The sequence below is a fragment of the Roseivirga sp. genome (assembly GCF_049099775.1).
GTDB lineage: Bacteria > Bacteroidota > Bacteroidia > Cytophagales > Cyclobacteriaceae > Roseivirga.
This window is the reverse complement of the sequence record NZ_JAGDZM010000007.1, coordinates 173,015-230,685: the sequence shown is the minus strand read 5'-3', so window position 1 is coordinate 230,685 and position 57,671 is coordinate 173,015. Positions and strand designations below refer to the sequence as shown.

The following is a 57,671-nucleotide window of genomic DNA, read 5'->3' as shown; positions in this document are numbered from 1 at the left end:
GCCAATGCTGGTTTTAAGAGGTTGGCAGCATCCATAGCCCCCTCGCCTGCTCCAGCACCAATTAAGGTGTGAATTTCATCGATAAACAGGATAATTTCTCCATCAGAATCTTGCACTTCCTTGATCACTGCCTTAAGTCGTTCTTCGAATTCACCTTTGAACTTTGCACCTGCCACAAGCAGTCCCATGTCCAAGGATATAATGGTTTTCGACTTTAAGTTTTCAGGTACGTCACCATCTACAATACGTTGGGCCATGCCCTCCACAATAGCTGTTTTACCCACACCGGGTTCACCCACTAACATTGGGTTGTTCTTGGTTCTTCTTGAAAGTATTTGAAGTACGCGCCTGATTTCCTCATCGCGACCAATAACAGGATCTATCTTACCGTTTTTGGCCAGTTCATTGAGATTTTTAGAATACTTATTGAGGGATTGGTAATTCCCTTCTGCATGCTGATCGGTTACGCTATTACCTCCGCGAAGCTCCTTTATCGCCGCAATCAGTTCCTTTTTATTAAAGCCTAATGATTTCAATAAAGAAGCAACTTTATCTTTTCCGTTCAATAGACCTAAAACGATATGCTCTATCGCTACAAACTCATCTTTGAACTCTTTTAAATAGTCTAATGCTTTAGTCAGTGCCAAATGTCCATCATTCGACAGATATGGTTTCTGACCACTTGCTTTTGGATAAGCCATCACTATCTCCTCCAACTTGGTGTCAAGTTGTACCCTATTCACTCCCAACTTTTTTATCAAGAAGGACATTACAGTCTCATCCGATAAAAGGATAGCACTCAACAAGTGGCCTGGTTCTATGGCTTGCTGATCGTTTCCGGTTGCAAGCTCGGCCGCCTTTTGAATAGCTTCCTGCGATTTGATGGTATAATTCTTAAAATCCATTTGTTTTCCATTTCCCTACCTATAAAAAGGCAGACAACCAAGGTTAACAAAGAATAGTCCATTCCTAGAATTCGGAAATTTTGTCTTGATTCATGCTCTAATCACTCCAAAACGGACATTTTGTCACAAAACACTGATAAAAAATCAATGTACATCCAGATTTAGCTTGCTCATTTATCAGCAAGCTAAATACAGCCTACCGTACATGGAAAATTCACATATTCAGTGACTTAGGAATGAACAAAAGCGCGAAAAAGTCGTTTTTTTCGATAACACACAGATTATGGGAAATAAAACACTACTTATAGTCCTTGCTCTATTAAGTTTTTTTCCAGCAGTTATGGGTCAAAAAAATATTGACCTTAAATATGCAAAAGCTTTGGAGCGGTATCAGGAGAACCTTCCTACAGAAAAAATTTTCGTTCATCTAAACAAGGCTGAATTTACTCAGCAAGAAACTATTTGGGTCAAAGCATATGTGATGGCCGGAGCCAATCATTTGCCTTCCACGTTGAGCAAAACTGTGTACTTGGAATTACTAAATAGCAATGGGAAAATAGTTGACCGAATTACCATGCGCTCCAACAATGGTTTTGGTCAAACAAGTTTTGAAATTGACTCGCTTTGGACACAAGGCGATTACTATTTACGAGCCTATACAAATTGGATGAAGAATCAAGGCCAATCGTTCTTCTTTCAAAAGAAAATTCAAATTGTTTCCATCGATCCGAATGAGAACCTTTATGTTAACACCAGTATCCCAGCACCAGTAGTCCGCTTTTATCCGGAAGGAGGAAACTTAATAAAAGGACTTCAATCTTGGTTGGCTTTCGAGATAAAACATGTTTCAGGGGACACCATTCACGGAAAAATCTATGATAAAAACGACATAGAAATCTTAGCATTTAAAACACAACACGACGGCCTTGGCCGAGTTCCATTTTTACCGATGACAGAAGGGTATTACGCCCAAATAGATGGGCTAGAAGAAAAATGGTCTCTGCCAACAGCTTTAGAAAAAGGTACTGTCATGTCGGCCAACATATCGAACAATGATGACATCCTACTTACCTTCAACTCTTCATTGCCTGGTAATTACGCCTTACTGGCTCATACAAGAGGACAAATGGCCTATCGTGCAAGCATTACGCTTGACGATAAAAAAACCAGAGTAACCATCCCAAAAAATACCTTGAATGAGGGTATTACTACGATTACTTTATTCAATGAAAATGGACTACCTGTAGCCGAACGCCTTATTTTTATTAATCACAATCATGGATTAAATGTTAGCATTACGACTGATAAAAAGCAATACAATAAAAGAGACCTTGTGAATCTAGAAATCGAAGTCGAGGATCGGTTTGGAAATCCTGTTCAAGGTTCATTTTCGCTTACGGCTACAAATAAAGCATTAGTTAATAACGATCAAACCACATTTAATATCCGAGCCTATCAGTTGCTGAAATCAGACCTTCAAGGGCATATCTCAAATCCATCTCAATATTTTGAACCGACAGCATCGGCTAAAATAAATGCAGACTTACTGATGATGGTAAATGGCTGGCGTCGTTTTAATTGGGACAATGTTTTCATTCAAAACCTACCGGAACCTGAGCACTTTGTCGAGCAAGGCTTAACGGTAAAAGGCAGGCTCTACAGAGATGGAAAAGATCTTGTCAAGGGAGGTCAAGTCTTCATGTTCAGCACCCTAAACCCAAATGAATCGAAAGATTTACAGATTACCAATGAGAAAGGAGAATTCATGTTTACGAATAAAGTCTTTAATGATTCGACTGATATCACCATTCAAGGCTTTCATAAAAATGGGAAAAAGAATATCAATCTTGCTTTAGACTCAACAAGCTATGAAGTAATGCCTTTAAAGGTTTACAACAATAACTACACACGGGTTGACACTGTTCGTCAGCAAAGCTTTAAAGAATACATGATGACTACCGTGAGGGTAGACACCACTTACAGAAGAGAAAATGGAGTGATATTGCTTGGAGACGTAGTTGTAACAGCAAAAGATGGTCGTGAGGCTGTATTGAGCCAACGAGAGAACACTTCAATGAACGTTGTGATGGTAGAGGACATCCCCTATGAGGATAAAAAGGGGCGAGATGTATTCAATATAATGCTGGGAAGGGTTGGCGGCTTTATGTTAGGCGCCAGCAATGGAGCAGAAGGTGTAGAACTTGGCATCCCTATGTTAGGCGCAAGCGAGAGATGGAAAACACCACCGGCAATAATCTTAGATGGTAGATCTATTAATTATAAAGAAGCAAATGATATAGATGCAAGTAGGATACAATACGTTGGGGTATCACGGCAAGATGGCCCTCCGGGAGTTATTTTCATCTATACATTGCCTTTAGAGGCGTATTATGCATCCATACCAAAAGGCCCAAGTTATTTCACAGGAAAACTACCAGGATACCACGTAGGTAAGGAATTCTATAAACCAGTGTATGATGGAACCGAAGAGGCTTCTTTTAAACCTGACATGAGGAATACCTTACACTGGGCACCAAACATAATTACTAATGAAAACGGTAAAGCTACCATCAGCTTTTATACCGCAGATGACTTGACTGAGGTGGAAATTGATATTCAAGGCATGGCCATAAATGGAAGTTCAGGATACCGTTCGGCAACATTTAATGTGACCAAAAAGGAATAATTCATATATTATTTAAAGCAAACCCTACCAAGATGAAACATACAAAGCTCACACTCATCATAACATTTATCAGTCTGTTTTCTTTAAACGTAATAGGTCAGGAAAGTAAATTCCAAAACTGGCTGAAGGACTTTGCTCAATACCAGTCGGAATTGCCTACTGAAAAAGTATTTCTTCATTTAGATAAATCAGAATACACCCTTGGGGAAACCATCTGGTTTAAGTCTTACTTAGTAGCCGGATCCGGTCACATACCCTCGCCATTCAGTAAGAACCTTTACGTAGAATTAGTCAATGAAAATGGTGATATCAAAGAGCGACTTAACCTGAGAAGCGAAGAAGGTTTGGCTAAAGCAAGTTTAGCCATTGAAAAAAATCTAGATCCAGGATACTACTACCTAAGAGCATATACCAATTGGATGAAGAACCAAGAACAAGAGTTTTTCTTCAATAAAAAGATAAAAATCCAATCCCTGAAAGAAGGTGAGCTCATTCGAGAACAGAAATTAGAACGAAAATTAGAAGTTAGCTTTTACCCAGAAGGGGGCGATATGATCAATGGTGTTGCTGGTAAAATTGCCTTTGAAATTGAGGGTGTAAATAGTGATAAATTCCCTTTATCGGGCAAGGTATTTAATGATAAAGATGAGGAAGTTGCAAGCTTAAAAACTTCGCATGAAGGAAAGGGTTTGTTCGCGCTTATCCCTATGACAGACGGCCATTATGCTAAAATTGATGGCTTTGAAGAAACTTTTGAACTACCAGCATCAAAGAAATCTGGTGTAGCATTATCGCTAAACAATCAGAGCGATGCTTTCATGAATATTCTTCTTAAAACTAATGCCGCCACAAACCAAGCTTACTATGTTGTAGTACATACTAGAGGATATATCACTTTTGCCTCAGAGGTAAGAATGAAAGGTTTAAGAGGTATGAGCCGCGTAGATAAAAGCACTTTGCCAGATGGCATTTCGCACATCACGCTTTTAGATGCTGCCATGAATCCCATAGCCGAAAGGCTTGCGTTTATTAATAACAACAAGCAATTAAATATTGAAGTAAGCACAACTTCACCTAACTATGACACTAGAGAATTAGCCACCATAGACCTTGCTGTAACTGATGCTGACGGCAAACCTGTTCAAGGTTCTTTTTCCATGTCGGTTTTCGATGCAAACCTGGTTCAAAATGACCAAATAGATTATAATATCAAAGCGCACATGCTGCTAAGCTCAGATTTAACAGGCTATATCAAAAACCCATCACAATACTTTAAGGACGACGAAGAGGCTAAACAAAAAGCCGATCTATTGATGCTGGTCAATGGTTGGAGAAGGTTCAATTGGACTAATATTGGACAGCCAATCGGAGATCCCAATTTTAGCTTTGAAACAGGCCTAACTTTAAAAGGCGCAATAACCAAAAAAGGCGGTGCGAAAGTTAAAGCCGGTAAAGTATTATTGATTAATCCATCAGAAGAAACTATTCTCCCTCGTTTTGCCGAAGCCGATGAACTAGGCAACTTCAAGTTTGAAGATTTAGTCTACTACGATACTACACAACTTACCTTGCAAGGTTTCCAAAGAGACAGAGTTAAGAATGTGGCTTTTACAATCAACGAAGGCTATGAACAATTAGGTCTAAAAGGCTTTAACGTTAACCCATTAACAGATAATCCGGCAAGAATTAATGCACTGAAGAAACAAGCCATTACTTCTATTTTTATTGACAGTACTTACAGAAGAGAAAACGGTATAGTCTATCTAGATGATGTTTACGTAACCGCAAGTAAGCAAGAAGAAAGAAACAGAACGCTGAATTCTCAGTACGGTAAAGGAGAATCTTATCTTAACTTTTCTAAAATACCAGAGGAGTTTAAGCAAGGTAGAGACCCTTTTGCCATGATGCTAGGACGCATTGCCGGTTTTACCCTAAGTAATCCAAGCAGTGGAGCAACAGCCACTGGTAATACTAATGGCAGAATATCAAATGCTGGAAGTGCAGGTAGTGGTTCAACAGGTGGTGGCGGAAGCGGAGCAGGTGGAGCAGTTGGTCAACCTCAAGGAGACCCCATGTTTAGAGTTCCAACGCTTCGACAAGGGCCATATCAAGGAACACCACTTATACTAATCGATAATGTACCAGTACCTTTCCAAACCGTTTATGATTTAAGAGCTTCTGAAATCGACTATGTTGAAGTGTATAAAAGTGCATCTGCAGCAGTATTTGGTGTAAATGGCTCAAATGGTGCAATCGCGATTTATACTTTAAAAGGTGATAAAATGTTTAAAGACTTAGAAAAGAGTTTTGACGTGCTATCTGTCAATGGTTACCATGCAGCGCGTGAATTTTATGCCCCAAAATATGACGATTCGAACAAGCAAAAATTTATTCCAGATGAGCGTGCTACACTTTTTTGGGCACCTATGGTTACAACCGACACCAATGGTAAAGCACAAGTAAAGTTTTATACCCATGACAAAAACACGAACGTCTTCATCGACATTCAAGGGATTTCCAAAAACGGAATCACGGGTACTGGCGTATCGCGTTTCAACATTAGAAAGAACCTATAAGGCAAAGCGTCATTTTCTTACTTATTTTTGGCTTCTCAATTAGAGCTATGTCAAGAATAAAAATAGAACTCCCTAAAAATCAGGTATTCGAAACAACATTGACTGTTAGAATATCTGATATCAATTATGGGAATCATTTAGGGAACGATAGCGTGCTGAGTTTAATGCACGAAGCAAGATTTCAGTTCTATAAAAGCCTAGGTTACACCGACGAATTGAATATTGACGGTGTAGGCACAATTCAAGCGGATACCGCAATTCAATATAAGGGAGAGGGTTTTCATGGGGATAAAATCCATGTAGCCATTTTCCTTGGCGATTCTACACCAAAAAGCATGGATCTGTTTTACAAGTTGAGCACTGGTACGCCAAACAGGCTGATTGCCTTGGGCAAAACGGGCATTGCCTTCTACAATTACGAGGCTAAAAAAATAAGCCTGATGCCCGAACCAATCAAAAGCAAGCTTGATAGCCTGAAAGCTTAGCCTTTGCCCGTTTAATACTACCTTTGCGACTATGACATCAGCACCTGAGAAAAGAGATATCCGTCAACTTTCACTCGACGACATTAAGGCGTTTTTCGAGGCAGAAGGTGAAAAAGCATTTCGTGCTAAGCAGGTTTATGAATGGCTTTGGAAGAAATCGGCAAAAGATTTCGACCAGATGACCAATATCTCTTTGAAGATGCGCGAAAAACTTAAGGAGCACTTTCTCTTTAAGCTCATCAAAGTAGACCAGATGCAACGAAGTACTGATGGCACTATTAAAAATGCCGTCAAGTTACATGATAACCTTGTGGTAGAATCTGTCTTGATCCCTACCGAATCGCGAATTACTGCCTGTATTTCTTCTCAAGTAGGCTGCAGCCTTGACTGTAATTTCTGTGCAACGGCACGCCTGAAACGCATGCGCAACCTGAACCCAGATGAAATCTATGATCAGGTAGTAGCCATTAAAGAACAAGGTGATTTGTACTTTGAAAGACCGCTCACCAACATAGTTTATATGGGTATGGGCGAACCATTGCTGAACTATAAGAACGTGCTCGCCTCAATCGATAAAATCACATCGCCAGAAGGTCTCGGCATGTCGCCAAGGCGCGTAACACTTTCTACTGTTGGCATTCCAAAAATGATAAAACAGCTAGCTGATGATGAAGTGAGATTCAACTTAGCTGTATCACTCCATTCTGCAATAGACGAATCTAGGTCGCGCATGATGCCCATTAATGAGAAAAGCAACTTGGCAGAACTAGCGGAATCACTTCAGTATTGGCATAGCAAAACAAACCGAAAAGTAACTTTTGAATATGTAGTTTGGAGAGGCATCAACGACGACGAGAAACACGCCAAAGCCCTTGCTAAATACTGCGGACGAGTAGCTTCTAAAGTGAACATTATCGAGTACAATCCGATTGATGATGGTGAATTTCAACAAGCAGCACCTGAAAGCCTCGATATGTACAAACGTATTCTTGAAGCCAAAGGCATTATAGTGAATGTTAGGCGTAGCCGAGGTAAAGACATTGACGCTGCTTGCGGCCAACTTGCCAATAAGAGCTAATTGAAAATCCCCCAACCTAAATGGGCCGGGGGCTATCAACATAAGTAAACAACAATCGCTTATGCCATTAAAACAAGACAGTTTTGCTATCCCATACACTTTGAATTAGTTCTGTTGAATATCAACTCGAATAATATTATAACCTCCTCTTGGGTCCCTTAAGTAAGTTGTACCAGGGCCGTTAGAAATTAGGCCTTTTCCGAACTGCACATCATTAAGTTCAGCTACTCTTCTCGCTTCAGTATTACCATCGGCTGATCCTTGGTTAGGTCCTCCTTGTCTTGGTGCTTGGTTTGCGCCAAAACCTACGGCTTCGTCATCTTCAGTACCCGCATCGTATAAATAAGTTCTTTGACTATTTGAAGTTCCATTGGTTGGAGCACCATTTTAATCCCACAAGGCTACTCCACTATTGTTATAAGCCACAAACCAATCGTATGTCTGAACTAGCATTGTACCCATACCGAGTGTTTGAGAAAAAATAATCCTCCATCGGATGCTCAGTTTGACAAACAATTAGATAGATCAAAGCTGTAAAAACCAGACAATCCTATTGTGCTGAAGATTCTTTCGGAAAAAAAGGTCAAGATATTTTCGCTTATTTTTTTCCCCATGACACCTCCAGAAAATCAAATTGACTTCTACTTAGTGGAAAAATACGGTTGCAAATAATTAGCTAAATTGAGCTTTACCCTGAACCATGTGTTATTCCCTCTCCGCTAAAATGAGCCATAAGCAATGGCTTGATATTCAAGAAATCTATGGAAAGCTTTCGGGCAATGAGTTTGAATCGATCATAAAGGAAGGCGTACAACCGCTCTATTTTATAGACGCCTACAAAGACTGGCACCCAGAATTACCCGTTATTACACAAGGTGAACCATCAGAAGTACAGCTTCTACGCTGGGGCGTAATTCCTCCTTTTGCAAAATACATTGAGAAAAACGGTCGAATGCTACACCCCTGGGATTTTGGAAATTACTACTCCAAAACGGCCAATGCAATGGCAGAAGGACTGGCAGAAAAGACTACCTGGAAAAGGCTCTATAAACAGAATAGATGCCTTATTCTAGCCAGTGGATTTTACGAATTCTATCATGCAGAAGGCAAAAAGATGACTTACCCACACTTTATTACTTTAAAAGACCACCCCGTTTTTGCTTTCGCAGGGCTTCATGACGAATGGACTGACCCACAATCTGGCGATACCATAAAAACCTGCAGCATAATCACCACGACGCCTAACGCCATGATGAAGGTGATTCACAATAACCCTAAAGCCCATAGCGGATCTCGAATGCCAGTAATGCTTACTCCAGAAGAATGGAGTAACTGGCTGGACGGAGAAATGGCCTATGAAGATGTATTAAGTTTCTGTCAACCTTTTCCAGAAGATAGCATGAAAGCCATCCCTGTTCGGCAGGGGCTAAAGAGTAATAAAGTCAATGCTAATATTCCCGAGGTGCAAGTACCGATGAATTACCCAGAGCTAGGTCAGCACTGGAGTGAATATGGAAACCCAAAAGATCCACAAGTCTCATTATTTTAGTATTCTAATTATTTTAGTTGATTACTAATTTTAGTAGTATTGAAACATGAAGTTTCAAGAGGGCAAGTTTATTGCGAAAATGAAAAGTGGGGACCTCTATGAAAAGACTTTTTTCATGAAGATTTGGTACCAAAGAAACAGTTGGTTTTTAAAGGTAGATGATGGTACACCACAAAAAATAACAGAAGAAATTCGTGACAATATTATTCAGGAAATAGATATGGTGAGCGACCTAAGAGAAGACTATCGGCCTTCTTTCAAAAAGGTAAAAGTGACAATTGAAGCTATTTCTGATAAGGGCACAGAACATACATGGACAAGGGTAAATGGGGAGGCTTTGGAAAAGCTATTGAAAGTTTTCCCCGGCTTAGTCAAACGCTTTTGGGCTGACGTGTACCGAAAAGAGAAAATTGATAAATACCTGAGTCTAAAACATCATAAGCCCAAAGAGAAGAAGTTCTAAGGCTGTGTTCCGACAACTAATCTTTACTTGCGTTGAAGAGTTTCTGTTTTTCTGACTTGCTCAATGCATCATAACCCTTATCCGATATTTTATCTAAAATCGCATCAATTTCGGCTTGACTTGTTTCTTCTTTAGATTTCTGTTTTGGCTTAGGAGCGGCTTTTTTCGTTGTGGCCTGCTTCTTTTGCGTTTTCTCGCTTCTATAAGAAACTTTAATCTTTGACTGCGGCTTGAAAAGGCTTTTTACCCAAAGTACAAAACCAACAACTGGTTTGCTCCAATCATTACCCTTTTGCAGTTGCGTCATTCCAAAATAACCAACAAGAGCACCACCCAAATGTGCTATCTCTCCACCAGCATTAGTCCCGGTAGATTGTAAGAACGAAATGGCTACACTGGCAGCAGCTATATATTTTAGTTTGACTGGGCCAATAAGAATCAATTGAACCGTGAAATTTGGTTGAAAAGTGGCAGCTCCCACAACAATAGCCGTAACGCCTGCAGATGCTCCTAAAAGGACTGAAAGCGCCACTTGAGATTCGAAAAACGGTAATACGTTATAAATAAGCAGATAGAACAATCCTCCACCAATTCCACCCCAAACATAAAAACCCAAAAGCTTATTCTGACCTAAATATTCTGTGATAATCTTTCCAAACCAATACATCCACAGCATATTGAAAAGGATGTGAAAGAAGCCTTGATGAAAAAAGAAATGAGTAATTAGCGTCCAGGGTTTATAAATAAATCGTGCAGGATCAGCTGGCAACATCAAATTAAGACTTATTTGGTCGTATAACTCAGCCTGGCCACCTAGTGTAAGTAAGACCGCCAGTACTCCCATAAACAGAAATACCACAACATTGATAACAATGATCTGATTAAGGACATTTCCTGTTTTAAAAGCTAATTTAAAATCGTCTAGAATACTATTCATCGTATTAAGAAAAACTTCCGTTTTGCTTTTGCCAATATCTTAACAAACCCCATGCAAAGAGGGCCCCTCCTAAATGCGCCAAATGCGCGACATTATCGCCTGGCGTTCGCTGAAACTCCGAGAAAACTTCTGCAATTATTAAAAACCCTACTAAATATTTTACTCTGATCGGGAACATAAAAAAGAGCCGTAGTTCCATATTAGGAAATAGTAAACCCAGCATGGCCAAAATTCCATACACGGCTCCAGAAGCACCTACCATAGGGTAATCCCCAAAATAAGCATAGAGGCCTCTTGCATACCCAATCGATTGTTGCACTAAGACTGGGTCATTCTCATTTCGCGAATATTGATCCGTAAATCGGTAGATATTTTGATTGTAAATATTGTCGGCATGCGCCACCATTAATTCATTAAAACTTTGCGAATTCGGGGCACTGATATAGCGATCTACATCATTCTTGATGGCACTCATTTCCGCATAATTGGCAGCCGTATAGAGAATACCTCCACCAAGGCCCGTCACCATATAGAGAATCAGGAATTTCTTGGAGCCCAGCGTATTTTCAAGCATTGGGCCTATAAAAAACAGCATCAACATATTGCCAAAAAGGTGCATGTTGCCGCCATGTAAGAACATATAGGTGACAAACTGAAATGGTCTAAAATTTTCTGAATAGACAAAATAGAGACCGAACACCCTGCCCAAATCCATATTGAGGAATGTAGGCACCAAAAACAGGGCGACATTAATGATTAATAAATTCTTAACTATTGGCGTGATACGTCCGAACATAAATGCTAATTAAAGAACTGGCTTATCTTTTCCAATTCAAGAATAAAAGTAGTCTTCCTGCCATCCGGAGAATAATTCGGGTTTTTACAGGCAAAGAGCTGATCAATTAACGATGACATCTCCTGTTGGGTTAACACTTGACCCACTTTTATTGAAGATCTTTTCGCGATTGCCCGTGCTACGTTTTCATCATTGGTGATACTGAGCTCGGACTGATTTTGTTTAAACTGCTCTATAAACCCCTCAAACAACACTTTCTCATTCGTTGTTTTCAAATCCGCCGGCACACCATTGATGACAATCGTATTAGATCCGAAATCAGAAAATTCGAAACCAATCGCGTTCAATTCATCCTTAATATCTTGAATCAGTGAAAAATTGGCTGGGTTCAAGGTAAGCGTTTGCGGAAACAAGCTTTGCTGCGAGGCCCCCGATCTATTTTCTAGTTGAAGCAGAAACTTCTCATACAATATTCTCTCATGTGAAGCTTGCTGATCGACGAGCATTAAACCTGACTTAACATGAGTAGCCAAATAGCGCTGGTGTATCTGAAAATAGGGCTTTGTTTCTCTTGAGGGTTCAGGAGCCAACGAATTAGCCGCACTGCCGAGTGTAATGGTACTCTGAGATTCAGGGTGAATATCTAATTGAGCATTCTCCGTTTCCGTTTGCGAAATTTCCTTCTGCAAACCGTCATAAAGCTTTTCCCACTGACCAGCCGGCTGTTTCTTTTCGAAAGATTTAAACTGACCATAGTCTCGGTCGGCCGCTTTCATACTGTTTCCAGAAGAAGGCGGTGCTTGAAATGACCTAAAGTTCACATCCTGATTAAAATCGATGGCTGGCGCAATATTATGTGTTCCTAAAGCCTGACGTACGGCCGCCTTTACTATGGCATAAACGGTTCGCTCATCGTCAAACTTAATTTCTGTTTTCGTTGGATGAACATTGATATCGATATGCTTAGGGTCAATTTCAATGAAAAGCGTGTAAAAAGGATAAGTAGATTCTTGGAGTAAGCCTTCAAAAGCAGTAACCACTGCATGATTGAGGTAATTACTCTTGATGAACCGATCATTGACAAAAAAGAACTGCTCACCCCTGGTTTTTTTAGCAAACTCAGGTTTGCCTACATAACCATATACCCGCATTACATCAGTTTCCTCTTCACAAGAAGCCATCTGATCTTGGTATTTCTTACCAAAAATGCCGACTACCCTTTTGCTAAGTTTACCACCTGAGAGCTGATAAACTTCCATGTCGTTTTGGTATAGCGACATGGCGACCTCAGAATTTGCTAAAGCTACTCTTTGAAATTCATCAACAATGTGGCGCATTTCAACAGCATTCGACTTTAAGAAATTTCGACGAGCAGGAACATTGAAAAATAAATTCTTTACGCAAGTAGAAGTACCCACCGGCGTTGCTACTGCTTCTTGAGATTTTACTTCAGAAGCCTCAATGTTAATTCGAACTCCAAGTTCATCCTCAACCCGACGCGATTTTAACTCCACCTGAGCAATCGCGGCTATGGAAGCCATGGCCTCTCCCCTAAAACCCATTGTTTTGATGGCAAAAAGGTCATCTGCAGATCTAATTTTGGAGGTAGCGTGTCTTTCAAAACACATTCTGGCATCGGTATTCGACATACCAGCACCGTTATCAACTACTTGAATTAAGGATTTGCCCGATTCCTTTACGATCAATTTAATGTCCGTAGCACCAGCATCGATAGCATTCTCCAACAACTCCTTTACAACAGAGGCTGGACGCTGAACAACTTCACCCGCCGCAATCTGATTGGCAATGTTGTCCGGTAATAACTTGATAATGTCGGGCATTCGAAACTTTGGAATCTAGCTTTTAAATTTCTTCCAAAGATAAAACGGAATATAGAGTAAGGCTAAATAAAAGATGTCAGATCCGATATAAACGAAGCCGCCGGCAAACATGACTAAAACAATCATGATAACTAACCTAAGCATAGCCGTTTGGCCTACGCCATTTCCTTTGGCGTGCTTCATATTTTTTCGGAATGAACCAGATATTTGAGAACCGTACCCTAGATCAGAATCATCGTCGAGCATACCTAACTCCGCCTTGATTCTTGAGGTCCTGTTTTCTATATCTTCTTTTATTGGATCATAGTAACGAGGAGCCACATCAAAGCGCTGGTATTTGGCTTTCTTCATTAAACTTGGCAGTTTCATCATATCAATGCTCCTTTTTTAACGTTTTAACTATGTCCTAAAAATATAGTTTATTTATTTGTATTGAAAGTGCTTACGCTGCTATGATTAAAAAAGTTACCCTACTCTTACTCGTTTCTTGGGTTGGAATTGTCTCACTAAAAGGTCAAAAGATCTATAAGAAAATAGATACTAAGGCTCAAGAGCAATGGGTAGACAGTATCTTTAATGAGTTGACACTTGATGAGAGGCTAGGCCAACTTTTTATGGTGGCGGCATACTCTAATCGCGATGAAAAGCACTATCAAGAAATTGATAAACTCATTACCGAATACAACATCGGTGGACTTATATTTTTCCAAGGTGGCCCATACAGGCAGGCAAAACTCAACGATCGATATCAAGCTAAATCTAAAATTCCTTTGGCCATTGCTATGGATGCCGAATGGGGCATTGGCATGCGACTAGACAGTGTGATGGATTTTCCTAAACAGATGACACTGGGTGCTATCAAGGACAATAAGTGGATTTATGAGATGGGTAAAGAAGTAGCCAATCAATTCCACCTATTAAACATGCACATCAATTTCGCCCCAGTAGTTGATGTCAACGTGAATCCAAATAATCCGGTAATCGGCTACCGATCTTTTGGTGAGAACAAGTTCAAGGTTTCAGATAAAGGAATAGCCTACATGAAAGGGCTTCAAGACAATGGCGTAATGGCAAATGCCAAGCACTTTCCTGGCCATGGCGACACTGGAGTAGACTCTCACTATGATTTACCAGTAATCAACCATTCTACAGAAAGAATGACCGAGACAGAACTCTATCCTTTCAAGCAGCTGATGAAGGACAGCCTAATGAGTATAATGATTGCCCATTTACAAGTCCCTGCTTATGATGACCGTGAAAATATGCCAACTACCCTAAGCAATAAAGTGGTGACTGACTTATTAAGAAACGACTTAAAATTTGATGGTCTAGCATTTACCGACGCCATGAATATGCAAGGCGTGGCTAAATATTACAATCCGGGGGAAGCCGATGTAAAAGCCCTTCAGGCCGGAAATGATGTCATCCTTTTTCCGCTGGATGTACCGAAAGCCATTAAGCAAGTCAAAAAAGCGATCAAAAAGAAAAAGCTAGATCAAGCGTCGATCGACGAAAGGGTAAAGAAAATATTGAGGGCTAAATACTGGTTTGGCCTAAATGACTATTCGCCAATCAATACCAACAACTTAACGAAGCGAATAAATAATGACTATGCCCAACTCCTCAATAGAATTCTATACCAAAAAGCCATTACAGTAGTAGATAATCAAGAAGAACTTTTACCTATGCTCGATTTAGGGAAAAATGAAATGGCTTCACTTCAAGTTGGTGGTGGTGAAAACGCTGAATTTGAACGGATGCTAGGTAAGTATGCTCGTTTCGATCATGTAAAAATAGACTCCTTAGACAATGCAGCACTTGATTCAATGGCTAAGTACAAGACTGTAGTTGTCGGTTACCATGGCATTACAAACTCTCCTAAAAATCGACATGGTGTAAACCTTAATGAAATCGAATTTATAAGAAAACTTCAAAAGAGGACAAAGGTGATTGTGGTAGCCTTTGGCAACGCTTATAGTCTACAATATTTCACAGGCATTAAAAACCTGATATGCACCTATGAAGACAATGAGATTACTCAAAATTTAGTCCCTCAAATAATTTTTGGCGCCATTAAAGCTGAAGGTAAACTTCCCATTTCGGCCAGCGAAAAATTCAAAGCAGGTCTTGGTATTGAAACGCTGACCACCTCTAGGTTAAGTTATGGTTTACCATCCGAAGTCGGTATGCATATAGATTCTCTTCGAAAAATTGATACTATCATAGAAGAGGCCATTCGAGAAAAAGCAACGCCCGGTGCCCAAGTAGTTGTAGCAAGAAAAGGTAAAGTGGTTTACCAAAAGAATTTTGGCTATCAAACTTATAATGAGGTAAAACCTATAGACGACAACACCATTTACGACATCGCCTCTATAACCAAAGTAGCTGCCACCACACAGATTGTGATGAAATTGTATGAGGAAAAGAAGCTAGACATAAACCAACCGATCGGTAATTACCTAGATGAATTAGACAGTACCAATAAAAAAGATTTGCTCATTCGAGACATCCTTACGCACCAAGCAGGCCTAAAACCCTACATTCCTTTTTGGGAAAAAACAGTGAGTGATGGCGCCATGAAGGAAGAATACCTTATAGATGCACAAGGTCCTAATCACAATTTTAAAATTGAGGAACAACGCGTACTCCCACCATCCTTAAGCGACTCTGTATGGCAATGGACTATAGATTCTGAACTAAGAACGCTACCTAAAAAGAAGAAGAGCTATGATTACTTGTATTCCGACTTGGGCTATACACTTATTTACCGATTAGTATCAAAAATTATTGAGGAGCCTGTGGAAGACTTTTTGAATCGGGAATTCTATAATCCACTCGGACTAAGTAGCACCGTATTTCTACCACTAGAAAAGGGCTACAATGAAGAAATTGCACCAACAGAGGTAGATGATTATTTCAGAAACGTGGTAGTATGTGGAAATGTACATGATCAGAACGCCACGCTAATGGGAGGTATAGCTGGGCATGCAGGCCTATTTAGCAACGCAAATGATCTAGCCATTCTAATGCAAATGAATATGCAAATGGGGGAATATGCCGGTACCAATTATTTTAATGACTGGACTATACCCATTTTTACCAGTGCACAATTTTTAGAAAACAGACGCGGCCTTGGCTGGGACAAACCCATTACTGGAACAGATGAAGGGCCCACAAGTCAATTTTCTTCAGCAAGTACCTTTGGACATACCGGATTTACTGGTGCAGCAGTATGGGCCGATCCGGCGGAAGAACTTGTCTTTATATTTTTAACAAATCGTACATATCCTGAAAGTGACAACTTTAAATTAATAGAAGAGAACGTCCGAACTAGGATTCATGATTTGCTTTATCAATCAATTTTTGAACCTAAAGCAGGAGAATAGAGTTACACTAACCGTAACGCTACTTTTTTCATGAAAATAGGAATCGTATGCTACCCAACCTTCGGAGGAAGTGGAGTAGTCGCAACAGAACTAGGTAAAGGCCTAGCGAAAAACGGTCATGAAGTTCACTTCATTACATATTCGCAGCCCACCAGACTAGATTTTTTTAATGAAAACCTCTTTTACCATGAGGTGAATATTAGGTCTTATCCCCTATTTAAATATCCACCTTACGAATTAGCACTTGCTAGTAAAATGGTTGACGTGGTAAAATTTGAAAAGTTAGACCTATTGCACGTTCACTATGCCATTCCGCATGCTTCTGCTGCCGTAATGGCCAGACAAATCTTGAAATCGGAAGGAATCGATATCCCCGTTGTAACCACCCTACATGGAACAGACATTACACTTGTGGGAAAAGATCCTTCTTACGAACCAGTTGTTACTTTCAGTATCAATCAGTCAGATGGCGTCACGGCAGTATCTGAAGACCTAAAAAAGGATACATACAAACACTTTAATGTGATGCGTGAGATTGAGGTGATACCAAACTTTATTGATCTCACAAAATTTAAAAGACAACGGAAGGATCATTTTAAAACGGCCATTTGTCCGAATGGTGAAAAACTGATTGTCCATACATCTAACTTCCGAAAAGTGAAACGTGTGGATGACGTGGTTAAAATCTTCCATAAAATATCCGAGACCGTTCCTTCTAGGCTCTTACTCGTTGGTGATGGCCCCGAGAGAGGGCATATTGAAGCAGTTTGCAGAGAACTTGGTATTTATGATGAGGTTAGATTCTTAGGAAAACTAGAGGCTGTGGAAGAAGTACTTTCTGTAGCAGATCTTTTCTTAATGCCTTCCGAAAAAGAAAGCTTCGGACTAGCAGCACTTGAAGCCATGGCTTGCGAAGTGCCCGTAATTTCGTCCAATGTCGGAGGTATCCCTGAGTTGAATGTAAATGGAGTTACTGGTTTTACGTCAAACGTTGGAAACATTGAAGAAATGACTAAGAATGCGCTCCATATTTTAAGCGAAGAAAACTTGGAGACTTTTAAAACCAATGCGCTTGAACAAGCAAAAACGTTCGACATTGACGTCATTCTTCCGATTTACGAAAAGTTCTATAGCGACGTAGCAGCGACAGTTTTAGCCAGCACTGAATGATATGACCGTTAGCATAGTCGGTTGCGGTTGGCTTGGCCTTCCTTTGGCAGAATTTCTAATTGGCAAAGGTCATAAAGTTTTTGGGAGTACCACTCAAGAAGACAAACTAGCCGTTTTACGAGAAAAAGGAATCGATGCGGTTCGGTTCAAACTAGTGCCAATGCCAATTGGGGAATCATTTCACAAGCTTTTTGGAGCAGATTTACTCGTCATTAATATACCACCAGGTAGAAAGAAGAACACCCCGGAATTTTATGAAGAGCAAATCAAATACTTAAAATATCAGCTTCAGCAGAGCAATATCAAAAAGGTAATATTCATTAGTTCTACCTCATTCTACCCAAATACAAATGATCTAGTAGATACAACAACTGCGCATGATTTTGATAATGGATCTTCAAAAGCAGTGGTAAAAGGAGAACTACAGATTTCGCAAATCAACCAAGAGTTAATCATCCTTAGATGCGGTGGACTCATGGGCGGTGAAAGAATACCTGGTAAATGGTTTTCAGGAAAGGTTACTCAAGGTGCAAATACACCCGTAAACTATATTCATAGAGATGATATTCTAAGGGTAATTGAAAGCTACATTAATAAGTGGCCCGAAAAAGAAGAAAAAAAAATATTAAATCTAGTATCGCCAGCACACCCAACCCGTAAAGAAGTTCATGAAAAAATGGCTTCGAAACATGGCTTCAAACCTCCAATTTGGGGTGAAGAATCCGCCTCACCATCCAAAGTTGTGGATAGTGATTTCAAAAAATCAAGCCTAATATCACCTTTAGACTTTTAAGCTTCGATTAGCTCTAAGAATAACTCACCTTGCTTTAGTTGTTGGTAAGCCTTAATTTGGTTTAGACGGTTCTTAATCTCCAAGAACCTTTCATATTCCTGCTGTGCCTTTTGAAAACCCGTTTTATAGGATTTAGGTGATGACACAGTTCCTTTTGTCTTACTAATTTTCATGGTATTGTTTTAATAATATACCACACCCCTTAATTCTCCCTACCTCTATGAACGTAGGTTTAAGCAAATAAAGTTCATTGCTCTAAAATTGGTGTCTATAGTATAGACGCTTAAGACGCCATATACACTTAGACACCACAAAGTCTATTTATGTAAACAGACTTAATTTTCTAAAATAGACGCTCTTATTGCCAAGCACCTAAAATCACTCCAACTATGGTATAGGCCAATATGTGATAACCAGAATCGATTAAGATATAGCTCATGGACTTCTTCGCAAACGTATAGTTCATGCCGATAGATGGAAACAAAAAGAACACGCCTGTCATTAGGCCATACATAGCGCCCATGTCTGCTGTCATTTCTACTTCGCAACCCGGCTCTGCAGGAAAACCAAAGAAAAACATAGCCATACCTACAGAAATAAGTAGCGCAAAGAAAAAGGCGGTACCGAAGGTCTTACCCATGTTGCCGTTCTTAATATCTTCGTCAGAAAGACCGGCACCCTTTTGCCAAGCTTTACCAAAAATAGGCCCATACCAAACTGCGCCTAAAGCAAAAAATGCAACGGCCGCAACGACTACTGCAAGCCAATTAATAGCTGAAAAATCCATATTGAAAAAATTTAGTTTAAAGCGATCTTGTTGTGATGCTCACTTCAAAAATGAAGTAAGTCTTACTCTCAATAGAACCAAAAGGCCAATTGAGCGACAGAGAATTTGACAGGCGTTCAGTAATAAAACGAGGCCGAAACCTTCAAGTTTTTAAAAAAATGAACCTATGAATATAACAAAAAAGATGGAATCAGGTCAAATAGCCTAAATCAATGGAAAATTTAAACCATAGATAGTTTGATGTCAAATGAATTGAAATAAGCCACAAAGTTGTGGCAATTACATTTTCTTGAATAAAATTCTGAACCTGAGATTGCTCTCAACCGCATCGCCATTGAAAGTGGCAGGAGACCAATTCTTATACTTCTTAATCACCCTTATGGCCTCATTGTCATAGGCCTCTCCAAGTGACTTTCTAATCTTGAAATTAGTGGCTTCACCTTTTCTGTTCACTGTCCAGAATACTTCCACATAGCCCTCAAGATTCTGAACTTCATCATCCCCAATACCAATTTGGTGTACCGGGTAAACGAGTTCATTATCAATAAAAGTCTTAAACGCAGCTACACTTGGTAGTGGCCCTGCATTTGTTTTAATATCCTCATAAACAATTTGAGCAGGGGCTTCAAAAACAGGGTTCGCATTAGTCGCAATTGGACTTACTACCTTAGTTTTAGGTGCTGGCTTAACAGGTACCGGCTTAGGCTTAGCGATGTTTGCTAAAGAATCTACAACAACAGCCTCTTTTGCAACCTCTTCTTCCTTTGGTTCATCCTCTACTTGAATTTCTGTAGCGACGAATTGTTCCTCAGGACTATCATTTTTCTTGAATACATCTGTTGTGGTACCTACCACAATGGCGGTCGTTACAACAACAGTAGATGTGCCCGCCACAATACTGGCCGTAGCTTTAGAGCCTAACTTTAAAAGTGCAGATCCTAATTTGAATCCTGCCCAAATTGACGCTCCCTTCACAACATTGTCAAAGTTCATCTGAGCCTTGATGTCATCAGGAGTTAAATTCTTTGCCTTATTTACAAATTTGTACTTCACGATGTACTACGCTTAAAATATCTTTTCAACCTCTTTAGGATTCTGTAAGTACGAGTTTTGGCATTGCCTTCCGTAATATCCAGAATGTATCCTATCTCCGCGAAACTCTTTCCTTCAAAAAACCTCAACTCTATGAGTTCAATTTCAGCAGGCTTAAGTTTCTCCAACACTTCTGGCAACATAGTTAGCCAGAGTTCCTTCTGATTTTCCTCGATTTCAACTTCGAAGACGATATCATGTGAAATGTAATTTTCTAACGAAACATGTCGCTGTTTTTTCTGCGACCTGAAATAGTCGTAACAACTATTTAATGCTATTCGTGCCAACCAAGCAGATAAAGGATAACCTTTATACTTATAATCGTTTAAATGAGATAGTGCCTTCCCGAAAGCTTCTGAGGTAATGTCTCCTGCTAAATCCACATCTTGAACTCTAGAAAACACTAGCCTGAAAACTTGTTCGTAATACTTTTTGTAAAGGGGTTCGAAGAATTTTTTATCCTCCTTGGCCTTTTCAATAAGCTCTATCTCAGTAAATTCCGATATGGTTGGTTTGGTCAAAATCAAGCTTAGTTTAACACTGCGGCTTTAAATAGTTGGACATAAAACGATATCGTATTCAAAAGAAACACGGCAATCTAATATATTTGACCGAATTAGGTAACCAATTACCTAACTAATTGATTTTAGACACTTTACAATTCTTGGAATCTTCTTTAAACCAATTCAAAGAGAATGGTGTTTAATAAAAACTTATGAAGGGATACCGATTTTCAAAATTTATACCTCAAAAAGCACAAGGCGATTCTGCCTTCGATAATCTACTCAATATTTTTCTACAGCTCATTAGCATTACGGGTGGCGACGTATCTGAAACTTTATCATGGCTTACGAATATCGACAAGCAATATTCCATTACAGATGATCAGTATGGTATTGGCGACTTCATTGATGAGCTAAAAGAAAAAGGCTACCTAACGGAAGAGAATCAAGATGGAAAATTTGAAGTAACAGGTAAAACAGGACAAGAAATCAGAAGGTCATCTCTAGAAGAAATCTTCGGAAAACTAAAAAAAGCAGGCAAAGGCCAGCATAAAACCAACTTCTCAGGTACTGGAGACGAAACGGGAACTGATAGAAGGCCTTTCGAATTTGGTGATTCTATACAGCAAATTGCCATGACAGACTCCATTAGAAATGCCCAAATCAATAATGGATTTGGAGATTTCATGATGACGGAAAACGATCTAGAGGTAATAGAAACTGAATACAAAACTCAAACGTCTACAGTGCTCATGATCGATATCTCCCATTCTATGATACTTTATGGCGAGGATAGAATTACACCGGCTAAGAAAGTGGCCATGGCTTTGGCCGAATTGGTTACCTCAAAATATCCTAAAGACACAATCGACGTGATTGTTTTCGGGAACGATGCTTGGCAAATAGAAATTAAAGACCTGCCTTATTTACAGGTTGGGCCTTATCATACCAATACCATTGCCGGCCTAGAGCTCGCCATGGACATTTTAAGACGTAGAAAAAATCCTAACAAGCAGATTTTCATGATTACTGATGGAAAACCGACTTGTATGAAAGTAGGTATCAAATACTATAAAAACGCATTTGGTCTCGACCCTAAAATTTTAAATAAAACACTGAATTTGGCCACACAATGTAGAAGGTTGAATATTCCCGTGACCACATTTATGATCGCCTCCGATCCTTACTTAAAGCAATTTGTACAAGAATTTACCACTGCTAATAATGGTAATGCGTACTACAGCAGCCTGAAAGGTTTGGGGCACGTCATATTTGAAGATTATAAACGCAATAGAAGAAAAAAATTCTAAGATGAGCTATAAAGCATTGACATCAGATCAATTATTGTCTATAAAAACACTCAAAGAACTCAAAGCAGCTGGATACGAAAGTAAATCGGTCAAAGATGAGTTGAGAGAAAACCTAGTTGAAAAACTACAAAAAAGAGAACCAACTTTTGAAGGAATTTGGGGGTATGAAGATACCGTAATCCCAGATATTGAAAGAGCCATTCTTTCTAAGCACAATATGAACCTTCTAGGATTAAGAGGGCAGGCCAAAACGCGTATTGCCAGACAGATGACCGAACTTTTAGATGAATATGTGCCGATAATTGAAGGCTCAGAGCTCAATGACGACCCATTGAACCCTTTGGGAAGGTATGGTGCTGACCTTATCGCTGAAAAAGGTGATGATACACCAATCGCTTGGCTACATAGATCGGATCGTTATGCTGAAAAACTAGCAACACCTGATGTATCAATTGCAGATCTTATTGGTGATGTAGATCCTATAAAAGCCGCAACACTAAAGCTGCCCTATTCAGATGAAAGAGTTATTCATTACGGTTTAGTGCCACGATCGCACCGGTCCATATTTGTTATTAACGAACTACCCGATCTTCAAGCTAGAATCCAAGTAGCCTTATTCAATATACTTCAAGAGGGCGACATTCAAATCAGAGGTTTCAAGCTGAGAATGCCTTTAGATATTCAATTTGTATTTACAGCCAACCCAGAGGATTACACTAACAGAGGAAGTATTGTAACGCCGTTAAAAGACAGAATCGATAGCCAGATCATCACGCACTACCCTAAGACATTAGAAATAAGTAAACAAATCACTACGCAAGAGGCCGATATCAAAGATGCTCAAAAAGAAAAAGTGGTGATCAATGAAATTGCTCAAAACTTAATCGAACAAATAGCTATTGAAGCAAGAGATAGTGAATATGTAGATGAAAAGAGTGGTGTATCCGCAAGGCTGACCATTTCTGCATATGAAAACCTAGCCAGTGCCGCCGAAAGAAGGGCTCTGATGAATGGTGAAGCCCAGACCTATATAAGAGTATCTGACTTTGTAGGCGTTGTTCCAGCCATTACAGGAAAAGTAGAACTGGTATATGAAGGCGAACAAGAAGGACCTGGAATAGTGGCTCACAATCTGGTAGGGAAAGCCGTTAGAACAATGTTCACGGAGTATTTTCCAAAACCAGACGACAAGTCCAAAGAGAAGTCGGAAAACCCTTATAAAACTATTATTGAGTGGTTTGGTGAAGGTTACACGCTTGACTTACTAAATGATCTTAAAGGCTCAATATATGAGGATGGCCTAAAGGCGGTACCTGGTCTTGAAGCACTCGTAAAATCAAAACATCCTAAGGTTGGCAAAGCTGAAACGCTCTTCCTAATGGAATTTGTACTTCATGGCTTAGCTGAATACAGCAAGCTAAGTAAATCAGCGCTAGATACAGGAACAAGGTTTAAAGATTTACTCAGCAGCATGTTTTCAATGCCCGATTTAGACGACCTTACAGAAGAAGATCTAGAATAAAGCCACCCCACTTTCAATACTCAATTAGGTGAAGTTAAATGGATTTAGCTCAATTAAAGAGAATTGCAATTAAAGGAGAAGGACAAATTCTTGAGTTTAAAAAGAAAGCGAACTACCCCGAAAAAATTGTAAAAGAAGTAGTTGCCTTTGCCAATAGTAAAGGCGGGCGTTTACTATTGGGTGTTGATGATGACGGTACTGTTTCTGGTACCCGAAATATAGAAGGAGAAGCTTTTGTGGTAGAAAAAGCCATTAAAGAGCTAATTAAACCTCGAATAGACTTTCAAATCGAATTGCTGAAAATCAATGATAAACGAGGGGTTGCCGTTTTTAACATTCCTGAAGGGAATGAAAAACCATATCGGGCTTCAGAAAATATTGACCAAGAAATTGGCACCGCCTACATCCGTTGTGGTGATGAAAGTGTAAAGACATCCAAGGAAATGCGCCAAATCCTTAAAAGAAGGAATGACACACGAGATGAACGCTTTAACTACGGTGAAAAGGAAAAAAAACTGATGCAAATTCTGGAAGAAGACAAGTTTACCAATGTCTCTACGTTTGCTGAGAAAGCTAACATTCCAAAATTTGTGGCTTCTAAGACCTTGGTGAAATTAGTATTGGCCAATTTACTGACCATTGAACCTTCCGCCCAAGGCGATAAATATTTCGTTAAAGAAACAACATGAAACACTTAAGAATAATTACGCTAGTTTTTGTAAGTCTTATCCTCAGTAACCTTGATGCAACAGCGCAAAGAAGAAAGAAGCACGATCCGAAAAAGGCCCAACAAACACTAGCAGAATTTGAAAAAGTAGACGCTGGGTTCAAAAAATTATCCTCAAACGCCTATGGATATGCCATTTTCCCTTCTATTGGCAAAGGCGCTATAGGAATAGGTGGTGCTGCAGGAAAGGGTGTTGTCTATAAAAAGGGAGAAGTTGTAGGGGGCGTAAATATGACGCAAATCTCTTTTGGTTTTCAATTCGGAGGTCAAGCCTATAGCGAGATAATTTTCTTTGAAGATTCAGATGCTTTCGAACGCTTTAGAGAAAACGAACTTCAATTTGCTGCCCAAGTTTCAGCGGTTGCATTAAAATCTGGAATTTCCGCAGACGCTAAATACACAGATGGTGTTGCTGTATTTACGATGGCCAAAGGAGGTTTAATGTATGAAGCAGCCGTTGGAGGGCAAAGATTTAAATTTGTACCTCCGAATAAGATGAAATAAAAAAAGCCCTTCTCGCTAGAGAAAGGCTTTGGATAGAAAATATTTATACCTAATTACTGGTACGAAACAGCAGTACCACTTGCAGTCACCATCAGCATACTGCCGCTTTGTCCGATGGTTTCATAATCCAAATCGATGCCTATTACAGCATTTGCCCCAAGTGCTTTTGCATGATGTTCAAGTTCCATCATTGCATTTTCTTTTGCTTCGCGAAGTACGCGCTCGTATGACCCCGAGCGGCCACCGACGAGGTCGGTAATACTTGCGAAAATATCTTTAAATAGGTTGGCACCAATAATGGCTTCGCCTGTAATTACACCACGATAGTCTGTCACCACATGGCCTTCAATTGTATTAGTTGTCGTTAATATCATTAATGTTTGAGTTTGTTTTTCGTGCTTGTTTCCAAGTCACCTTGAGTTATTCGTAAATCGATGAATCAAAGTTTGGTACTCAGGATAAGCGGATGACAAGGTATCCCGATCGGCTAATTCAAAATCCTGAAATTCAAAAGTGTATCATACAGTCTCAATAATCACTTAATGCCTTGATCAGCTTAATTGACTCTTCGTATTTATATTCTCCTTTTGAAATTTGATTCAATATATTAATCGCAGCATCTTCATCTTTAAACTGCCAAAAGGACAAGCCTAAATACCACCTTATCTGCTGGTAATACTTATTCGAATCATCTTCACTCAGTTCCTCAAATATGGTAATCGCTTCAGCTGACCGATTGCTACCAAGTGCACTAATAGCCAAATAGTACCTGCCTTCATATGAAAGCCCTGTGATACCTTCTAGTTTAGAGTAAGCAATATCATATTCTTTACGGTCGTAAGCCTCAATTCCATCCGAAACACCTAACGAATCGATACCTCTAAAAATCATCAACTGATCAAAGTGGTTGAAGTAATCAGAAAACTCAGGTTGTGAAGGCTTCAGCAACAAATAAGAAAAAGAAGCAATCAGAACAAAGACCGCAGCTACTGACCATATTCTAAATTTAGAAGCTTTGCGTTCGTTGGTTATTACCTGCTCATGGATATGCTTTAGACTCTTCCCTAGATCTACCGCCTTCAACTGAATAGTGAGATTCTCAAAATCCTCCAAGGCGATTCTAAGCTCCTTATCAGATACCTGAGTGCCATCATAACGGAGTACCTTATCGGCAGGTATCTCTCCGTTTTTGTATTGCTCAAGCAGTGCTATGTCAATTCTTTCAATCATTTTCGGAAAAATCTGACCTTTCCAGTTTATTCTTATTTACTAATTCAATTAAGCCCTTTAAGCATCTATATTTTTTATTCTTCATTGCCGCCTCACTGCCTAAACCATGTTTTTCGGTCAGTTCGGCTATAGTTTGTTTTAAAAAATAAAAATCTTCAAGTATACGCTTACAAGAAACTCCTAACAGTTTAAGTACCTTTTTTAGTTTCTTATGTGAAACTAAAATATTCTCTTCTTCAAAATAGTCCTGACCGTCATCTATACTTGTGAAAATTGACAATCGTCTCTTTTGCAATTCTTTGAGCCAAAGGTTTCTGGCAATCGAAAAAAGATAACCTCCGACACTTCCTTCTAGCTTATATAAACCCTTCTGAACTTTAACAAAGAAAATTATTAGAGTCTCTTGAAATACTTCCTGTGAACAGTCATCGGTACCGCTATTCGAGTTGATGAACTTTCTAATAGATTGATAATCTCGACTATAGAGATAATAAAAGGCTTTATCAACCATCTTTTTCTCGTCAGAATGGATTAAATCAACTATCTCTTTATCCGATAAATCTTTCTTCAACCTAATTATTTAGTAACTCTAATAAGAATATCTCACAACGCGATTTAGCTGGTATAAAAAGATTTTCAAAAATAATTTCAAAAAAAACTTCGCTCCGTGATGACCTTTTCATGATTAGGAGAATATACCTATGAACTAAGCAAAGCCTTAGGGCTGTCTTAAGCAGCCAATGGAACAAACGTTATGAAAAGATTTAGTCATTACCACAAATTTTCATTTACCATAATAATATTCACTCTAATATCAGCTTGCAATCCTCAGCAAGAGTTATCCAATGAAATAGGCCTAGCACTTGAAAGTAAGTCATCGGCACTAGGACAGAAGTTTAGTGAAAAGGAAGTTTTAGTAGTGATCCCCAGAACCGGATGCTCTGGTTGCATTGGCACTGCGGACCACTTTTACAAAGAAGCTAACTACGACCCCACGAAGGTCCAGTTCATATTTACTAGAATTCCTTCTGTTAAGACACTGAAGATTCGGCTTGGCAAAGACATCTCTGAGAAGGATTACGTGTATATCGATCAAGAGGGGACCTTCTCAAAAGGCAAACTCGATTCCATCTATCCATTGATTATTCAACTTAGTAATGGAGAAGTATTGGATATAGAGTTTCTATCACCAGACAACAAGCAAGTCATAATTGATCTACGCGACAGATTCTCAGTTAGTAAGACTAACGAGTATCCAAGTGAAATATAGGCATGCCTTTCAAAATTCAACTTAATCACTCTTAAAACTGCATTAATATGAAATCGATCTTGAACTGCTCAACGAGTTTATTACTCATACTTATCATATCTACTGGATGTCAATCACGAAGCACAATTGACAATTACATCGAACCTGAGCTTACCCATACTTTAAAAAAAATTGGAGAATACGAAATTCCCGTTGACAGCATGACGGCTACCAATTTCCTCCATTATCAATACCTAGAAGAGGATGGGATCGAATACTTTACAATGCTAAATAGCATTAAACAAGAGATCAACCTCTATAATATCAATAGAAAAGAGTTAGCATTTACAATACCATTAAGTTTTGAAGGACCCAATGGTATAGGAAACTTAGAAGGATTCAATTCTGGCTATTTCATCCACAACCTCGATTCAATCTTTATACTCAACAGAACTCGGAGGCAATTATTTCTCGTAAATGGTGAATCTGAACTAATCAACAGTTTCGATTCATTCCGAGATACGAGCCTACCATCAGCCGTTATCGCTCCATTTGCACCAATGTTGCTGCATGACAATGAAGCCATTTTACTAAACATACAAAACGGGATGAAGTATGGTGGAAGAAATAAAAGTTACCGCTCTGACTACGCAATGAAAGTTGGTTTAGAAAATAGAGATTACAATTATTTCCTGTCTTACCCAGACGTATTCACTAAAGGAACGTGGGGATTCGACCTACACAGAATCTCATGGGCATTTGATAAGGAATCGGAAAGGATCGCTGTAAGTTATCCCTTAGATCATAACATTTATCTAATCGACTTTGACGGAAATCTTATCGAAAGTATCCCAGCAAGAAGCGAAGTAATAATCGATGCAGAGTCTATATCAAAGAGTCAATTAAAATCGAAAACCGGTGCCTCTGAATATTATTTCTCTCAAGGTAAATATGGAAAGATACACTACGATCCTATTAGAAAAATTTATCTCAGAGACTGTATACCCGGACTTTCGCTTGACAAACAAAAAGCTGGTGTAACAAAGCTAGATAGACGTCTCGTGATCTTGGACAAAGACATGAAGAAAACTGGCGAAGTAAAAACAAGCTCCGATATGCGCCTAAATCTCTTCTTTGGAAGAGAGGGCATACATCAACATGTCCCTACAGCCAATGAGGACATGCTCAAATTCGAATTGTACGATTATGTATCAATTAATAAATAAATGTTTAACCTAAATTATTTTAAAAATGAGAAAGTTAGTAAGTAAACTTATGGTAGCTGCAGCGATGGTTGTGATGATCAATCCGCTGTCAGCTTCATCAAACAATTGTGAATGGGAACCAGGTTTAGAGACCGTCCTTTATGGTAGATGCATTAGACTATTGGCGACGCCGTCTATTCCAGGTGGAGACTATTGTGATACTTCTTTTGGCGAAAATGGTGCGGATTGTACCAAATCACACTTCTGGTTTTAATTAACATCTTTAAAAAGGCGCTTTTTACGAGCGCCTTTTTATTTAAGAAATAAACTTTCCACGATCTAGTCCCTTTTAAATCTTTATTTCTTAACAAAATATTGTTAGTTATTCTCCTCTATATTCTACGCTTACGTTTCTTTTATATTAGATTCGAGTTAAACATTAGAACTTGCTAATCATACATTATATGTATGCTAGTATTTCAATTGTTGGTTTTTTAGTCACCTCATTTGTGTAAAGCCCACCGGTTTAACAAACCAAAGTATAGATTATGAAAAATTTCTGGCTCTTAATTTTAATAATCAGCTCCATATCGCCCTGTTTAGGGCAGCAATCCAATTCTTTGGGTCGCATTTATCAAGAAAAAGCTGATTCTCTAATGGAATCCAAGTCTTTAGACAGCGCAAAACACTACTTAGAATTGGCTGCTACGGCCTTATTAATAGAACAAGATACGGCGGGCTATTTTCATAGTTTAAATAAAAAGTCAGTCGTAGTCTTTGATCAGGTTCAATACGATAGTTCAGAATATTTTGCTCAGGATGCTTTAGATCAGATGAAAGTTTTTTCGTTCGAAAACCCCCTACTTACTGCAGAGTTTTATCGTAGGATAGGGGTCGTTTTTGAAGTTCGTGATGGGGACTTCATAAAAGCTTCAAACCAGTATAATAAAGCTTTGGACGTACTAAAAGAGTTGGATGAGCCTGATTTCTTAATTGTTCAATTAAAAAAAGATTTAGCCATTACTATGCTAAGCGTTGGGCTCCTAGATTCTGCTATTGAATATCTAAACGATTTAATATTCTATCACGAAGCTAATTTTCCTTCCGCCAAGCCCGAACTCGCCGAAAGTTATAGATTAAAAGCCATAGGGCTCACTTATACCGGCAAAGCTAATTTGGCATTAATTGGTTACAAGAAGGCCATTGAGCTTTTGAATGAATCAGAATCAAATGTGACAAACGATATTGACAAATCGGATATTTTCGGAAATCTAGGAGGATATTTTCATGAAAACGGCTACTATGATTCCGCTCTATTCTATTACTACCGAAAGAAATCTATCGTTGAAAGAGCGCTACCAGAAAATCATAGAAATAGATCATTCGTTTACAGCAACCTCAGTGCAACGCATAACCAAAAAGGACGATATGATTCTTCTACATACTATGCCCAAAAAAGTCTAAAAACACGGCAATTATCGTTGCCTGCCGATCATCCAGATTTAGCCGATTCATATTATAGAATGGCAATGATTTTTATTCAGGATGGCAGGTTAGAAGAGGCTCAACTTTATACTGAAAAAGCACTAGAGATTCTAGAGAATAAATTAGGCAGATACAATTCAAGGACATACTCTGTCATCTCAAGCCTTGGATTCATTCACATGGAAAAAGGGGAGTACGACAAGTCAATAAGCATATATAAGCAAGCCATAGAAGCACAAGAAAAAGGCGAATTTGAATTTGATCATTCAATGATTATGGATCATTTGTATGTAGCGGACAACTATATAGAAAAAGGTGATTTAGACAACGCACAAAAGGCTATCAATAAAGGATTAGAATTAAGTAAAAAAATAAAAGATGAGAACCATGAGGTGTTTGGTAGTATAATGGTTCGGTCAGGTATAGTAAAATCCAAGAAAGGGAAATTTGACGCTGCAGAGGACTATTTTTCAGATGCTTACGATAGGTTTACCAAAATTTATGGAAAGAGACACCCGCAAGTATCCTATACACTGAATAATCTGGCAAGATCTTATTTTGACAACCAACAATTTGATGAGGCTACCGCTATTTTCTTAAAGGCAATTGAATCCAATTCTTATTCTACCAACATATCTGATGAGCTATCTGCAATACCCACTCATGACCTAATTAATGCAGAAAATACTATTGGTTATTTAAGAGAATCGGCTAAATCGATGTATGCTCAATATCTAAAGAGTGATAATGTAGACTGGCTTTCGAAAAGTTATCAACAATATGAAATTACTATTGATCTGCTTGCCGAACTACTATTTGAGGCAACCACAGAAAAAGATGCTGCTCGTATAGTTGAACTCTTTCATGATTCCTATTCTGACATTTTAAACATTCTGGTACGAATGCATAAAATGGAATTATTGGAGGAAATAGAGTTTAAAGAACTGTTTGTTCAATACTCGGAAAGCTCACGTGCCATTGGAACAAGTTATAATCGTTTCAAAAATGAAAACACACGTATACTCTCCCCTACCTCTGAATTGGTTAGAGAAATTAGAATGGTGAATAAAGAAGTTTCATTTACCAAAAGTCAAATACTAAGCATCATTCAAGTAGAAGAGGATGAAACACTAGACTCCGTCAAACTCTCATATTATAATCAACGCCTTTTTGATTTAACGGAAAAACAGAATGAATTAGGACGACAAGTAAATGTCGAAGGTTTAACTTATAATGACTTCAAAACAGACAATCCACCTAGAGCAATCGAAAGCTATCAGCAAAACCTAAGTATTAATGAAGCAGCTATTGAATACTTCCTAAACGATAGCAGTTTATACACAATAATTATTACAACTTCTCAAGTTGAAATACTAGTACAAAAAATTAATGGTCAACTAAACGAACAAATCAACAATCATTTGACCTTATCCAAAGACAATGACAATCTGGAGTCTTATATAGCAGGTAGTGAAGCCTTATATAAGTTACTTATTGATCCTTTATCAGAACAACTTGAAGATAAGGACAAGCTGGTAATACTCCCTGAAAAATCTTTGTGGAATATCAATTTTGACCTTTTACTCTCCAGTGAAAGTGAAACTAAGGATTTTAAATCGCTTCCTTATTTGATGAAGGAATTTCAAATTAGTTATGCCTATTCTCTGAACCTATTACGTGATAAGCCCAACAAAAGCAACGGTTCAAATGGTAAAGTCTTGGCCTTAGCTTTTGGAGAGAATGAAAAAAGTGTGGCTAACATTTTTACATTTCGCAATGCTGACCTTTCTGAAATTCAAGGAACCGCGTCAGAAATAGATGAAATAGGCAAGCTGTTAAATGGTGATTTTCTTTATGGCGCTCAAGCTACTGAAGCTACCTTTAAGAATAAGGCCCCAGACTATTCCATACTCCATCTTGCTTTGCATGGTGTTATTAATGATTCCGAACTGAACAATTCTTATCTATATTTTAATCAACCAAGCCTTAGTGATTCTTTGGACGACGGACGACTTTATCCTTTTGAGTTGTACGATCTTGATTTAAAAGCAGAAATGGCTGTTTTAAGCGCTTGCTCAACCGGAGCTGGCAAAATTGTGAGCGGTGAAGGCATAATGAGCATAGGGAGAGGTTTTCATGCAGCCGGAGTAGGGAGCCTTTTGTTGAGCCAGTGGGAGGTTTCAGACGCTGTTGCTCCAAAAATTATGGACCGCTTTTATATCTATTTGAAAGATGGCCGAGACAAAGATGAAGCACTTAGACTAGCTAAATTGGATTTCCTTAGCAATGCTAACAACGTTTCTGCAAACCCATATTATTGGGGGAGTTTTTTCATTCTCGGAGAAACGACGCCAATTAATTTCAAGACGAATCAATCATGGCCTCTATGGACCAGTATTATAATTCTAACACTCGTTGGTTTGTATTTTCTGAGACAGCGCCGTGAGACTAGCCCCTTGTGAATCTTTCTATAAGGGCTGAAAAATCAGCAAAATTGGACACTAACTGTGCTCGATCGGCTAATTCAAAATCCTGAAATTCAAAACCGGGTGATACCGTACAACCAACAAGTATATAGTCTTCTTCAACTACCTCGGCAGCAAACCAGTGATCTCGCGGTATAGTAACTTGCAGAGAGTCACCAGCAGATATATCACTACCTATTCTTTTCGATGACAAGTTCCCCTCTGGAGAAATCATATGAATAACCCCGCTACCGCCTTGATGATAATGCCATATTTCATCTGAATTGAGTCTATGAAAATTAGAAACACTTTCGGTGGTGAGCAGAAAATAAATAGAAGTACCAAAAACACGATCTGATTGATAGCGATCTGGTAAATCACTTTTATTGACTTTCTCTTTTGACCGATACGTCTCGTTAAAAAATCCACCTTCCGGATGTGCTTGGAGTTGAAGCTGTTCTATCCAATAATTAGCCGATTTCTCTTTCATAAGCATTTATTAATTCTAAAAGGGTCAATTGATTTTGAGAGCGCACCAAATTTTCGTTCTCGAATGAAGTCTTATAATAAATATCTCCATTTATATAATCCGTCAAAAACCTAACCGCCATCATATAGGTCATATACTGACCTCCAAAAAACAGATTTTCAATTTCTAGTTGACTTAAAACAGCGGATGAGGTGCTCAAGAAGTTTTCTTTTAAAGTCTCATAATATTCTGGCCTCACTCTAATTTTTGATGCTTCAAGTTCATTTTCATCGGTATTGGAAAGCGTTGTACGCATGAGATCGCCAAAGTCGTAGAGTACAGTACCCGGACCTAGCGTGTCTAAATCTATTATTTTCTGAAAAGTACTATCTGACTTGGCTAAAAGGCTGTTGTTGAGCTTTGTGTCATTGTGGCACAGCCTAGTAGGCAAACCATCGACAAGAAGTGAATTCATTTTAGCCCCAATAGCTCGGTGATTATTGACTTGGCTTACGAATTCTTTGACTTCTAAAGAGCGATTGGCCAAATCGTTTCTTAAAGCATTATCAAATTGTTTTAGTCTCCATTCGAGTTCATGAAACCTTGGAATGATCTCTTGGAATAGATTCAATTCAAAGTCATTTGTAAAAGCAATGAACGCGCCATAGCCTTTAGCAGACTCGGCTACTTCTACTAAATTACCTGCTGTTTGTGGTGAATAGTCATCGGCATGAAAAGTAGTCAATCGCCAAACACCGTCTTCATTCTTGTAATGAAAAGTGTCTTCCTTGGATTTAAAGTGCTTAACGAATAGTGATGAGTTTTCTTTAAGTAGCAGGGCAAGGTTATTTTCAATACCCGTTGTATTGGTGAAAACTTTCTCGTTCAATCGTTGAAGTAAATATTCTTCTTCGCCCACTGATACACGATAGGTATCGTTGATATGGCCTGAACCAAAAAGAGCAATCTGATCGACTGCTCCTTTAATATTAAATGCTTGAAGTGCCTTTTTAACGGCTTCCATTATTTTACTTCTTTCGGATAAACACCATCCGCAATCATTTTATTAATACCACTCACCACATGCGGCTTATCTTCTTGATAAGTAACGCCCAACCATGATGCTGAGGTTGGTACTACTTTGACAGTAGCCTTTCCTTCTTTCATCAAGTTATCAACTTCAACAGGAATGAAGCACTCTGCTTTTGGGTCCTCGTTATTGTCTTTAACAAAATCAATGAACTTCTCTTCGAACAAAGGAAGTACTGATGCTGGAAAGCCCCAAAAATTCATCGATACATAAGTATCGGGCTTTAAGGTGTGGCGTTGTCCGTCTTCTTCATACGAAATTTCGTTGCCGTCTTTTCCAATCGCTAAAGTTTCTTTAATGCCCGTTAGGTTCATGTTTTCATCAACCTGACAAACACCTCTATTCACTGTGCCATGGTCAGAAAGGGTATTTACTAGTTCATAGCCCATTATTAAGTGCTCGTTCTCCTTCAACCCTTTGATTGCTTCTACAGCTTCTCCAAAAGATTCGGTTCCATAGTAATCATCAGCATTAATAACTAAGAATGGTTCATTAATAAGATGCTTTGCAGCTAAAATAGCATGTGTTGTGCCCCAAGGCTTTTTTCTAATGCTTTCATAAGCGGCCGTATGCTCAGTATACTCGTTTTGGAATGCATATTCCATCTTAATTTTGCCTTGAAACCTATTGGCGTAGTGTGTTTCGAAGGCCTCTTTTAAATCCGTTCGAATAATGAACACTACTTTGGTAAATCCAGCATTGATGGCATCATGAATTGAATAATCCATAATGATTTCGCCATTCGGCCCAATACCGTCTAATTGTTTGTTTCCTCCATATCGACTCCCCATTCCGGCGGCCAGCACTACTAAAGTCAAATCCATAATTTCCTCCTAAAATTCTTTATATATTGGTGGGTCGAAGTTGACGAAAAACTTCACACAAGTCAATTTAACTCTTGATTAAATATGAATCTCTCTTCGCTGGATCTGGCCATCATTGTTATATTTTTTGTGGTCTTCCTGATCATCGGGCTATTCGTTTCCAAAAAAGCAGGCTCTAGTTCTAAGGAATTTTTTCTTTCAGGCAGAAACATGCCATGGTGGCTTTTAGGTATTTCTATGGTTGCAACTACCTTTTCTGCTGACACGCCAAACCTAGTAGCGGACATTGTTCGACAAAATGGAGTAGCAGGAAACTGGGTATGGTGGGCTTTCCTGATTACCGGTATGCTCACGGTATTTGTTTATGCTAAGCTTTGGAGAAAATCAGGAGTTTTAACAGATCTGGAATTTTACGAAAAGCGATATAGTGGCAAAGAGGCGGCTTTTCTTAGAGGCTTTAGAGCGATATACTTAGGCGTTTTCTTCAACATAATGATCATGGCCTCAGTTTGTCTGGCAGCCATAAAGATTGGCGAGGTTATGTTTGACCTAGAACCATGGAAAACTGTAGTTTACGCTTCTTTAATTACGGTAGCTTACAGTTCTTTAGGTGGGCTCCGTGGTGTCATTCTCACGGATTTCTTACAGTTTATTGTGGCCATGGTCGGGTCAATTGCCGCTGCTGTTTACATCGTAAACCTTCCTGAAATTGGTGGCTTAACTGCGCTGGTTGAAAGACCTGAAATTGCTTCAAAACTTAGTATTATTCCTGATATCAACAATCGTGAATTATTTATCTCACTTCTTGTAATACCAATTGCCGTACAATGGTGGAGCGTTTGGTACCCTGGTTCTGAACCTGGTGGTGGTGGCTATATTGCCCAACGTATGCTATCGGCCAAGAACGAAAAGAATGCTGTTTCGGCAACGCTTTTATTCAATATTACGCACTATGCCTTAAGGCCTTGGCCATGGATTATCATCGCTTTGGCTTCATTAGTTGTTTATCCAGATTTGACCTCTATTCAAACAGCTTTCCCAAACGTTTCTGCTGATAAACTTGGTAATGATTTGGGTTACTCAGCTATGCTCTTAACGCTCCCGAAAGGATTACTTGGCATTGTAGTAGCTTCATTAATTGCTGCATTTATGTCGACAATATCGACTCATTTGAACTGGGGGTCTTCTTATGTGGTTTTTGATTTCTATCAGCGTTTTGTTAAACCAAAGGCATCTGATAAAGAGCTTGTAAGGGTTGGCCGATTTTCTACGGTTATTCTGATGATTCTAGCGGGTTTATTCGCTTTAGTCTTGACTAACGCTTACCAAGCATTCCAAATTTTACTTTCAATAGGTGCTGGAACTGGGTCTATTTTTATACTAAGATGGTTTTGGTGGAGAATTAATGCCTATTCTGAAATTACAGGCATGATTGTCTCCTTTGTGCTCGCTCTATTTCTAAATGTAGAAGGTTTCAGTTCAGCTGCATTGTTTGAGTTATCAGCCGACTATAAATTATTGATTAGCGTGGGTGTAACCACAATTGCTTGGGTAAGCGTTACGCTAGTAACTAAACCTACTGATTATAGCGTATTAGCTTCGTTCTATAACAAAGTGAAACCTTATGGTTCTGGCTGGAATGGTTTTAAAGTATTGGCGAAAACTGAAAACATCAATTTAGAAAAGGGTACTGGACGCCTGAGTATCGACATTCTAGCAATGTTCTTAGGTATTATCATCGTTTATAGCGCCTTGTTTTCTACCGGAATGTTCATTTATGGAAATATAACAAATGGTGTTATTCTTCTTGCAATTGCCCTTATAGGCGCCTTATTGCTGAAAAATACTTGGAAGAAACTCAAATTCTAACGAATACCAATTCTTGAACAACTGATATCAAAGCCACTAATCTATTACTCAAGGATGTCTGAATTGGACTAAATCCTTCATTCACAATGCTTTAAAAAAAGGTGAATATTAAATAAATATTAAGCCTACTTGAGGCACGTGTTTGAATCGATTTTTTCATAACTTAATTCAACGTTCTACCCACTAACGATCATTCTCCTTATATGCCGAGAGCTAAGAAGACCGAAAGGAAGATTTTTGTATTAGACACTTCCGTAATCCTTTTTGAACACAACGCCATCATGAATTTCGAAGAACACGATATAGGTTTACCTATTACCGTGCTTGAAGAACTGGATCAGTTTAAAAAGGGAAATGACACTAAAAACTTTGAAGCAAGAGAGTTTACGCGCTTGCTAGATAAGCTGGCCAAAGACAAATCGCTTCAAGATTGGATTCCACTAAACGGAAAAACCCGTGGAAGCTTTAAAGTAGTGATGGAAGCGGGCACAGGGGATAGTTTAGATGCCAACCAAGTATTTGGTGAAAAGAAAAACGATCATCGGATTCTAAATGCGGCCTTGCGCTTACAAGATGAGAATCCGGGTCGGCCCGTTATTCTGGTTTCTAAAGACATTAACCTTAGGTTAAAAGGGAAGTCCATGGGCCTGCGTGCAGAAGATTATGAAACAGGCAAAATCAAAAACGTTGATTCGATTAAAAACGGAAAGATTGAGACCGAGAAAGTGACTTCTGATGTTATTAATCATCTATATGAAGATGGCACACTATCACCTGAAGAAATTTTAAAGAAGAAATCTAAGTCGAACAAATACTTTATCCTAAAGAGTGATAGGAGTTCGGTTTTAGCTTATCACAATGTTGCAGATAGTTCTATCCAACGGATTGATAAAAGGCCTATCTCGGGAATTAAGCCTAGAAATGCTGAGCAAACATTCGCTATTCATGCCATTATGAATCCCGATGTTAAGCTTGTCACAATACAAGGTGTAGCCGGAACGGGCAAAACACTTTTAACACTTGCCGGAGCTTTAGAACAACGCAGAGAGTACAAACAGATTTATTTAGCCAGACCTATTGTGCCACTTAGCAATAAAGACATCGGCTATTTACCTGGAGATATTAAGTCCAAACTGAATCCTTACATGGAACCTTTATGGGACAACCTGAAATTCATCCAAAACCAGTACAAGGAAACGGATAAAGAGTTTAAGGCCATTACTGAAATGGTCAACAAAGAGAAGCTTTTGATTACACCTTTAGCTTATATCAGAGGCCGTAGTTTATCGAATATCTATTTTATTGTGGATGAGGCACAGAACTTGACACCGCATGAAATAAAAACGGTAATCACTCGAGCTGGTGAGAATACTAAAATTGTTTTTACGGGTGATGTTAATCAGATCGATACGCCTTACTTAGATTCTCAATCTAACGGATTGTCTTATTTGATCGATCGTGTAAAAGACCACCCACTTTATGCCCATATTACTTTGGAAAAAGGTGAGCGTTCTGAGTTAGCGAACTTGGCTAACGAGATGTTATAGTATATTTAAACAATAAACAACACACACAAATTATGAAACCAGCTTTAGATAATAAAATTCATGAGCTTTTGAATAAAAAAATTCTCGCATTAGAAAGTCATTTCAATTCTGATGTCCTTTGCTATTATGGGCCTTTTGAAGGCGGCAATGAAAATACATTTCTGAGAATAGTAGAAGACTTATCTAACGACAGTGATAAAAAGGATAAAATCTATATCATTCTCACTACTGGAGGAGGAAGTGCAAATGTTGTTGAGAGATTTGTTAACATTCTGAGAAAGCATTATGAAGAAGTACATTTCATAATACCAGATTACTCATATAGTGCGGGAACAATCTTTTGTATGAGTGGAGATAGTATACATATGGATTATTTTTCTGTCTTAGGACCAATTGACCCTCAGGTACAAAACAAAGAAGGTAAGTTAGTCGCAGCCTTAGGCTATTTGGACAAGATTAATGAGCTTTTAACAAAGGCACAAAACAATACTTTAAGTCAGGCTGAGTTTATAATATTAAAAGACTTTGATCTTGCAGAATTGAGAGAGTATGAGCAAGCACGAGATCTAACTATCGACCTTCTTGAGAAATGGCTTGTCAAGTATAAATTTAAAAACTGGAATACGCACAGGACCAATAGCCAATTAAAAGGAACGAAAGTAACTAAGAGTGAAAAAATTCAGAGGGCAAAAGAGATTGCTGGACACCTGAGTAATAATACCGAATGGAAATCACATGGTAGGCCAATAGATATTGAATCTCTGAAAGAACTAAAACTTGAAATAGATGATTATAGTGATAATAAGGAGAGAAGAGGTCTAATTAGAGAATACTATGAGATCATGTCAGACTATGTAAAGTCAGTAAATTATCGTAATTTTGTACATACCAGAAAGTTCATTTAAGATGTCAGAAACAGAAAAATCTATTTCAGAAACTATCCATGAATTGAATGAAGTGTTTTCTGAAAGCAATAAGTTTAAGGAGCTTGAACAGGCAATTAAAACCTTTGAAAAGCTAGTAGAAAAAGGCCTTATTAAGAAAAGAGGTAATAACCTTTTATCTCAGTCAGATTTATTGAACCAAAATCATTTTAACTATAATAAGTAGTTGAGTTGATTTACAACGTTTACACGAACTAAACTTTCAAAGTAAACTTGGTTCCCAAAGAACCACTTTCAACAGTGATATCTCCCCTATGGGCTTTCATAATTTGCTTGGAAAGGCTTAAACCAATGCCATTGCCCTCAGTTTTAGTGGTGAAGAATGGTACAAAAACCTCATCTAAAATATTAAGAGGAATTCCAGGGCCATTATCGGTAATGGATAAGTGCATCTTTTCATCTATGTAATTCGCGCTGATATCGATGTGTGGCGATTCCATTCCTTTCATCGCTTCAGCGGCATTTTTTAGGAGGTTGATGAAGACTTGACTCATCAACTTCTCATCAACTTCAATAAAGTGATCTTCAGCAATATTTCGATCTATATTGACAGTGACACCGTCCATTTCCGTCTTATAGATTTGAAGCGTATCATTCAGCCAAGAAAAAAGGTTAACCCTGGCAATTTCTGGAACTGGAGGCCTTGTATAATCCCTATAGGCTTTAACGAAGCCCAAAAGTCCTTGCCCTCGTTTTTCAATGGCTACCATACTCTTGAAAACATCTTCTAAATCCTCTCTCGGTAAGGCTTCAGCTTTAAGCTTGCCCTTTTCATCTTGCATGATCATTTTCACTGCGGTAGTCAAGGAAACAACGGGTGTTACTGAATTCATTATTTCATGAGTCAGCACGCGAATAAGCTTCTGCCAAGCATCCATTTCTCGCTCTTCCAGTTCCGCTGAAATGTCTTGAAAAGAGATTAAGGTATAATCCTCTTCTGCCAGCTTAAAGCGTTTGTTAGCCACTGCCAGTTTTCGCTTACTAGTAGTGGGTACAATTACGGTTTGTTCACCAACCGCTAATGATTGAATTTGTTCCCAAAGCACTGGATCATGATTCTCCAATTGGTTCACTTTACCTAGAGGCGGCACACCAAGTAATTGCGAAGCTGATTTATTCATGAGGTCAATCCGTCCGTCAGACTTATAGCTAATTAACCCAACAGAAACGTGTTCATTGATGAGCTTTAGATATTGGTATTGTTCTTCTCTTTCCAGAGAAAGCGTTTTAAAGGTTTTTAAAACGTTGTTGAAAGCCACTTTCAATTCATCTTTACTTTGCCCCCAAACATGCTCCGTATAGGCTTTATTAAAATCTCGGTTGTCAAATGACTTGAAGAAAACGAGCAGGTCTTTGCGCGTTTGGTTTATGAAATAGAACAGCATACCAAACTGTGCTAATGTCAATACACTAAAACCAATGGGCGACATATACGAATCGGTTTCGAAAAACGACCATATGCCAGCAAACATGGTTGCGCCTATTAGAACCAGTCGAATCGCTACTAGAATAGAGAATCTATTGAAAGCCATACTTCTCTAATTTTCTATACAGTGTAGTTCTGCCTATTCCTAGCTCTTTTGCCACCTTACTCATATTTCCTTCACTAGATTTAATAACCCTTTCAATGGTTAGTCTTTCAAGCTCTTCTAAGTTGGTAGTGCTGATCATTCCCTCCGATTTCACATGTTTCTTTAGGTTAAAGTCTTCTGCTATTAACCGAATACCATCACTTAGAATGATCGCTCGTTCTACGGCGTGTTCTAGTTCTCGAATATTTCCAGGCCAACGATATTTCTTGAGTTTGGCAATTGCTTCTGGATGAATGCTAGGGATATTCTGACCGTATTTTTTGCAAAATTTCTTGATAAAGAAATCTACCATAGGTGGAATATCAGCTAACCGATCGCGCAAAGGTGGGAGGTCAAATTCGATAGTATTCAATCGATAAAAAAGATCTTCTCTGAACTCACCGTTTTCGATCATAGTTTCCAGATCTGAATTGGTTGCGGCAATAATTCTTACATCGAATGCTCTTGACCTATTCTCTCCTACACGGGTTAGTTCACGATTCTGAATCACCGTCAACAATTTTGACTGCATAGCCGGTGTGAGGTTACCAATTTCATCGAGAAAAATCGTTCCTCCATCGGCTGCCTCAAAACGTCCCATCCTATCTTCTTTGGCATCAGTAAACGCTCCCTTTTTATGACCAAATAATTCTGATTCGAACAAAGATTCAGTTATAGAGCCTAAATCCACCGACATAAATACTTCTCCCGATCTAGGTGACATTTCATGGATTAGTTTAGCCATAAGCCCTTTCCCGGTACCATTTTCTCCCAATAAGAGTACGTTAGCATCAGTTCGGCTTACTTTTTCAGCCATCTTTAAGACCGACTTCATTTCGTTTGATTCCGCAATTACTTGATCAGACTTGATCACTAAGTTTTGCTTTAACCCTTGTTGTTTATGTTCTAATCTTATGATTTCCTTTTCAGAACGGGCCAATTTGAGTGCGTTGCTCACAGAAACTTGAATCTTTTCATATTCCCATGGCTTTGTCACAAAATCAGTGGCGCCACGTTTCATGGCTTCAACAGCGAGTGATAATTCTCCATATGCGGTGATAATAATGATTTTGACTTGTGGGTAAGCTGTATGTAGTTTAGAAATCCATTCAAGACCTTCCTTGCCATCATTAGCTCCGGGAGAATAGTTCATATCAAGCAGCAAAACCTCTACTTCACCTAAGTCAAGAACTTCTTTTGCCTTTTCCGGATGGTTTAGGCAAGACACCTTACTAAACCGTTGTTTTAAGACGATTTCTCCAGTAAGAAGAATGTCTGGATCATCGTCAATTATAAGGATATGCGCGTTTTCCTTCTGTTTCATAAAATAAGTTTAAAAAATGTTCTCGTTTGGAACACAAATCTGTTTCAGATCGGAACAACATTTCTGAACAAAGTTCGAACACAATCTTATATAAACCTGATTATCAAGCACTTAAAAACATGGCATATAGGTTGACTTATAGAGCGTATGAAACAGATTTTCCTACTTCCGCTTATCGCAATTCTATCTTTTACATACCATAAAAGTTACGGCCAGTCCATCGCGGACAACAGCTCTAATTTAGAGGCTTATTTAAGGAGTCAAAACTTTTCTGGTGCGGTACTCACTATTGATTCGAATGGAAACGAAATAAGTGTCGCCTCTGGGTTTAACGATATCGATGAAAGCCAAGCGATTGATGTAAACGCGAAATTCAAGATTGCTTCGATTACAAAACTATTTACTACCGTGATGGTCATGCAATTAGTGGATGAAGAGAAGCTTTCTTTAAGTACTAAGGTGGGTGAAGTACTACAGAACAGCGACATCACCAACGCGAGTAAAATTTCGATCAAAAACCTTTTACAACATACTTCAGGTTTAAAAAAGGAAAGTAGGACTTCATTTCTCAGTGGGTATAGTGCCGATGAAATGATTGAAAAGTTCGCTACAAAGAAGGCATCTTTCAAACCTGGCAATGACATTCAATACAACAATGTTGATTTCATTATCGCTGGAAAAGTCATTGAAAAACTTACGGGAAAATCATTTGCGGAGAATCTCACCGAAAGGATAATTGATCCACTTCAACTAAAAAACACTGGCTTATTAATACGCAAGGAGCTACCGGCTGATATAACTCCTGCTTTCCAAATACAGAAAGGGAAGAAAAAGGAGGAGTTCAAAATACATATAGAAAACTTTGGTGCGGCGGGGAGCATGTACTCTACAATTCAGGATTTAGTAAGCTTTACAAAAGCACTAAAATCAGAAAAATTGCTCTCGGCAAAGGCCAAAGAATCTCTCTTCGATTCTAATCCTAAGCTCGGTTACGTAGCGCTAGGCTGTTGGACTTTTAAATCTCCTTTCATCGCGAATAACCCTAAAGTCCTAGAGAGAAGAGGAGGTATTTTGGGTTCTACCTCAGTGATTATGACATCGCTTGACGGACCCGAAACACTCATTGTGCTTAGTAATACTGACGGCTTTAATCCAGATACTTTCGGACAGGCCGAAAATATGAAAGAGTATTTATTCAAACAATTATTCACTGCTAACCATTAAATTATAACGTCATGTTCAAGATATTCTTCAAAACCGCTTTTAGAAACCTTATCCGAAACAGGATGAATACTGGTCTGAACCTATTGAGTTTGACCATCGGTTTAACGGTGAGCATAGTGATTTTCACCTTGATCAAATACCAATATACTTTTGATCATTTTCACGAAAATTCAGATCGAGTTTATAGAGTAAATTTTATAGAGAAAACGAACTGGGGGTCTAATTATGCCAGTGAAACGCCTGAACCTCTTCACAAAGTTTTACGCCAAGATTACCCTCAAATAGAGGCTGTTTCACGAACTATTGGTCCGCTTGAAACTCGAATTTTCATTGAAGATGCTGAAGGTGATAAGAAGTTTGATGAAGGCGGAGCTTTGTTTGTCGATAAGGAATACTTTGAGATGTTCGACCAAGAGTGGATTCGCGGTAATCCTGTAGATGCTTTCACAGATCCACAGGCCGTAGTGCTTACCGAAAGCGCGGCAATTCGATATTTTGGAGAGGAAGACCCGATGGGAAAAACGTTGGACTTTGTTAGAAGGGCCAAGGGTGTAGTAAGAGGTATTGTGGCCGATCCGCGCTATAATACAAACCTACCTTATACTATGCTTTGCAATGTGGCTATGATGCCAAAAGTGCAAGAATTCTATGTACGCAATAGCTGGAGTATTACCAGTGTAGGTACAACGTGGGTAATGCTTCCAGAAACGGTTGAAGCAGAGGCATTGGCCAGTCAATTTTCAGAAATTATAGTAAATAACTTAGGAGAGGAAGCCGCAGAGACAATTTCATTTGAATTAGGTCCATTAAAGTCATTACATACCGACGCCCGTTATAGTGGTTTGAATTATACAATTCCTGAAAACTCTATTTATGGATTAATCATTATAGGCTTTATTATTTTGGCTACTTGTGCTATTAATTTCGTGAACCTATCCACTGCACAGGTTTTAAAGCGGAGCCAAGAAGTGGGAATAAAAAAGATTATTGGTTGTGCGAAAAGCCATTTATCTAATCAGTTCTTTTTTGAGCTATTTCTAATCACTCTTACTTCTACTTTCTTCTCACTTTGGATTGCAGAAGTTTTACTAAAAAGTATTAATACAAGCTTATCTATCATCAGTATTGACCTGCAGTTAGAAGTAGCTTCTGTTCTTTTTGCTTTAGTATTGGCAGTGGTGATTACTTTTTTAGCGGGGCTGTATCCAGTAGGTATGTTGGTACGATTTAAACCACTAGAAGTAATAGGCAGTAAGTTTACTCAAATAAGAGGCAGCAAAGCTGTTGTTAGAAACTCCCTGCTTACCATTCAGTTCGTTGTTGCTCAAATCTTGGTTATCGCTGTCTTAATATTCAACGGTCAGTTTTCCTATATCAAAGACAAAGATCTCGGCTATAACACAGAAGACATAATGACTTTTGGAAACTTTGTTCCGGGGGGATACCAAGTTAATAGTGACTTATTAAACAGTGCTAAAGCTCAGCTTTTGGAAAGCCCATATATAGAGGCCGCTACTTTTGGCACAGGTGGACCCAATGCGATAAATCCTTGGAGTACTACACTGATAGACTTAGAAAGCGATGAAAAAAATGAAGTAGTCTGTGATTACAAACACGTGGATATAGACTATAAAGATCTATTCAACTTGAAAGTAATTGCCGGAACTTGGTTTAGCGAAACGAATTATAAAAGTGGTATTCAAAAGGTGCTCGTAACTGAAATGGTGTTGGAAAAACTGGGATGGGAAAGTCCAGAAGCGGCCCTTGGAAAACGCGTAAATGTTAATGGAAGCTCACAAGATGCTATTGTTATTGGCGTTTTGGCCGACTTCCATAGCGACAACTTGAGAAATGAAATTAGACCATCGGTATTCGAGGGTGATTTAGAAGGCTATAATCAAGGGTTTGTAAAAGTTAAAGCAGGATACTTTTCTGAAGCTGCTCAACATTTAGACAAAGTGTCTTCAAGAATGAATGCGGATTTTGTACCAAACTATCGTGTATTTACTGATGAGATCGCTATTGACTACACGGTTGATCAGACCTTATTCAACTTTATCAATTTTGCAGCCATTATTGCCATTATTATCGGATGCCTAGGACTGTATAGCTTGATCGCTTTTGTCGCTCAACAAAAAACAAAAGAATTAGGGATTCGAAAAGTTGTTGGTGCTAGTACCAATAATTTGGTAATGATGCTTTCTTCTAATTATATATGGTTGATCTTATTGGCCACGGTAATAGCTGTGCCTTTCGGATATTTTGGAACACAGCAGTGGCTAGATTCATTTGTCTATCATATTAAGGTTGGGCCAGGTATTTTCATCATTGCCTTTTTACTTACAGTAGCCATATCATTTGTGTCGATTGCATATCGAGCATTCAGAGCAGCCAATGCCAACCCAATAAAAGCACTTCGGTACGAATAGAAGTGTACCAATTCCAATCAAGAGGTGTACGATATTCGTACACTTTTTTTCGTTCAAAAATGTACAGTCAATTTTATCTTATTGATTTACAGTTACTTATGATTTGTGGCACAGGCATTGCAAATTAATTGGCAGGTCAGTTAATAATTAAAAAATAAAATCATGAATAGCCCAATAGTCAAAAACAACAGAAGCCCAAAAGTCAAAAACGTAAGTGCACTAATCGCTGTATTACTTGCAGCTGTTACTTTATTCCAAGCTGGTAACTTAAAGTCTAACGACTTAAGTAATACTAAAATGTCAATCCTTGAAGCTGAGCTTATTGCTGAAGTAGAGCAGTTCTACGCTGAAGAGGAGCTTGCTCTTGAAGAAGAAATTTACTTAGAAATGGAAGAAGAAGTTGAAGAGGTAAACATCTTCGATAACGAAAACAACCTTATCGCAACGGGTAACCCTTCTGATGATAACGAATTAAGAAAGCTAGTTAACAAAGCGGATTACTTAAGTGAATTTGCTAACAAGAAATACTACAGACTTTCTAAATAAGAAAACAACTATCTAGTCAATAGTTATTAGGGTTAAATCTTGGTTTAAAAGCCGGTCGCTAGATCGGCTTTTTTTATGCCTTATTCTGAACGTTCGAAAAGGTCTTCAGAAGGCCATGATTGCACAAGCTTTATTCCTTCTCTGATCGCCCACCGGCTTGTGCTTGGAAAGCCTCCTCTTCGCGGTGTTGTATTGGCAATGATAACCCAAGAATAACCATTTACATCTCTTGTTAGAAGTGCGGATGTTCCAGAAAGTGTTCCAGTGCGCCACCAGTGTTCACCGCTTACGCTTCTCCATCCTAAAGGTCGCTTTATTCCTCCTACTCCATTTACCATCTTATCGATCAAATCTGGACTTAGAATGTCTTTATATCGTTTTGAGTAACCATCGACTAGAACAAGCAATCTCATTAAATCAATGCCTGTAGCTAACCAACCACCTGCAGGTCCTAACATTTCAATGTCATCGGCACCGTAAGGTTTGTAAATTTTCTCCCCAGACCCATCGAAGGATAAAATCTGATTATCAGGGCTATTATCGTAGTATTTTACTTCGTTCTTTTCTCTATCGCCTTCAAAACTTCCAGCAATTTTCATATTCTTAATATTATTAGGGCTTAGGATTTCATCCTTGATCCAGTCTTCGTAGTCATCACCGGCTACTTCTTCTATCACTCTGCCTAGGAGTGTATATCCGAAATTTGAATATTCAAATCTTGTACCTGGTCTGTATGGCAAGTGTCTTTTCAGAACAAATCGAATAACATCATCAAACTCAATCGGATATTTTACATTATCCATTTTATGAATCTTATGCGGAATAAACATTGGGTCGCCATAGGTGATTAGACTCCATCCGGCTGTGTGGTTGAGTAAATGCTTTATCTTAATCTGATAAATATTTCTATTCTTGATGTTGTCGTAAGGTTTTCCCTTTAAAATGCCACGTTCACCAAAAACGTAATCATCTAAGCTCAGCTCACCATCATTTACGAGCTTTAAAACGCCTATAGCGGTAACCAACTTAGAAACTGAACCAATCCTGAATAGGTGGTAGGGTTCTACTTCTACTTTATTCTCTTTGTCAGCATAACCAAAGCCTTTCGCATAAACCAATTTCTCGTCCTTAACAACTGCCACAGTTGCCCCTGTCAATCTCAAACTCCTCATTACTCTATTGACCATGGAATCAACGGGTTCTAAGCCTGCAAAATCCGACATTTCGTTGGTCAAAGGAACCTTATCTATTAAGGGGACAATAATCTCTGAATCGGGGGTTTCTTCTGGCGAGTACTGGTTGACTGCCGTGAGGGTAATAACGATAATGGCGAGAGAAAAAGCTGTTGCCAGCCAAGTGCGAATTGACATTCTTACAATAGACCTTTGAGTTGAGTCTACAAGTATAAGAAATAGTGATCAGAAATACAGATTAAGTGCTTTTTAGCATTTTGGATCAAAAAAAAGGAGTCACAAAAGGTGTTTGCGACTCCAGTGGTTTATTAATTAGACTGGTTTAAGTCCCAGTTATAGTTCATGTACTTGACTTTAGCTTTATCGTTAATCTCAACTTCTGTGTATCGGTTGATAAATTGAACTAGGGTTTGTCCATTTTTAAAGTCTCCACCAAACCAAGAGAAGATTTTAGAGACCGTAATTCTATCTGGTGTTATTGTATTTCTTGTGGTATCGTTTAGAAATATTTTCGCCTGTTCTTCTAACTGGTCGTTTAATTTATTTGCTGTGTAAGCTTCATTTCTTAGCGTTGGACATGAAATTGAGGCACAATTGACTGCAAAATGAATTCTAGGCTCATCGAAATCTTTTCTTAAGATTTTATGCTCAATGCGATCTAAACTAAAGTCTTCCCCTCCTATTTTAAACCATTCCTTCGTCCATACGCTACGAATAGTCGGAATTGAAAGTTTTGGATTCAAGTCTTTGATACTCTTAACTGGGTAATTGTCAACAATCAACTTTACTGTAAACACATTATAAGCGTTTATCCAGTAGGCAATTTGTTCTTCATCTGTCCAGTCATCAGCAGGAGCATTGTTGCTCAAATAATCTGCATAGGCATTAAGCTCATCTTTATCCTTTATAAACCCTTTGTAATCTACCAAACCACCTGGTTTTACGTGCTTGGCTAAGAGTACAGTCCAATCAGAATGATCAGGTTTAATATCGCTATTATTCGCGAACGTATTGTTCGAGTGTGAGCAGCCTATTACGAATAACAAGGCTAAGACTATAATTGTATTTACGCTTTTCCGCATGGTTCTTTAGTTTGCCCTAGATGAACCTTAAGAACCTCAAAAAAGTTGCAGCTAATAAACGGAAAGCCTTTAAAAGGCTCAAAAAACGAGATTCAAGGATTATATTTTACTTTTCCGTGATAACTGAATTAACTTTTCGTGATACAATTCGTCTGAATTATTAACGCTTGATTACACTATTTCAGCATTAATATGAGTGTCATATTATATCTTGAAACCAATAGGTAACGGTTTTTTCTGGGGCAGTTTTTGATAATTCGTACGACTTCCCAACTACTTCACCTTTTTCAAACTGAATGGGTGTTTTAAAAATAGGGCCATCAAATACGAAGGTGTGAAATTCTCCATTCTCACCACATGGGTCTACATCGTCGGGCAGATCATTTAAAAACGCCTGATCTAATTCTCTACCGGCAAAGGACTTATCGAGCTTACTGCCGTCAACAGATACAACCAAGGTTCTAAAACCTAAAGACAAGAATTCTTGAATAATTTCCTTTGTATCTCTTTTCCAAAGTGGGAAGTAACCTTCTAAACCAACTTCTTTCAGCCTTTCTTCTCTGTAATTCTTCAAGTCTTCGAGAAAAATATCGCCGAATACGGAATGTGTTACACCTCCTTCACAAATACGATTCAGTTCTTTTTTCATAAGTGCATCGTATGTAGACATATCTATTTCTGTGGGTAGGGAGATTACAGAAAGTGGTAATTCTATAGCCTTTACTTGCTTTTCCAGCATTGATCTTCGAACTCCATGCATGGAAATTCTTTCTAAATCAGCATTTACCGTCGTAATAAGCTCTTGAACTTCAAAGACATCATTTTTCATTGTGTGATAGAGAGCCAATGCGCTATCTTTTCCTCCACTCCAATTAAAAATTGCCCTTTTCTTCATCGCATTAGTTTAAATGGACTAGTCTATTCCCAACTCCAAAAGCAGAGAATAGACTAGTTATCTAACTTTCTAAATGTTCCGATTACAGCTTAAGAGAAACACCAAATGTAACATTGGCTGGTCGTGTTGCGAATCCGTAAACACCCACAAAATCCTCATCAAACAGATTATTTACTGCACCTGAAAGCACAACTCTACCGTCATTTAAGGCGTGCGATAGCGAGATATCCACTAGATTATAACTATCAAGTGCTACTATAAATGGTGCTGAAAATATCGCCGCATTTCTTTCGCCAAAATGAGTATACTTTAACCTAAGGTTTGTGTTTTGGGTAAATGAATAGCCCACATTTAATCCATATTTCAAATCAGGAATTCTATAGAACTGTGTCTCATCGCCAAATTGATAACTGGCATAGTGTACCTGCAAGTTTAAAGCTTCCGTAACATTCCAATCTAAGTCAGTTTCAATTCCATTAATTTCTCTTTCGCCAGTAATGTTTTGATAACCGCCACCAATAAAGTTGCCCATATTATCAAATACCGATACAAAATCGATAGCATTTTCTTCTGTTCGATCGAAGTATTCTACATTCAACGTAAGGTCTTCTCCTAGGTAAAGTGAAGCTCCAAATTCAATTGATTGGGTCTCTTCTGCCTCCAAATTTGCATTCCCAAAACCTGATGCGAAAAGCTGAAAAAGGCTTGGCGCTACAAAAGCTGTTGAATACGAACCAAATAATTTCAGCTTATCATTTTGGCCTAGTTCAAAAAGGTATGATGGGTTTAAGCTGTACACAAAATTATTACCATACTCACTATGGTTGTTTAGCCTAACACCAGCATTCAATGTAAATGCTTCTGTTAAATCTGCCGATAGGTTTACGTAAGGATCAAAATTGGTAGCATCTGGTTCTTCAGCACCATTCTGGAATTGAAATTGCTGGTATTGAATTCCAGCGATGGCTTTGACCTTATCATTAAAAAAGAACTCATTGGTCAAATCGGCTTGGAAGTTTTTTCCTAATGCGCTTGACGGAAAAGCAGATATGAATTCTCTTTTCACTCGGTTAAAATTCAGTTTTAATTGCGCTCTACCACCTTCGTAGTTGTATTGCGGATGTAAGCCATAACTTACTTGGGTAATGCTAAATCTATTATCTGCATCGAAGAAAGCACCTCCATCATAGTCAGATCTTACGCGATCGTAAGAAAGGTTGGTTCCTAATTTAAAATTCTCAGAAAGGTCATAAGTAAGTTTAGTTCTGCCAGAATAACGCTCGAAACCGTCATCACCAAATGTCTGCGTTGGATCGGTATCTTCGGCGGCGGAAAACCCTTCACTAGTGGAAAAAGCTGCTCCGGCTAAATAGCTCAACTTATCACTTCTTCCATTCAGGTCTAAATTCGTATTTCCTGTTTCGAAAGAACCTATCGTTTGCGTTAATGTTACTTCTGGTTTTGAAGAAGTTCCTTCTTTCAGTTTGATATTGATTACACCAGCTGCTGCTCCTGTTCCATAAAGTGTACTCGCACCTCCTTTAAGTACTTCAATGTATTCTACCGAAGCACTGTTTAGTAGCCTCAGATCGTAATCATTAGCTATAGAAGATGGATCATTTATAGGAAGACCATCAACTAATATTAAAGTATGTCTGTTTCTACCACCTCTTAAGTTATAATCTAAGTTAGTTCCAGGTGTGCCGAAAGCACCATCGATATTTATGCCCGGTAATTGATTCAACAAATCAGCTACTGTAGCCCCTGGTGTTTTTCTAATGTCATCGGCAGTCAGTTTATAAATAACTTTACCTGATTTTTCAATTGGTGTCACAAACCGGGTTCCCGTCACCACAACGGCACCTAAATCTGTTGTGTCTTGTTTCTCTTGTGCATAAGAAAAAAGACTTGTGCCTAACAATACGGCAAGTATTGTTCCCCTCATTCTAATATTCGTCATTTTCAGTTTTTAAGTAATTAATTAGTTGTGCTATTGTATTAAATGATTCTTTTTGATTCGGTAGCACCCATGTAGGCCTCTCATTCTCAATCTTAATTTCTATTTCGGGTAAGTCAATTCTTTCAGGAAAGGCTCTTTCCAAAGCACTTTGCGTCCACTTTATATGTATTGGGTTTCCTGAAATCGAAAGGTCTTTAAGCAGTTCTTCTCGGTTTCGCCTAAACTTGCCTTTCATATAGTCGAAAGAGAGTTTTTCAGACCCAAATGCCTTTTCAAGCGACATGTTTAGAATAAGGTCTTCAGGCAGCCCCATTGAAATAGAATGATTTGGCATGGCCAGCCACATGTTATCGCTGTGCTCTATGGCCATGTCTATTTCATGGGTAGAAATGAGTATGGTCTTGCTTGTATTTAGGGTGAGTTCTCTTAGTAAATGAAAGATTTCAATTCGGTTTGGCGAGTCTAAATGTGCTGTAGGTTCATCCAGAATAATGATATCTGTATCTTGAACCAAAGCTCGCGCAATCATGACTTTCTGCTTTTCGCCATCACTTAGCTCACCAATATGTCTGTTAATAAATTGTGTGGTACCGGTTACTTCCAAGGCCCATTGAATCAGTTCTTGATCTTCCGCGTTTAATGTTCCTAACCAACCTGTATATGGAAACCTACCCAAAGAGACCAATGCATAAACTGTTAAGTTTCCAGTCGCCATACGATCAGTAAGTACCAAACTGAGCTGGTGTGCTATCTGCTTTTGATTATATGATTGTATTAGTTGATCGTTTAGTTCGACCGTACCTGATAGTGCTTTTTGGATTCCCGTAAGCGTTTTAATTAAGGTCGACTTTCCAGCGCCATTTGGGCCAAGCAAACAGGTAAGTTGACCTTTTTTTAATTCTAGGTTTAATTCGGAAAGGACTTCCTTTTCCTTATAACCGATGGTAAGCTTGCTTGCTTTCAATATGGTCTTATTGATACCCATTAGAAAGAAGACTTAAGGTTTCGTCGTTTAACAATGATCCAAATCACAATAGGAGAGCCTATCATGGCCGTAATGGCATTAACCGGAAGCACAGTATTGCTGCCAGGAACTTGTGACACTATATCACAGAAAAGCATTAGTATGGCACCTACTAATACACAGCTTGGTATCAGCACTTTATGATCAGAAGTATTCAAGAAACTTCTGGTTAAGTGGGGCACCGCTATACCTACGAAGCCGATCGGCCCGCAAAAACCTGTAATTGAGCCAGCCAAAATACTGGTTACTAGAATAATCCCAATTCTCGATCGCTTGATATTAAGGCCCATACTCTGTGCATAGTCCTCACCGAGCAATAAAGCATTCAGGGTCTTTGACAATAAAAATGTCATGACGATTCCTACAACCACAATTACACTCAAAATGGACAATTGATCTGCCGTTACTCCTCCTAGACTTCCGAAAGTCCAGAATATATATTCTTGAATTTGTTCTGGGTCGCTGAAGTACTGCCAAATGCTCACAATAGCTATAGTGATATTAGCTACCATTATCCCAACGATTAGCATTACCACATTATCTCTAATCTTATAAGAGATAGCGAGTATGGCTAACAGTACTAGGGCGGCACCCAATGTGGCGGCAAGTATAATGAGCCAACTGCCCCCTAAGCCTAATTGCCTTATAGTAAAAGCTGTTGTAGCCGTACCAGCAGCCAACATGACAGCTGCAACACCTAGGCTGGCACCAGCCGTAATTCCTAATACCGAAGGACCGGCTAAAGGGTTTCTAAAGAGTGTTTGCATTTGCAAGCCCCCGACTGAAAGGGCTGCACCTGCCAAAACAGCGGTGAGCGTACGTGGTAGTCTTATTTTTAGGACAATTGCCTGCCATGCCTCGTTTTCACTGGCTTGTCCCAATAAAATTTTAGCTACTTCCCCAGTAGGTATTCTTACTGAACCCAAACCAAGATCGAGTAAAATCAATAGCACAACCACAATGATCAAAATGATCATCAATCGCCATTTTACGCTCCCCTGATCAGGAGTGTTCCATATGGTTTCAGATTTGTTCAAATCGGTTATTTGAGACGGTTGTAATAAACCAATTCGTGATCGGGTAATAGCTCGGGATGAAAAATCTTGATATTATCTTTCAGGACAATGTGTGGATTCATTACCGCCGATTCATAATAATCGTTTCCTCCTCCTTCAGTATATCTACCGTAAATATTATAGATATTTCTGTTTTTATACGCCTTAAAATCGGTATAACGAGCATCAGCTTGTCTAATGTCATTCAAGGTTTTTGCAGTACTTGGCACCATCCAGAAGTCTGCCTTGAGTCCTTCTTCGTAAACTGTTTCAAAGTCTAACCTTATGCTTCCGGTCTGTTCACTATTCTTCCATGGATAGACCACTTTTGCTAAATCGAGTAGATAGTATGCGAAACTTCTTCCTCCAGCTACAAACCATGCATCGCCTTGGGCTATACCCGTAATTACTGTTGGGCCTGTCTTTACTTCATTTTCAACTTGAGTTAAAACGTTATTAAACTCATCTTCTATAGCCCCAAACCGACTATTTACCAAGGCTTCTTTATTTAGCAATGCGGCTAAGAGCTTTACCCATTCTGCTCTTCCTAAAAGTGTTTTTTCCTGCCAATCTGCATTTAATAAAACAGGCACTCCTGCGTTTTCTAACGATTGATAAGCATCGTTCTGTGCGTTTGGATAACCTACTCCTAATAGTAACTCTATTCCTTCATTAACGGCAAGTTCTGTATTTAGGGTACCGGACGGCTCCAATTCAGCAACCTGACCACTGGCAACCATGCCCTTAACTATGGTGCTCGATACATATTCTGCCCTTTCAATTCCCTTCAGATTGTCAAACGCATCGAGCATTTCAAACATTCCTAAATGGGTAGTTGACATAGAAGCTAATCTTTGGACTGGAATCTCTACGGTTCTTTGAGCTTCGAAACCCTTTGGATCTGGTGCACCATTCTGAACTAGTGCAAACCGAACTGTATCCACAAAGTCGTTGTAGTGCCTAAAGAGCAATACTTCTTTCCATGAATTGTGATAAACAATATCAAACCCTATTGCGTGATCAATAGATGCTTTTATCGGGAAATAGTCTTTTTCAGGATCGAAATCGCTAGCAATATTTTCTTGACTTTTGTGCGATGAACAGCTTGCCAGAAGCGCTAGTAATAAAGTAGAAAACCACATCAGGGTATTATCCGCCCTGAGATGGGTATTGGAGCGTTGGTTCTTTTTCATATCAAAAGCTTTTCCTCAGAAAGCGAATTAGTGATTAAAAACAACGGCAGGTCTTCTGACTTCCCCGGTTTTACTGAGCCTTCCCGACAGTTATATTCCCTGACAGTGGCAAAATTCAGCAAACCTTAAAAATGGGTTTACAGCAGCTGGGACTGTTCAGGATTTACACCTGATTCCCTTTTAATTTCTAAATCTCAAGTGACTTAGAAAACCTTTGCATGGGCCAAAGGTATAAAAAGTTTATGATATGACGGCTTATGTTCTTTGAGGCATGTACCAGAAATTGCCAAAATTTAAGAGAATCTTATTAATTTGCCTGCGTTAAATAAGCATATGAAATCATTTATCTATTCAACACTTGTACTTGTATTCCTCACTACTGGAACAGTCAGCCTTAACGCTCAAAAAGTGACGGAGCGTTATGAAAGTGGGGCGAAAAAGTATCAGGGTAAAATTAAGAAGGGCCGTAAATCCGGTAAACATGAATTCTGGTATGAAAGCGGCCAAATTCAGAAAGAAGAAAAATACGACAAACGTGGAATTTTAATTCAAGTAAAAGAATGGGATGAAGATGGTAAATTGACGAAAGACTTCAATCCAGAAAAAGCTGTTGAAAAGATTAGAAGCAAGCAGTTCTCCGAATTGAAATGGTTTTTAGTCCGAGACGGCTTGTCTTACTATAAAACTAGAGGAAAACAGGTTTATCAACCGATTACGGGGCGGCAAAACATGATGCTTAATTATGCTACCTATACCATGAGCGGCAAGGAAGTGGATAGTTCATTCCGTAGAAAAGACCCGATCAATGTTCAGCTTATTGGCGGTCCATATATCAAAGGATTCTTAATGGCCCTAGGCTATTTCGAGCCAGGAGACACTGGCTATATTCGAATTCCATCAGAATTAGCCTATGGAAGGTTAGGTACAACAAATGTGCCTGCCAATGCAGTATTAGTATTCCAAGTGAGTATCATCAGCGTTAATTAAAAGCTCTTTAAAAACAGCTATGTTCGATGGTCCTGATTATAGAAAGGCATTAGACGAAGACGTTTTCGACCGATGGCTGGAAGAAGGTCGATCTAGTAAATTAAATTCCGAATTCATGCTCATCGTTTGGGATGACCAAGACCAGGTCTATCATCCTGAATATGTATCAGACAGAGCAGCTATTGAGGCAAGTGGCTTAGGCCACTATGGTCAAACTAACGACCTAAGATCTATTGTTGCTGTTTACAATCTCTTTTCTGAATCAAGAGTAAGTTTTCGTTAAATCCGAAGTTACTAGGCCAGGTTAAAGTGCTATTTGTAGAAGGTTAAGTAGCCTCGCTAGGAATCGAACCTAGATCTAAAGTTTAGGAAACTTCTATTCTATCCATTGAACTACGAGGCCAGAAATATTTCATTAGGGATTCAAAGGTAATTAATAATGAGAATCCTTCAAGTAGTTTGGAAAGATGGTGTAGTACCTTTTTTTGACCTTTTTCATTAAAACGGATTTGAATTCTTCTATGTTCTCTTTTTTAGTAGCGGAGATAAATACTGACGCATTTGTTCCCTTTCCTAGGTAGGTATTCTTTAAATCTTCTAGTGTCGGAGGTGGGTTATCCATCTCTTCGGTTAAATCTGGATCTAATGGCTTCATTTGGTCGATTTTATTGAAAACAAGAATTGTAGGCTTGTCTTTGGCCCCAATATCTGCCAATGTTTCATTGACTACAGCCATTTGATCCTCGAAAAATGGATGAGAAACGTCTACTACATGTAACAAAACATCTGCTTCTACAACTTCGGCAAGGGTAGATTTGAATGACTCTATTAAATGAGTTGGCAATTTCCTTATAAACCCAACGGTATCGGAGAGAAGAAACGGAATGGTATCCAAGACAACTTTTCTCACCGTAGAATCGACAGTGGCAAACAATTTGTTTTCGGCCAATACATCAGCCTTAGTCATCATCCGCATAATAGTAGACTTTCCAACGTTTGTATAACCTACTAAAGCCACCCTCACTACATTACTACGAGACTTACGCTGTACTGCATTCTGTTTCTCAATTTTCTCGAGCTTCTTCTTTAAAACGGTAATCTCATTACGAATCATCCTTCTATCCGTTTCAATTTCCTTTTCACCAGCACCACCCCTTGTGGCTGTTCCACCACGTTGTCTTTCCAAGTGAGTCCACATTCGAGTTAACCTTGGGAGTAGATAAGTCGACCGTGCCAATTCAACCTGAGTTTTTGCTTGTGCTGTTTGTGCCCGACTCAAGAAAATATCAAGGATCAATAAACTCCGATCATAAATTTTAACATTGAGTTCCTTCTCCAGGTTTCTTAACTGAGACGGTGAAAGATCATCGTCAAAAATGATGACATCAATTTCTTCAACCTTAATATAAGTTTGAATTTCTTCAAGCTTGCCTTTCCCAACGAAAGACCTCTTATCAGGCTTTTCTAATCGTTGTGTAAACGACTTTACCACATCCAAATCAATCGTGCTCGCTAGAAAAGATAGCTCATCTAGATATTCTAAAACACGCTGTTCCGGCTGTTGCTGATTAATTAAAGCCACCAAAACAGCAGTGTATTTTTTATTTATTTTGGTTTCGTATCCTCCCATATTCAAAGCTGCAAAGCTACAATTAAACGAAGGAATTAGGAAATTCAACGCATAATCTGGTTGATTAACCA

51 protein-coding genes, 1 tRNA gene and 1 riboswitch (1 of these 53 cut by a window edge) are annotated in these 57,671 nt (G+C 38.8%); of the genes, 26 read left to right on the top strand and 26 right to left on the bottom strand.

Annotated elements, in window-relative coordinates; genetic code table 11:
• Positions 1 to 905 carry the 5' portion of an ATP-dependent chaperone ClpB gene (clpB, locus tag JXQ92_RS12030; protein ID WP_421986866.1) on the bottom strand. Its footprint begins 1,708 nt before the window's first position, so the window shows 905 of its 2,613 coding nt (coding positions 1–905); its start codon is at positions 903 to 905; the stop codon falls past the left edge of the window.
• 283 nt (positions 906 to 1,188) lie between these two features.
• Between clpB and JXQ92_RS12025 the strand changes: the two genes are divergently transcribed.
• From JXQ92_RS12025 to JXQ92_RS12000, 6 genes are all read left to right on the top strand, one after another.
• The gene (locus tag JXQ92_RS12025) at positions 1,189 to 3,591 is read left to right on the top strand and encodes a hypothetical protein (RefSeq protein WP_421986865.1); all 2,403 of its coding nucleotides are present in this window, start codon (positions 1,189 to 1,191) and stop codon (positions 3,589 to 3,591) included.
• 32 nt (positions 3,592 to 3,623) lie between these two features.
• Positions 3,624 to 6,167, top strand: a complete 2,544-nt coding sequence (locus JXQ92_RS12020; RefSeq protein ID WP_421986864.1) for a hypothetical protein — start codon at positions 3,624 to 3,626, stop codon at positions 6,165 to 6,167.
• Positions 6,168 to 6,214: 47 nt separating this feature from the next.
• Entirely contained in the window at positions 6,215 to 6,652 is a 438-nt protein-coding gene (locus JXQ92_RS12015; RefSeq protein ID WP_421986863.1) for an acyl-CoA thioesterase, read from the top strand.
• A gap of 31 nt (positions 6,653 to 6,683) precedes the next feature.
• On the top strand, positions 6,684 to 7,730 hold the full coding sequence (gene rlmN, locus JXQ92_RS12010; RefSeq protein ID WP_421986862.1) for a 23S rRNA (adenine(2503)-C(2))-methyltransferase RlmN: 1,047 nt from the start codon (positions 6,684 to 6,686) through the stop codon (positions 7,728 to 7,730).
• A gap of 700 nt (positions 7,731 to 8,430) precedes the next feature.
• Positions 8,431 to 9,279 carry an SOS response-associated peptidase gene (locus JXQ92_RS12005; protein ID WP_421986861.1) on the top strand — a complete coding sequence of 283 codons (849 nt, stop codon included), beginning with the start codon at positions 8,431 to 8,433 and terminating at the stop codon, positions 9,277 to 9,279.
• Between the two features lie 46 nt (positions 9,280 to 9,325).
• On the top strand, positions 9,326 to 9,742 hold the full coding sequence (locus tag JXQ92_RS12000) for a hypothetical protein (RefSeq protein WP_421986860.1): 417 nt from the start codon (positions 9,326 to 9,328) through the stop codon (positions 9,740 to 9,742).
• A 16-nt stretch (positions 9,743 to 9,758) separates the two neighbouring features.
• Here the strand turns inward: JXQ92_RS12000 and JXQ92_RS11995 are convergent, their stop codons facing one another.
• From JXQ92_RS11995 to JXQ92_RS11980, 4 genes are read right to left on the bottom strand one after another with little or no spacing between them, the layout of a single operon-like run.
• The gene (locus JXQ92_RS11995) at positions 9,759 to 10,679 is read right to left on the bottom strand and encodes a rhomboid family intramembrane serine protease (protein ID WP_421986859.1); all 921 of its coding nucleotides are present in this window, start codon (positions 10,677 to 10,679) and stop codon (positions 9,759 to 9,761) included.
• 4 nt (positions 10,680 to 10,683) lie between these two features.
• Positions 10,684 to 11,475 carry a rhomboid family intramembrane serine protease gene (locus JXQ92_RS11990; RefSeq protein WP_421986858.1) on the bottom strand — a complete coding sequence of 264 codons (792 nt, stop codon included), beginning with the start codon at positions 11,473 to 11,475 and terminating at the stop codon, positions 10,684 to 10,686.
• Positions 11,476 to 11,480: 5 nt separating this feature from the next.
• Positions 11,481 to 13,316, bottom strand: coding sequence for a DNA mismatch repair endonuclease MutL (gene mutL / locus JXQ92_RS11985; RefSeq protein WP_421986857.1), 1,836 nt, complete (start codon positions 13,314 to 13,316; stop codon positions 11,481 to 11,483).
• Positions 13,317 to 13,331: 15 nt separating this feature from the next.
• The gene (locus tag JXQ92_RS11980; RefSeq protein ID WP_421986856.1) at positions 13,332 to 13,667 is read right to left on the bottom strand and encodes a hypothetical protein; all 336 of its coding nucleotides are present in this window, start codon (positions 13,665 to 13,667) and stop codon (positions 13,332 to 13,334) included.
• A gap of 101 nt (positions 13,668 to 13,768) precedes the next feature.
• Between JXQ92_RS11980 and JXQ92_RS11975 the strand changes: the two genes are divergently transcribed.
• Genes JXQ92_RS11975 through JXQ92_RS11965 form a run of 3 tightly spaced genes read left to right on the top strand, consistent with a single transcriptional unit; the run spans position 13,769 to position 18,665 of the window.
• Positions 13,769 to 16,702, top strand: coding sequence for a glycoside hydrolase family 3 N-terminal domain-containing protein (locus tag JXQ92_RS11975; RefSeq protein WP_421986855.1), 2,934 nt, complete (start codon positions 13,769 to 13,771; stop codon positions 16,700 to 16,702).
• A gap of 30 nt (positions 16,703 to 16,732) precedes the next feature.
• On the top strand, positions 16,733 to 17,872 hold the full coding sequence (gene bshA / locus JXQ92_RS11970; RefSeq protein WP_421986854.1) for an N-acetyl-alpha-D-glucosaminyl L-malate synthase BshA: 1,140 nt from the start codon (positions 16,733 to 16,735) through the stop codon (positions 17,870 to 17,872).
• Between the two features lies 1 nt (position 17,873).
• A complete protein-coding gene (locus JXQ92_RS11965; protein ID WP_421986853.1) occupies positions 17,874 to 18,665 on the top strand; it encodes an epimerase in 792 nt (263 codons plus the stop codon).
• Here the strand turns inward: JXQ92_RS11965 and JXQ92_RS11960 are convergent.
• The 4 genes from JXQ92_RS11960 to JXQ92_RS11945 all read right to left on the bottom strand — a co-directional run bounded on the left by JXQ92_RS11960 (position 18,662) and on the right by JXQ92_RS11945 (position 21,065).
• On the bottom strand, positions 18,662 to 18,838 hold the full coding sequence (locus tag JXQ92_RS11960) for a hypothetical protein (protein ID WP_421986852.1): 177 nt from the start codon (positions 18,836 to 18,838) through the stop codon (positions 18,662 to 18,664). The two genes, JXQ92_RS11965 and JXQ92_RS11960, sit on opposite strands and share 4 nt — an antisense overlap.
• Positions 18,839 to 19,023: 185 nt before the next feature.
• Entirely contained in the window at positions 19,024 to 19,452 is a 429-nt protein-coding gene (locus JXQ92_RS11955; protein ID WP_421986851.1) for a DUF1761 domain-containing protein, read from the bottom strand.
• Between the two features lie 279 nt (positions 19,453 to 19,731).
• Complete coding sequence (locus JXQ92_RS11950; RefSeq protein ID WP_421986850.1) at positions 19,732 to 20,505, bottom strand: energy transducer TonB; 774 nt, start codon at positions 20,503 to 20,505, stop codon at positions 19,732 to 19,734.
• Positions 20,502 to 21,065 (bottom strand): RNA polymerase sigma factor, encoded by a 564-nt coding sequence (locus JXQ92_RS11945; protein ID WP_421986849.1) that lies wholly within the window; start codon positions 21,063 to 21,065, stop codon positions 20,502 to 20,504. Before JXQ92_RS11945 ends, JXQ92_RS11950 begins: the two co-directional genes overlap by 4 nt.
• 194 nt (positions 21,066 to 21,259) lie before the next feature.
• Between JXQ92_RS11945 and JXQ92_RS11940 the strand changes: the two genes are divergently transcribed.
• Genes JXQ92_RS11940 through JXQ92_RS11925 form a run of 4 tightly spaced genes read left to right on the top strand, consistent with a single transcriptional unit; the run spans position 21,260 to position 25,110 of the window.
• Positions 21,260 to 22,357 (top strand): vWA domain-containing protein, encoded by a 1,098-nt coding sequence (locus JXQ92_RS11940; protein WP_421986848.1) that lies wholly within the window; start codon positions 21,260 to 21,262, stop codon positions 22,355 to 22,357.
• A gap of 1 nt (position 22,358) precedes the next feature.
• On the top strand, positions 22,359 to 23,879 hold the full coding sequence (locus tag JXQ92_RS11935) for a magnesium chelatase (protein ID WP_421986847.1): 1,521 nt from the start codon (positions 22,359 to 22,361) through the stop codon (positions 23,877 to 23,879).
• 38 nt (positions 23,880 to 23,917) lie between these two features.
• The gene (locus JXQ92_RS11930; RefSeq protein WP_421986846.1) at positions 23,918 to 24,568 is read left to right on the top strand and encodes a helix-turn-helix domain-containing protein; all 651 of its coding nucleotides are present in this window, start codon (positions 23,918 to 23,920) and stop codon (positions 24,566 to 24,568) included.
• Positions 24,565 to 25,110, top strand: coding sequence for a YSC84-related protein (locus JXQ92_RS11925; protein WP_421986845.1), 546 nt, complete (start codon positions 24,565 to 24,567; stop codon positions 25,108 to 25,110). Before JXQ92_RS11930 ends, JXQ92_RS11925 begins: the two co-directional genes overlap by 4 nt.
• Positions 25,111 to 25,163: 53 nt before the next feature.
• Here the strand turns inward: JXQ92_RS11925 and JXQ92_RS11920 are convergent, their stop codons facing one another.
• The 3 genes from JXQ92_RS11920 to JXQ92_RS11910 form a co-directional block, all read right to left on the bottom strand.
• Positions 25,164 to 25,484, bottom strand: coding sequence for a heavy metal-binding domain-containing protein (locus tag JXQ92_RS11920; RefSeq protein WP_421986844.1), 321 nt, complete (start codon positions 25,482 to 25,484; stop codon positions 25,164 to 25,166).
• Positions 25,485 to 25,638: 154 nt separating this feature from the next.
• Positions 25,639 to 26,340, bottom strand: a complete 702-nt coding sequence (locus JXQ92_RS11915; RefSeq protein ID WP_421986843.1) for a tetratricopeptide repeat protein — start codon at positions 26,338 to 26,340, stop codon at positions 25,639 to 25,641.
• A complete protein-coding gene (locus JXQ92_RS11910; RefSeq protein WP_421986842.1) occupies positions 26,333 to 26,911 on the bottom strand; it encodes an RNA polymerase sigma factor in 579 nt (192 codons plus the stop codon). Before JXQ92_RS11910 ends, JXQ92_RS11915 begins: the two co-directional genes overlap by 8 nt.
• Positions 26,912 to 27,094: 183 nt before the next feature.
• Between JXQ92_RS11910 and JXQ92_RS11905 the strand changes: the two genes are divergently transcribed.
• From JXQ92_RS11905 to JXQ92_RS11890, 4 genes are all read left to right on the top strand, one after another.
• Positions 27,095 to 27,610 carry a hypothetical protein gene (locus JXQ92_RS11905; protein WP_421986841.1) on the top strand — a complete coding sequence of 172 codons (516 nt, stop codon included), beginning with the start codon at positions 27,095 to 27,097 and terminating at the stop codon, positions 27,608 to 27,610.
• A gap of 47 nt (positions 27,611 to 27,657) precedes the next feature.
• Positions 27,658 to 28,815: a DUF4221 family protein gene (locus JXQ92_RS11900; RefSeq protein ID WP_421986840.1), complete on the top strand. Its 1,158-nt coding sequence runs from the start codon at positions 27,658 to 27,660 to the stop codon at positions 28,813 to 28,815.
• A 25-nt stretch (positions 28,816 to 28,840) separates the two neighbouring features.
• A complete protein-coding gene (locus JXQ92_RS11895; protein WP_421986839.1) occupies positions 28,841 to 29,068 on the top strand; it encodes a hypothetical protein in 228 nt (75 codons plus the stop codon).
• A gap of 274 nt (positions 29,069 to 29,342) precedes the next feature.
• Positions 29,343 to 32,741, top strand: a complete 3,399-nt coding sequence (locus JXQ92_RS11890; RefSeq protein ID WP_421986838.1) for a CHAT domain-containing protein — start codon at positions 29,343 to 29,345, stop codon at positions 32,739 to 32,741.
• Here the strand turns inward: JXQ92_RS11890 and JXQ92_RS11885 are convergent.
• From JXQ92_RS11885 to JXQ92_RS11875, 3 genes are read right to left on the bottom strand one after another with little or no spacing between them, the layout of a single operon-like run.
• Positions 32,728 to 33,234, bottom strand: a complete 507-nt coding sequence (locus tag JXQ92_RS11885; protein WP_421986837.1) for a cupin domain-containing protein — start codon at positions 33,232 to 33,234, stop codon at positions 32,728 to 32,730. The two genes, JXQ92_RS11890 and JXQ92_RS11885, sit on opposite strands and share 14 nt — an antisense overlap.
• A complete protein-coding gene (locus JXQ92_RS11880) occupies positions 33,215 to 34,237 on the bottom strand; it encodes a phosphotransferase enzyme family protein (protein WP_421986836.1) in 1,023 nt (340 codons plus the stop codon). Before JXQ92_RS11880 ends, JXQ92_RS11885 begins: the two co-directional genes overlap by 20 nt.
• A complete protein-coding gene (locus tag JXQ92_RS11875) occupies positions 34,237 to 35,127 on the bottom strand; it encodes a nucleotidyltransferase family protein (protein ID WP_421986835.1) in 891 nt (296 codons plus the stop codon). The genes JXQ92_RS11880 and JXQ92_RS11875 overlap by 1 nt, the downstream gene beginning before the upstream one ends.
• Before the next feature lie 84 nt (positions 35,128 to 35,211).
• Between JXQ92_RS11875 and JXQ92_RS11870 the strand changes: the two genes are divergently transcribed.
• From JXQ92_RS11870 to JXQ92_RS11855, 4 genes are all read left to right on the top strand, one after another.
• A complete protein-coding gene (locus tag JXQ92_RS11870; RefSeq protein ID WP_421986834.1) occupies positions 35,212 to 36,996 on the top strand; it encodes a sodium:solute symporter family protein in 1,785 nt (594 codons plus the stop codon).
• Between the two features lie 203 nt (positions 36,997 to 37,199).
• Complete coding sequence (locus JXQ92_RS11865) at positions 37,200 to 38,543, top strand: PhoH family protein (RefSeq protein ID WP_421986833.1); 1,344 nt, start codon at positions 37,200 to 37,202, stop codon at positions 38,541 to 38,543.
• Positions 38,544 to 38,575: 32 nt separating this feature from the next.
• Complete coding sequence (locus JXQ92_RS11860; RefSeq protein WP_421986832.1) at positions 38,576 to 39,448, top strand: SDH family Clp fold serine proteinase; 873 nt, start codon at positions 38,576 to 38,578, stop codon at positions 39,446 to 39,448.
• Between the two features lies 1 nt (position 39,449).
• Positions 39,450 to 39,653, top strand: coding sequence for a hypothetical protein (locus tag JXQ92_RS11855; RefSeq protein ID WP_421986831.1), 204 nt, complete (start codon positions 39,450 to 39,452; stop codon positions 39,651 to 39,653).
• A 28-nt stretch (positions 39,654 to 39,681) separates the two neighbouring features.
• Here the strand turns inward: JXQ92_RS11855 and JXQ92_RS11850 are convergent, their stop codons facing one another.
• Positions 39,682 to 41,019 carry a sensor histidine kinase gene (locus JXQ92_RS11850; protein ID WP_421986830.1) on the bottom strand — a complete coding sequence of 446 codons (1,338 nt, stop codon included), beginning with the start codon at positions 41,017 to 41,019 and terminating at the stop codon, positions 39,682 to 39,684.
• Positions 41,006 to 42,382: a sigma-54-dependent transcriptional regulator gene (locus JXQ92_RS11845; protein WP_421986829.1), complete on the bottom strand. Its 1,377-nt coding sequence runs from the start codon at positions 42,380 to 42,382 to the stop codon at positions 41,006 to 41,008. Before JXQ92_RS11845 ends, JXQ92_RS11850 begins: the two co-directional genes overlap by 14 nt.
• Before the next feature lie 147 nt (positions 42,383 to 42,529).
• Between JXQ92_RS11845 and JXQ92_RS11840 the strand changes: the two genes are divergently transcribed.
• The 3 genes from JXQ92_RS11840 to JXQ92_RS11830 all read left to right on the top strand — a co-directional run bounded on the left by JXQ92_RS11840 (position 42,530) and on the right by JXQ92_RS11830 (position 46,581).
• Positions 42,530 to 43,606 carry a serine hydrolase domain-containing protein gene (locus tag JXQ92_RS11840; protein WP_421986828.1) on the top strand — a complete coding sequence of 359 codons (1,077 nt, stop codon included), beginning with the start codon at positions 42,530 to 42,532 and terminating at the stop codon, positions 43,604 to 43,606.
• A gap of 11 nt (positions 43,607 to 43,617) precedes the next feature.
• The gene (locus JXQ92_RS11835) at positions 43,618 to 46,035 is read left to right on the top strand and encodes an ABC transporter permease (RefSeq protein ID WP_421986827.1); all 2,418 of its coding nucleotides are present in this window, start codon (positions 43,618 to 43,620) and stop codon (positions 46,033 to 46,035) included.
• Between the two features lie 162 nt (positions 46,036 to 46,197).
• Positions 46,198 to 46,581, top strand: a complete 384-nt coding sequence (locus tag JXQ92_RS11830) for a hypothetical protein (protein ID WP_421986826.1) — start codon at positions 46,198 to 46,200, stop codon at positions 46,579 to 46,581.
• Positions 46,582 to 46,661: 80 nt separating this feature from the next.
• On the opposite strand, the gene JXQ92_RS11825 is transcribed toward JXQ92_RS11830, so the two are convergent.
• From JXQ92_RS11825 to JXQ92_RS11795, 7 genes are all read right to left on the bottom strand, one after another.
• The gene (locus JXQ92_RS11825) at positions 46,662 to 47,951 is read right to left on the bottom strand and encodes a serine hydrolase domain-containing protein (protein ID WP_421986825.1); all 1,290 of its coding nucleotides are present in this window, start codon (positions 47,949 to 47,951) and stop codon (positions 46,662 to 46,664) included.
• A 131-nt stretch (positions 47,952 to 48,082) separates the two neighbouring features.
• The gene (locus tag JXQ92_RS11820) at positions 48,083 to 48,856 is read right to left on the bottom strand and encodes a DUF547 domain-containing protein (protein ID WP_421986824.1); all 774 of its coding nucleotides are present in this window, start codon (positions 48,854 to 48,856) and stop codon (positions 48,083 to 48,085) included.
• 199 nt (positions 48,857 to 49,055) lie between these two features.
• Positions 49,056 to 49,751, bottom strand: coding sequence for a diphthine--ammonia ligase (locus JXQ92_RS11815; protein WP_421986823.1), 696 nt, complete (start codon positions 49,749 to 49,751; stop codon positions 49,056 to 49,058).
• 82 nt (positions 49,752 to 49,833) lie between these two features.
• Complete coding sequence (locus JXQ92_RS11810; RefSeq protein ID WP_421986822.1) at positions 49,834 to 51,711, bottom strand: TonB-dependent receptor plug domain-containing protein; 1,878 nt, start codon at positions 51,709 to 51,711, stop codon at positions 49,834 to 49,836.
• Positions 51,698 to 52,696: an ABC transporter ATP-binding protein gene (locus tag JXQ92_RS11805; RefSeq protein ID WP_421986821.1), complete on the bottom strand. Its 999-nt coding sequence runs from the start codon at positions 52,694 to 52,696 to the stop codon at positions 51,698 to 51,700. Before JXQ92_RS11805 ends, JXQ92_RS11810 begins: the two co-directional genes overlap by 14 nt.
• Positions 52,696 to 53,772, bottom strand: a complete 1,077-nt coding sequence (locus JXQ92_RS11800) for an iron chelate uptake ABC transporter family permease subunit (RefSeq protein WP_421986820.1) — start codon at positions 53,770 to 53,772, stop codon at positions 52,696 to 52,698. Before JXQ92_RS11800 ends, JXQ92_RS11805 begins: the two co-directional genes overlap by 1 nt.
• A gap of 5 nt (positions 53,773 to 53,777) precedes the next feature.
• On the bottom strand, positions 53,778 to 54,983 hold the full coding sequence (locus tag JXQ92_RS11795; RefSeq protein ID WP_421986819.1) for an ABC transporter substrate-binding protein: 1,206 nt from the start codon (positions 54,981 to 54,983) through the stop codon (positions 53,778 to 53,780).
• A gap of 28 nt (positions 54,984 to 55,011) precedes the next feature.
• Positions 55,012 to 55,214: riboswitch (cobalamin riboswitch) on the bottom strand.
• 102 nt (positions 55,215 to 55,316) lie between these two features.
• Here JXQ92_RS11795 and JXQ92_RS11790 point away from each other — a divergent pair.
• Positions 55,317 to 55,970 carry an FKBP-type peptidyl-prolyl cis-trans isomerase gene (locus tag JXQ92_RS11790; RefSeq protein WP_421986818.1) on the top strand — a complete coding sequence of 218 codons (654 nt, stop codon included), beginning with the start codon at positions 55,317 to 55,319 and terminating at the stop codon, positions 55,968 to 55,970.
• 19 nt (positions 55,971 to 55,989) lie between these two features.
• Positions 55,990 to 56,253, top strand: coding sequence for a hypothetical protein (locus tag JXQ92_RS11785; protein ID WP_421986817.1), 264 nt, complete (start codon positions 55,990 to 55,992; stop codon positions 56,251 to 56,253).
• A 48-nt stretch (positions 56,254 to 56,301) separates the two neighbouring features.
• Here the strand turns inward: JXQ92_RS11785 and JXQ92_RS11780 are convergent.
• Both JXQ92_RS11780 and hflX read right to left on the bottom strand, forming a co-directional pair.
• Positions 56,302 to 56,373: transfer RNA gene (locus JXQ92_RS11780), tRNA-Arg, on the bottom strand.
• Between the two features lie 30 nt (positions 56,374 to 56,403).
• Positions 56,404 to 57,600 carry a GTPase HflX gene (gene hflX / locus JXQ92_RS11775; protein ID WP_421987369.1) on the bottom strand — a complete coding sequence of 399 codons (1,197 nt, stop codon included), beginning with the start codon at positions 57,598 to 57,600 and terminating at the stop codon, positions 56,404 to 56,406.
• Between the last annotated feature and the right edge of the window lie 71 nt (positions 57,601 to 57,671).

Excerpts from the sequence above, each read along its gene's own strand:
- rlmN (WP_421986862.1), top strand. The coding sequence starts at position 6,684 with ATGACATCAGCACCTGAGAAAAGAGATATCCGTCAACTTTCACTCGAC.
- mutL (WP_421986857.1), bottom strand. The coding sequence starts at position 13,316 with ATGCCCGACATTATCAAGTTATTACCGGACAACATTGCCAATCAGATT.
- JXQ92_RS11820 (WP_421986824.1), bottom strand. The coding sequence starts at position 48,856 with ATGCGGAAAAGCGTAAATACAATTATAGTCTTAGCCTTGTTATTCGTA.
- JXQ92_RS12025 (WP_421986865.1), top strand. The coding sequence starts at position 1,189 with ATGGGAAATAAAACACTACTTATAGTCCTTGCTCTATTAAGTTTTTTT.
- JXQ92_RS11795 (WP_421986819.1), bottom strand. The coding sequence starts at position 54,983 with ATGAAAAAGAACCAACGCTCCAATACCCATCTCAGGGCGGATAATACC.
- JXQ92_RS11870 (WP_421986834.1), top strand. The coding sequence starts at position 35,212 with ATGAATCTCTCTTCGCTGGATCTGGCCATCATTGTTATATTTTTTGTG.
- JXQ92_RS11880 (WP_421986836.1), bottom strand. The coding sequence starts at position 34,237 with ATGGAAGCCGTTAAAAAGGCACTTCAAGCATTTAATATTAAAGGAGCA.
- JXQ92_RS11905 (WP_421986841.1), top strand. The coding sequence starts at position 27,095 with ATGAAAAGATTTAGTCATTACCACAAATTTTCATTTACCATAATAATA.
- JXQ92_RS11965 (WP_421986853.1), top strand. The coding sequence starts at position 17,874 with ATGACCGTTAGCATAGTCGGTTGCGGTTGGCTTGGCCTTCCTTTGGCA.
- JXQ92_RS11935 (WP_421986847.1), top strand. The coding sequence starts at position 22,359 with ATGAGCTATAAAGCATTGACATCAGATCAATTATTGTCTATAAAAACA.
- JXQ92_RS11860 (WP_421986832.1), top strand. The coding sequence starts at position 38,576 with ATGAAACCAGCTTTAGATAATAAAATTCATGAGCTTTTGAATAAAAAA.
- JXQ92_RS11835 (WP_421986827.1), top strand. The coding sequence starts at position 43,618 with ATGTTCAAGATATTCTTCAAAACCGCTTTTAGAAACCTTATCCGAAAC.
- JXQ92_RS11810 (WP_421986822.1), bottom strand. The coding sequence starts at position 51,711 with ATGACGAATATTAGAATGAGGGGAACAATACTTGCCGTATTGTTAGGC.
- JXQ92_RS11920 (WP_421986844.1), bottom strand. The coding sequence starts at position 25,484 with ATGATATTAACGACAACTAATACAATTGAAGGCCATGTGGTGACAGAC.
- JXQ92_RS11815 (WP_421986823.1), bottom strand. The coding sequence starts at position 49,751 with ATGAAGAAAAGGGCAATTTTTAATTGGAGTGGAGGAAAAGATAGCGCA.
- JXQ92_RS11785 (WP_421986817.1), top strand. The coding sequence starts at position 55,990 with ATGTTCGATGGTCCTGATTATAGAAAGGCATTAGACGAAGACGTTTTC.
- JXQ92_RS11955 (WP_421986851.1), bottom strand. The coding sequence starts at position 19,452 with ATGGATTTTTCAGCTATTAATTGGCTTGCAGTAGTCGTTGCGGCCGTT.
- JXQ92_RS11855 (WP_421986831.1), top strand. The coding sequence starts at position 39,450 with ATGTCAGAAACAGAAAAATCTATTTCAGAAACTATCCATGAATTGAAT.
- JXQ92_RS11995 (WP_421986859.1), bottom strand. The coding sequence starts at position 10,679 with ATGAATAGTATTCTAGACGATTTTAAATTAGCTTTTAAAACAGGAAAT.
- JXQ92_RS11845 (WP_421986829.1), bottom strand. The coding sequence starts at position 42,382 with ATGAAACAGAAGGAAAACGCGCATATCCTTATAATTGACGATGATCCA.
- JXQ92_RS11900 (WP_421986840.1), top strand. The coding sequence starts at position 27,658 with ATGAAATCGATCTTGAACTGCTCAACGAGTTTATTACTCATACTTATC.
- JXQ92_RS11840 (WP_421986828.1), top strand. The coding sequence starts at position 42,530 with ATGAAACAGATTTTCCTACTTCCGCTTATCGCAATTCTATCTTTTACA.
- JXQ92_RS11980 (WP_421986856.1), bottom strand. The coding sequence starts at position 13,667 with ATGAAGAAAGCCAAATACCAGCGCTTTGATGTGGCTCCTCGTTACTAT.
- JXQ92_RS11890 (WP_421986838.1), top strand. The coding sequence starts at position 29,343 with ATGAAAAATTTCTGGCTCTTAATTTTAATAATCAGCTCCATATCGCCC.
- JXQ92_RS12000 (WP_421986860.1), top strand. The coding sequence starts at position 9,326 with ATGAAGTTTCAAGAGGGCAAGTTTATTGCGAAAATGAAAAGTGGGGAC.
- JXQ92_RS11805 (WP_421986821.1), bottom strand. The coding sequence starts at position 52,696 with ATGGGTATCAATAAGACCATATTGAAAGCAAGCAAGCTTACCATCGGT.
- JXQ92_RS11850 (WP_421986830.1), bottom strand. The coding sequence starts at position 41,019 with ATGGCTTTCAATAGATTCTCTATTCTAGTAGCGATTCGACTGGTTCTA.
- JXQ92_RS11960 (WP_421986852.1), bottom strand. The coding sequence starts at position 18,838 with ATGAAAATTAGTAAGACAAAAGGAACTGTGTCATCACCTAAATCCTAT.
- JXQ92_RS11925 (WP_421986845.1), top strand. The coding sequence starts at position 24,565 with ATGAAACACTTAAGAATAATTACGCTAGTTTTTGTAAGTCTTATCCTC.
- JXQ92_RS11930 (WP_421986846.1), top strand. The coding sequence starts at position 23,918 with ATGGATTTAGCTCAATTAAAGAGAATTGCAATTAAAGGAGAAGGACAA.
- hflX (WP_421987369.1), bottom strand. The coding sequence starts at position 57,600 with ATGGGAGGATACGAAACCAAAATAAATAAAAAATACACTGCTGTTTTG.
- JXQ92_RS11940 (WP_421986848.1), top strand. The coding sequence starts at position 21,260 with ATGAAGGGATACCGATTTTCAAAATTTATACCTCAAAAAGCACAAGGC.
- JXQ92_RS12015 (WP_421986863.1), top strand. The coding sequence starts at position 6,215 with ATGTCAAGAATAAAAATAGAACTCCCTAAAAATCAGGTATTCGAAACA.
- JXQ92_RS12005 (WP_421986861.1), top strand. The coding sequence starts at position 8,431 with ATGTGTTATTCCCTCTCCGCTAAAATGAGCCATAAGCAATGGCTTGAT.
- JXQ92_RS11915 (WP_421986843.1), bottom strand. The coding sequence starts at position 26,340 with ATGATTGAAAGAATTGACATAGCACTGCTTGAGCAATACAAAAACGGA.
- JXQ92_RS11830 (WP_421986826.1), top strand. The coding sequence starts at position 46,198 with ATGAATAGCCCAATAGTCAAAAACAACAGAAGCCCAAAAGTCAAAAAC.
- JXQ92_RS11790 (WP_421986818.1), top strand. The coding sequence starts at position 55,317 with ATGAAATCATTTATCTATTCAACACTTGTACTTGTATTCCTCACTACT.
- JXQ92_RS11825 (WP_421986825.1), bottom strand. The coding sequence starts at position 47,951 with ATGTCAATTCGCACTTGGCTGGCAACAGCTTTTTCTCTCGCCATTATC.
- JXQ92_RS11975 (WP_421986855.1), top strand. The coding sequence starts at position 13,769 with ATGATTAAAAAAGTTACCCTACTCTTACTCGTTTCTTGGGTTGGAATT.
- JXQ92_RS11885 (WP_421986837.1), bottom strand. The coding sequence starts at position 33,234 with ATGAAAGAGAAATCGGCTAATTATTGGATAGAACAGCTTCAACTCCAA.
- JXQ92_RS11865 (WP_421986833.1), top strand. The coding sequence starts at position 37,200 with ATGCCGAGAGCTAAGAAGACCGAAAGGAAGATTTTTGTATTAGACACT.
- bshA (WP_421986854.1), top strand. The coding sequence starts at position 16,733 with ATGAAAATAGGAATCGTATGCTACCCAACCTTCGGAGGAAGTGGAGTA.
- JXQ92_RS11895 (WP_421986839.1), top strand. The coding sequence starts at position 28,841 with ATGAGAAAGTTAGTAAGTAAACTTATGGTAGCTGCAGCGATGGTTGTG.
- JXQ92_RS12020 (WP_421986864.1), top strand. The coding sequence starts at position 3,624 with ATGAAACATACAAAGCTCACACTCATCATAACATTTATCAGTCTGTTT.
- JXQ92_RS11990 (WP_421986858.1), bottom strand. The coding sequence starts at position 11,475 with ATGTTCGGACGTATCACGCCAATAGTTAAGAATTTATTAATCATTAAT.
- JXQ92_RS11875 (WP_421986835.1), bottom strand. The coding sequence starts at position 35,127 with ATGGATTTGACTTTAGTAGTGCTGGCCGCCGGAATGGGGAGTCGATAT.